The sequence below is a fragment of the Bradyrhizobium sp. CCH5-F6 genome (genome assembly GCF_001556045.1).
Lineage (GTDB): Bacteria > Pseudomonadota > Alphaproteobacteria > Rhizobiales > Xanthobacteraceae > Bradyrhizobium.
On record NZ_LSIC01000014.1, the window covers coordinates 1 to 57,671 of the forward strand.

At 64.5% G+C, this 57,671-nt stretch carries 41 protein-coding genes and 1 pseudogene (1 of these 42 running past the window's edge); 16 read left to right on the top strand and 26 right to left on the bottom strand.

What is annotated here, in order from left to right; translation table 11 throughout:
• Positions 1 to 276: 276 nt before the first annotated feature.
• From AX729_RS02420 to AX729_RS02445, 6 genes are all read left to right on the top strand, one after another.
• The gene (locus tag AX729_RS02420; protein ID WP_049814895.1) at positions 277 to 366 is read left to right on the top strand and encodes a K(+)-transporting ATPase subunit F; all 90 of its coding nucleotides are present in this window, start codon (positions 277 to 279) and stop codon (positions 364 to 366) included.
• Between the two features lie 113 nt (positions 367 to 479).
• A complete protein-coding gene (gene kdpA, locus AX729_RS02425; protein WP_061020314.1) occupies positions 480 to 2,183 on the top strand; it encodes a potassium-transporting ATPase subunit KdpA in 1,704 nt (567 codons plus the stop codon).
• 24 nt (positions 2,184 to 2,207) lie between these two features.
• Positions 2,208 to 4,325 carry a potassium-transporting ATPase subunit KdpB gene (kdpB, locus tag AX729_RS02430; protein ID WP_061020315.1) on the top strand — a complete coding sequence of 706 codons (2,118 nt, stop codon included), beginning with the start codon at positions 2,208 to 2,210 and terminating at the stop codon, positions 4,323 to 4,325.
• A 109-nt stretch (positions 4,326 to 4,434) separates the two neighbouring features.
• The gene (locus AX729_RS02435; RefSeq protein WP_061020316.1) at positions 4,435 to 5,040 is read left to right on the top strand and encodes a K(+)-transporting ATPase subunit C; all 606 of its coding nucleotides are present in this window, start codon (positions 4,435 to 4,437) and stop codon (positions 5,038 to 5,040) included.
• A 40-nt stretch (positions 5,041 to 5,080) separates the two neighbouring features.
• Positions 5,081 to 7,804 carry a DUF4118 domain-containing protein gene (locus AX729_RS02440; protein WP_061020317.1) on the top strand — a complete coding sequence of 908 codons (2,724 nt, stop codon included), beginning with the start codon at positions 5,081 to 5,083 and terminating at the stop codon, positions 7,802 to 7,804.
• Complete coding sequence (locus AX729_RS02445; RefSeq protein ID WP_061020318.1) at positions 7,801 to 8,490, top strand: response regulator transcription factor; 690 nt, start codon at positions 7,801 to 7,803, stop codon at positions 8,488 to 8,490. Before AX729_RS02440 ends, AX729_RS02445 begins: the two co-directional genes overlap by 4 nt.
• 124 nt (positions 8,491 to 8,614) lie before the next feature.
• Here AX729_RS02445 and ku read toward each other — a convergent pair whose 3' ends face one another.
• Positions 8,615 to 9,499, bottom strand: coding sequence for a non-homologous end joining protein Ku (gene ku / locus AX729_RS02450; RefSeq protein ID WP_061020319.1), 885 nt, complete (start codon positions 9,497 to 9,499; stop codon positions 8,615 to 8,617).
• Between the two features lie 116 nt (positions 9,500 to 9,615).
• Here ku and ligD point away from each other — a divergent pair.
• A pseudogene (gene ligD, locus AX729_RS02455) lies at positions 9,616 to 12,286 on the top strand (DNA ligase D).
• A gap of 111 nt (positions 12,287 to 12,397) precedes the next feature.
• Here ligD and AX729_RS38380 read toward each other — a convergent pair.
• Positions 12,398 to 12,562 (bottom strand): DUF3309 family protein, encoded by a 165-nt coding sequence (locus AX729_RS38380; RefSeq protein WP_008560028.1) that lies wholly within the window; start codon positions 12,560 to 12,562, stop codon positions 12,398 to 12,400.
• A gap of 180 nt (positions 12,563 to 12,742) precedes the next feature.
• On the opposite strand from AX729_RS38380, the gene AX729_RS02460 reads away from it, so the two are divergent.
• On the top strand, positions 12,743 to 13,060 hold the full coding sequence (locus AX729_RS02460) for a polyhydroxyalkanoic acid system family protein (protein WP_061020320.1): 318 nt from the start codon (positions 12,743 to 12,745) through the stop codon (positions 13,058 to 13,060).
• Positions 13,061 to 13,062: 2 nt separating this feature from the next.
• On the opposite strand, the gene treY is transcribed toward AX729_RS02460, so the two are convergent.
• The 6 genes from treY to AX729_RS02490 are packed head-to-tail and all read right to left on the bottom strand — an operon-like array spanning position 13,063 to position 27,005.
• A complete protein-coding gene (gene treY / locus AX729_RS02465; protein ID WP_061020321.1) occupies positions 13,063 to 15,849 on the bottom strand; it encodes a malto-oligosyltrehalose synthase in 2,787 nt (928 codons plus the stop codon).
• A 1-nt stretch (position 15,850) separates the two neighbouring features.
• On the bottom strand, positions 15,851 to 17,599 hold the full coding sequence (gene treZ / locus AX729_RS02470) for a malto-oligosyltrehalose trehalohydrolase (protein ID WP_061020322.1): 1,749 nt from the start codon (positions 17,597 to 17,599) through the stop codon (positions 15,851 to 15,853).
• The gene (gene glgX / locus AX729_RS02475) at positions 17,596 to 19,674 is read right to left on the bottom strand and encodes a glycogen debranching protein GlgX (RefSeq protein ID WP_061020323.1); all 2,079 of its coding nucleotides are present in this window, start codon (positions 19,672 to 19,674) and stop codon (positions 17,596 to 17,598) included. Before glgX ends, treZ begins: the two co-directional genes overlap by 4 nt.
• 3 nt (positions 19,675 to 19,677) lie before the next feature.
• On the bottom strand, positions 19,678 to 21,762 hold the full coding sequence (gene glgB / locus AX729_RS02480) for a 1,4-alpha-glucan branching protein GlgB (protein ID WP_061020324.1): 2,085 nt from the start codon (positions 21,760 to 21,762) through the stop codon (positions 19,678 to 19,680).
• A complete protein-coding gene (gene treS / locus AX729_RS02485; protein ID WP_061020325.1) occupies positions 21,755 to 25,048 on the bottom strand; it encodes a maltose alpha-D-glucosyltransferase in 3,294 nt (1,097 codons plus the stop codon). The genes glgB and treS overlap by 8 nt, the downstream gene beginning before the upstream one ends.
• Before the next feature lie 10 nt (positions 25,049 to 25,058).
• Positions 25,059 to 27,005 (bottom strand): maltotransferase domain-containing protein, encoded by a 1,947-nt coding sequence (locus AX729_RS02490; RefSeq protein WP_061020326.1) that lies wholly within the window; start codon positions 27,003 to 27,005, stop codon positions 25,059 to 25,061.
• Positions 27,006 to 27,209: 204 nt separating this feature from the next.
• Between AX729_RS02490 and malQ the strand changes: the two genes are divergently transcribed.
• Entirely contained in the window at positions 27,210 to 29,171 is a 1,962-nt protein-coding gene (gene malQ / locus AX729_RS02495; RefSeq protein WP_061020327.1) for a 4-alpha-glucanotransferase, read from the top strand.
• 30 nt (positions 29,172 to 29,201) lie between these two features.
• Entirely contained in the window at positions 29,202 to 31,001 is a 1,800-nt protein-coding gene (locus tag AX729_RS02500) for a glycoside hydrolase family 15 protein (protein ID WP_061020328.1), read from the top strand.
• 83 nt (positions 31,002 to 31,084) lie between these two features.
• Here AX729_RS02500 and AX729_RS02505 read toward each other — a convergent pair whose 3' ends face one another.
• The 6 genes from AX729_RS02505 to AX729_RS02530 all read right to left on the bottom strand — a co-directional run bounded on the left by AX729_RS02505 (position 31,085) and on the right by AX729_RS02530 (position 38,684).
• Positions 31,085 to 31,897, bottom strand: a complete 813-nt coding sequence (locus AX729_RS02505) for a Cof-type HAD-IIB family hydrolase (protein ID WP_061020329.1) — start codon at positions 31,895 to 31,897, stop codon at positions 31,085 to 31,087.
• A gap of 119 nt (positions 31,898 to 32,016) precedes the next feature.
• Positions 32,017 to 32,547, bottom strand: a complete 531-nt coding sequence (locus AX729_RS02510; RefSeq protein WP_156456668.1) for a gluconokinase — start codon at positions 32,545 to 32,547, stop codon at positions 32,017 to 32,019.
• Positions 32,534 to 33,286 carry a 6-phosphogluconolactonase gene (pgl, locus tag AX729_RS02515; protein WP_061020330.1) on the bottom strand — a complete coding sequence of 251 codons (753 nt, stop codon included), beginning with the start codon at positions 33,284 to 33,286 and terminating at the stop codon, positions 32,534 to 32,536. The genes AX729_RS02510 and pgl overlap by 14 nt, the downstream gene beginning before the upstream one ends.
• A complete protein-coding gene (zwf, locus tag AX729_RS02520; RefSeq protein WP_061020331.1) occupies positions 33,283 to 34,794 on the bottom strand; it encodes a glucose-6-phosphate dehydrogenase in 1,512 nt (503 codons plus the stop codon). The genes pgl and zwf overlap by 4 nt, the downstream gene beginning before the upstream one ends.
• 28 nt (positions 34,795 to 34,822) lie before the next feature.
• Positions 34,823 to 35,821: a phosphogluconate dehydrogenase (NAD(+)-dependent, decarboxylating) gene (gene gnd / locus AX729_RS02525; protein WP_061020332.1), complete on the bottom strand. Its 999-nt coding sequence runs from the start codon at positions 35,819 to 35,821 to the stop codon at positions 34,823 to 34,825.
• 13 nt (positions 35,822 to 35,834) lie between these two features.
• Positions 35,835 to 38,684 carry a bifunctional transaldolase/phosoglucose isomerase gene (locus AX729_RS02530; protein WP_061020333.1) on the bottom strand — a complete coding sequence of 950 codons (2,850 nt, stop codon included), beginning with the start codon at positions 38,682 to 38,684 and terminating at the stop codon, positions 35,835 to 35,837.
• 326 nt (positions 38,685 to 39,010) lie between these two features.
• Between AX729_RS02530 and AX729_RS02535 the strand changes: the two genes are divergently transcribed.
• From AX729_RS02535 to AX729_RS02550, 4 genes are all read left to right on the top strand, one after another.
• Complete coding sequence (locus AX729_RS02535; protein ID WP_061020361.1) at positions 39,011 to 39,652, top strand: hypothetical protein; 642 nt, start codon at positions 39,011 to 39,013, stop codon at positions 39,650 to 39,652.
• A gap of 297 nt (positions 39,653 to 39,949) precedes the next feature.
• Positions 39,950 to 41,893, top strand: coding sequence for a PrkA family serine protein kinase (locus AX729_RS02540; RefSeq protein WP_061020334.1), 1,944 nt, complete (start codon positions 39,950 to 39,952; stop codon positions 41,891 to 41,893).
• A 30-nt stretch (positions 41,894 to 41,923) separates the two neighbouring features.
• Positions 41,924 to 43,201, top strand: coding sequence for a YeaH/YhbH family protein (locus AX729_RS02545; protein WP_197433517.1), 1,278 nt, complete (start codon positions 41,924 to 41,926; stop codon positions 43,199 to 43,201).
• Positions 43,198 to 44,736 (top strand): SpoVR family protein, encoded by a 1,539-nt coding sequence (locus tag AX729_RS02550; protein WP_061020336.1) that lies wholly within the window; start codon positions 43,198 to 43,200, stop codon positions 44,734 to 44,736. Before AX729_RS02545 ends, AX729_RS02550 begins: the two co-directional genes overlap by 4 nt.
• Positions 44,737 to 44,990: 254 nt before the next feature.
• On the opposite strand, the gene AX729_RS02555 is transcribed toward AX729_RS02550, so the two are convergent.
• The 6 genes from AX729_RS02555 to AX729_RS02580 all read right to left on the bottom strand — a co-directional run bounded on the left by AX729_RS02555 (position 44,991) and on the right by AX729_RS02580 (position 47,761).
• Complete coding sequence (locus AX729_RS02555) at positions 44,991 to 45,431, bottom strand: DUF1801 domain-containing protein (RefSeq protein ID WP_061020362.1); 441 nt, start codon at positions 45,429 to 45,431, stop codon at positions 44,991 to 44,993.
• Between the two features lie 13 nt (positions 45,432 to 45,444).
• Positions 45,445 to 45,648, bottom strand: a complete 204-nt coding sequence (locus AX729_RS02560; protein WP_061020337.1) for a hypothetical protein — start codon at positions 45,646 to 45,648, stop codon at positions 45,445 to 45,447.
• Positions 45,649 to 45,690: 42 nt separating this feature from the next.
• Positions 45,691 to 46,119, bottom strand: coding sequence for an SRPBCC family protein (locus tag AX729_RS02565; RefSeq protein WP_061020338.1), 429 nt, complete (start codon positions 46,117 to 46,119; stop codon positions 45,691 to 45,693).
• Positions 46,116 to 46,439, bottom strand: a complete 324-nt coding sequence (locus tag AX729_RS02570) for an ArsR/SmtB family transcription factor (RefSeq protein ID WP_061020339.1) — start codon at positions 46,437 to 46,439, stop codon at positions 46,116 to 46,118. Before AX729_RS02570 ends, AX729_RS02565 begins: the two co-directional genes overlap by 4 nt.
• A 213-nt stretch (positions 46,440 to 46,652) precedes the next feature.
• A complete protein-coding gene (locus tag AX729_RS02575) occupies positions 46,653 to 47,102 on the bottom strand; it encodes a DsrE family protein (protein WP_061020340.1) in 450 nt (149 codons plus the stop codon).
• 38 nt (positions 47,103 to 47,140) lie between these two features.
• The gene (locus tag AX729_RS02580) at positions 47,141 to 47,761 is read right to left on the bottom strand and encodes a hypothetical protein (RefSeq protein ID WP_061020341.1); all 621 of its coding nucleotides are present in this window, start codon (positions 47,759 to 47,761) and stop codon (positions 47,141 to 47,143) included.
• Between the two features lie 327 nt (positions 47,762 to 48,088).
• On the opposite strand from AX729_RS02580, the gene AX729_RS02585 reads away from it, so the two are divergent.
• Together AX729_RS02585 and AX729_RS02590 are read left to right on the top strand one after the other, a co-directional pair.
• Complete coding sequence (locus AX729_RS02585; protein WP_061020342.1) at positions 48,089 to 49,627, top strand: SUMF1/EgtB/PvdO family nonheme iron enzyme; 1,539 nt, start codon at positions 48,089 to 48,091, stop codon at positions 49,625 to 49,627.
• Positions 49,628 to 49,643: 16 nt separating this feature from the next.
• Entirely contained in the window at positions 49,644 to 50,093 is a 450-nt protein-coding gene (locus tag AX729_RS02590) for a DUF4399 domain-containing protein (protein ID WP_061020343.1), read from the top strand.
• On the opposite strand, the gene AX729_RS02595 is transcribed toward AX729_RS02590, so the two are convergent.
• From AX729_RS02595 to pqqE, 6 genes are all read right to left on the bottom strand, one after another.
• Positions 50,094 to 51,149 (bottom strand): 2-oxoacid:ferredoxin oxidoreductase subunit beta, encoded by a 1,056-nt coding sequence (locus AX729_RS02595; protein ID WP_061020344.1) that lies wholly within the window; start codon positions 51,147 to 51,149, stop codon positions 50,094 to 50,096.
• Positions 51,150 to 51,300: 151 nt separating this feature from the next.
• The gene (locus AX729_RS02600) at positions 51,301 to 53,148 is read right to left on the bottom strand and encodes a 2-oxoacid:acceptor oxidoreductase subunit alpha (protein WP_061020345.1); all 1,848 of its coding nucleotides are present in this window, start codon (positions 53,146 to 53,148) and stop codon (positions 51,301 to 51,303) included.
• Complete coding sequence (locus tag AX729_RS02605) at positions 53,118 to 54,917, bottom strand: FAD-dependent oxidoreductase (RefSeq protein WP_061020346.1); 1,800 nt, start codon at positions 54,915 to 54,917, stop codon at positions 53,118 to 53,120. The genes AX729_RS02600 and AX729_RS02605 overlap by 31 nt, the downstream gene beginning before the upstream one ends.
• 241 nt (positions 54,918 to 55,158) lie before the next feature.
• Positions 55,159 to 55,836 carry a DUF4286 family protein gene (locus tag AX729_RS02610; protein WP_061020347.1) on the bottom strand — a complete coding sequence of 226 codons (678 nt, stop codon included), beginning with the start codon at positions 55,834 to 55,836 and terminating at the stop codon, positions 55,159 to 55,161.
• Between the two features lie 16 nt (positions 55,837 to 55,852).
• A complete protein-coding gene (pip, locus tag AX729_RS02615) occupies positions 55,853 to 56,839 on the bottom strand; it encodes a prolyl aminopeptidase (protein ID WP_061020348.1) in 987 nt (328 codons plus the stop codon).
• A protein-coding gene (gene pqqE / locus AX729_RS02620) for a pyrroloquinoline quinone biosynthesis protein PqqE (protein ID WP_061020349.1) crosses the window boundary here: on the bottom strand, positions 56,829 to 57,671 show its 3' portion. The gene runs 354 nt beyond the window's last position; only the last 843 of its 1,197 coding nucleotides appear in the window; the start codon falls outside the window, past its right edge; the stop codon is at positions 56,829 to 56,831. The genes pip and pqqE overlap by 11 nt, the downstream gene beginning before the upstream one ends.

The window sequence follows — 57,671 nt, forward strand, 5'->3', positions numbered from 1 at the left end:
GATTCCTATAACTTTGCCATAGCCCTCATCTCGAAAACCTATGTCCCGAGTGGCACTTCGGTGCAGTGAAAGTTCCGGGCAGGCGCCGCGGGACATGCGCTGTGCTTGATTCACCGCAAGCTGCCTGCCGGAAGCAGAGACATGGTTGCCTCAGAGACAGAGGGCAACGAGGAGCATTTCCATGATGGACATTCTCATGCTGGCGCTGGGCTTCGGCTTCTTCGCGCTCGCCATCGGCTACACCTACGCCTGCGAACGGCTGTGAGGGAGCGGGCCATGATCTTCGATTATGCACTCGCCGGCGCCGTCTCATTCGGCCTCCTGCTCTATCTCACCTATGCACTGCTGCGGCCCGAGCGGTTCTGACGCCATGCTGCTGCTCGCTGAACTGCTGCTCGCCGAAGCCGCGCTCGTCGCGGGCTTGCTTGCACTGCTGCTGCCGCTGTTGCGCCGGCCGCAAAGCTTGAAGGGTTAATGCCATGACTGTGATCGGTTGGCTCCAGATCATTCTTTATTGTGCGATTATCGTCGCGCTGACGAAGCCGCTCGGCTGGTACATGACGCGCGTGTTCAACGGCGAACCGACCTTCCTGTCGCCCGTCCTGCGTCCGATCGAAGCCGGAATCTACTGGATTTCCGGCGTCGACGAGAGGCGCGAGCAGCACTGGGTGACCTACACTGTCGCCATGCTGCTGTTCCATGTCGGCGGCTTCCTCATCATCTACGGCGTGATGCGGCTCCAGGCCGTGCTGCCGTTCAATCCGGCCGGGCAGGGCGCGGTCGCCGAAGATCTGTCCTTCAACACTGCGGTGTCCTTCATCACCAACACCAACTGGCAGAACTACGGCGGCGAGAGCACGCTGTCCTATCTGACCCAGATGGTCGGCCTCACGCACCAGAACTTCCTGTCCGCAGCGACGGGTATCGTGCTCGCGGTCGCGCTGATCCGCGGCTTTGCCCGCGCCTCCGCGCGCACGGTCGGCAATTTCTGGGTCGATGTGACCCGTTGCACGCTCTACGTCCTGCTGCCGATCTGCATCGTCTACACGCTTTTCCTGGTCTGGCAGGGCATGCCGCAGACGCTCGGGGCCTATGTCGAGGCGACCACGCTCGAGGGCGCCAGGCAGACCATCGCGGTCGGCCCGGTCGCCTCGCAGGTCGCGATCAAGATGCTCGGCACCAACGGCGGCGGCTTCTTCAACGCCAACGCCGCGCACCCCTTCGAGAACCCGACCGCGCTGTCGAACTTCGTGCAGATGCTGTCGATCTTCGTGCTCGGCGCCGCGCTCACCAATGTGTTCGGACGCATGGTCGGCAACCAGCGCCAGGGCTGGGCGATCCTCGCCGTGATGGGCCTGCTGTTCGTTGCCGGCGTCGGCGTCTGCTATTGGGCGGAAGCCAACGGCACCGCGACCATGCATGCGCTGGGCCTGACCGGCGGCAACATGGAAGGCAAGGAGGTCCGCTTCGGCATCGTCGCCTCCTCGCTGTTCGCCGTGATCACCACGGCCGCCTCCTGCGGCGCCGTCAACGCCATGCACGACAGCTTCACCGCGCTCGGCGGCATGATCCCGCTGATCAACATGCAGCTCGGCGAGATCATCGTCGGCGGCGTCGGCGCCGGCATGTACGGCATGCTGCTGTTCGTCGTCCTCGCGATCTTCGTCGCGGGCCTGATGGTCGGCCGCACCCCCGAATATGTCGGCAAGAAGATCGAGGCGCGCGAGGTCAAGATGGCGATGCTCGCCATTCTCGTCCTGCCGCTGATGATTCTCGGCTGGACCGCCGTCGGCGTGGTCTATCCGGCGGCAGTCGCCTCCATGGCGAATGCCGGACCGCACGGCTTCACGGAAGTGCTGTACGCCTTCACCTCGGGGACGGCCAACAACGGCTCGGCCTTCGCGGGCCTCACCGGCAACACCTTCTTCTACAATCTCACGCTCGCCAGTGCGATGTTCGTCGGCCGCTTCTTCATGATCGTGCCGGCGATGGCGATCGCGGGGTCGCTCGCGGCCAAGAAATCGATCCCGCCGTCGATGGGCACGTTCCCGACCACGGGCGGCCTGTTCGTCGGTCTCGTCGTCGGCGTCATCCTGATCATGGGCGGCCTGACCTTCTTCCCGGCGCTCGCGCTCGGCCCCATCGTCGAGCACCTCGCGATGAACGCCGGCGACCTGTTCTGATCCAGCTTTTTCGGAGTGACCTCCATGGAACCTGTCCATAAACCCAACAAGCGCATGCCGGTCTCGGCGATGCTGGATCCCAGGATCGTGATGCCGGCGATCGGCGCGGCTTTCGCCAAGCTCGATCCGCGCGCCATGATCAAGAACCCGGTCATGTTCGTGGTCGAGATCGTCGCTGCGCTCACCACGGTGATCTTCCTGCGCGATCTCCTGACCGGTGGGGAAAATCTCGGATTCACCTTCCAGATCATCCTCTGGCTGTGGTTCACCGTGCTGTTCGCCAACCTTGCTGAAGCAGTGGCCGAGGGCCGTGGCAAGGCGCAGGCCGAGACGCTGCGCAAGACCCGCACCGAGAGCCAGGCCAAGCTCCTGAGCGGCGCGAGCCGCGATTACAAGCTCGTGCCCGGCACGAGCCTGAAAGTGGGTGATATCGTTCTGGTCGAGGCAGGCGACACGATCCCCTCGGACGGTGAGGTGATCGAGGGCGTCGCCTCCGTCAACGAGGCCGCCATCACCGGCGAATCCGCACCCGTGATCCGCGAATCCGGCGGCGACCGTTCGGCGGTGACCGGCGGCACGCAGGTGCTGTCGGACTGGATCCGCGTCCGCATCACGGCAGCCCAGGGCTCGACCTTCATCGACCGCATGATCAAGCTGGTCGAGGGCGCGGAGCGGCAGAAGACACCGAACGAGATCGCGCTCAACATCCTTCTTGCCGGCCTCACCATCATCTTCGTGTTCGCCACCGTGACGATCCCGAGCTATGCGGCCTATGCCGGTGGCTCGATCTCGGTGATCGTGCTTGTTGCGCTGTTCGTGACGCTCATCCCCACCACGATTGGTGCGCTGCTGTCGGCGATCGGCATCGCCGGCATGGACCGCCTGGTGCGCTTCAACGTGCTGGCAATGTCCGGCCGGGCGGTCGAAGCCGCCGGCGACGTCGACACGTTGCTGCTCGACAAGACCGGGACCATCACGCTCGGCAATCGGCAGGCGACCGCGTTCCGTCCCCTGCGCGGCGTCACCGAGCAGGAGCTTGCGGACGCGGCCCAGCTCGCATCGCTCGCGGACGAGACGCCGGAGGGCCGCTCGATCGTCGTGCTGGCCAAGGAGAAGTACGGCATCCGCGGCCGCGACATGGCCGAGCTCGGAGCGACTTTCATCCCCTTCACGGCACAGACCCGCATGAGCGGCGTCGATGCCGGCGGCTCGTCCGTGCGCAAGGGCGCGGTCGATGCCATGCTCAACTATGTCAACGGTGGGGCACCGCAGGCTGTTGCCTCCGGCAACACCGCCCGTGCCATCCAGCCCGCGACGCTCTCGGACACCGGCCGCGAGCTTCAGACGATCGCCGACGAGATATCGAAGGCCGGCGGCACGCCGCTGGCGGTCGCCAGGGACGGCAAGCTGCTGGGCGTCGTCCAGCTCAAGGACATCGTCAAGGGCGGTATCCGCGAGCGTTTCGCAGAGCTCCGCCGCATGGGCATCCGCACCATCATGATCACCGGCGACAATCCGATGACGGCGGCCGCGATCGCCGCGGAGGCTGGCGTCGACGACTTCCTGGCGCAGGCAACCCCCGAGGACAAGCTCAAGCTGATCCGCGACGAGCAGGCCAAGGGCAAGCTGGTCGCGATGTGCGGCGACGGCACCAACGATGCGCCGGCGCTCGCCCAGGCCGACGTCGGCGTCGCCATGAACACCGGCACCCAGGCGGCCCGCGAAGCCGGCAACATGGTCGACCTCGACTCCAACCCGACCAAGCTGATCGAGGTGGTCGAGATCGGCAAGCAGCTCTTGATGACGCGGGGTGCGCTGACGACGTTCTCGATCGCGAACGATGTCGCCAAGTATTTTGCGATCATTCCGGCGATGTTCCTGGCGTTCTACCCCCAGCTCAACGTGCTCAACGTCATGAACCTGTCGAGCCCGCAAAGCGCCATCCTGTCGGCGATCATCTTCAACGCATTGATCATCGTCGCGTTGATCCCGCTGGCGCTGAAGGGCGTCGCCTATCGCGCGGTCGGTGCCGGTGCGCTGCTCCGGCGTAACCTGCTGATCTATGGCCTGGGCGGCATCGTCATTCCCTTCATCGGCATCAAGGCGATCGACCTCCTGGTGACCGCCTTGCACCTGGCATAACGCCGTCGTTGCAAGGAGGGAAGCGACGAAGCCATCCAGACTGCCTCCCAAGAACGCCTCTGGATTGCTTCGCCTCCCTCGCAATGACGAAAGAAATAGGAGACCTAACATGCTCAGAGAAATCCGCCCCGCGATCGTCCTGTTGCTGGCGCTCACCGCCATCACCGGCCTTGCCTATCCGCTCGCGATGACCGCCATTGCCGGCACGCTGTTTCCCGTGCAGGCGCAGGGCAGCCTCATCGAAAAGGACGGCAAGGTGATCGGCTCCGCCCTGATCGGGCAGGAGTTCAAGGACGACAGATACTTCCACGGCCGTCTGTCGGCGACGCTTGCGCCGGACCCGAACGATTCGACCAAGACGGTGTCGGCCCCCTACAACGCCGCCAATTCTGGCGGCTCCAACCTCGGCCCGACCAGCAAGGCGCTGGCCGACCGGCTCAAGGAAGATGTGGACAAGCTCAGGGGCGAGAATCCGAACGCGGCCGTGCCGGTCGACCTGGTGACGACCTCGGCCAGCGGCCTCGACCCGAACGTCTCGCCGGAAGCGGCGCAATTCCAGGTGCCCCGCGTGGCGAAGGCGCGGAATCTGCCTGAAGATCAGGTCAAGCAGCTCGTGACCGCCAACACCGAAGGCCGTCTGCTCGGCCTGCTCGGCGAACCCAGGGTTAACGTTCTCGCGCTGAATCTCGCGCTCGATCGCATGGCCGCGAAGTAGCAGTCTAGGCTCGTGGCGCGCAGATGATTATATTGGCGAGATGGTCCGAGAGCGCCGCGATCCCGAACAACGTCCCTCTCCCGAGGCGCTGCTGGAAGCTGCGCGGCGGGAGGAAGGTGCGACCGGCAAGCTGAAGATCTTCGTCGGCGCCGCTCCCGGCGTCGGCAAGACCTACGAGATGCTGCAGAGCGCCCATGCCAAGCGCAAGGCCGGCGTCGATGTCGTCGTCGGGTTCGTCGAAACCCATGGCCGCGCCGAGACCGAGGCTCTGGTCCGCGGTCTCGAAGTGATCCCGCGCAAGCGGTTCGACTATCGCGGCCAGACCGTCGAGGAGATGGATCTCGATGCGGTGATCGCGCGCCGGCCGCAGATTGCGCTCGTCGATGAGCTCGCCCACACCAATGCGCCCCTTTGCCGCCATCCCAAGCGCTATCTCGACGTCGAGGAGCTGCTCTCCCGCGGCATCGACGTTTACACCGCCGTCAACATCCAGCACATCGAGAGCCTGAACGACGTCGTCGCGCAGATCACCCATGTCAGGGTGCGCGAGACCGTGCCGGATTCGGTGTTCGACCGCGCCGACGCCATCGAGCTGATCGACCTCACCCCCGACGATCTGATCCAGCGGCTGAAGGAGGGCAAGGTCTATGTGCCCAAGCAGGCCGAGCGGGCGCTTGAGCACTATTTCTCGCCGGGCAATCTGACCGCCCTGCGCGAGCTCGCGCTGCGGCGGACGGCCGAGCGGGTCGACGAGCAGCTCCTCACCCACATGCAGGCGAATGCGATTCCCGGGCCCTGGGCCGCGGGTGAGCGCATCCTCGTCTGCGTCAGCGAGGATCCGCGCGCGGCCGGCCTCGTGCGCTACACCAAGCGACTGGCCGACCGGCTGCATGCGCCGTTCACCGCGATCTCGATCGAGACGCGGCGATCCCTGCAATTGTCCGACGAGGAGCGCGACCGGCTGGCCGACACGCTGCGGCTAGCGGAATCGCTCGGCGGCGAGGCGCTGACCATCCCTGCCGTCGGCCGCCGGATCGCCGACGACGTCGTCAATTTCGCGCAAGGCAACAACGTCACCCAGATCGTGATCGGCAAGTCGACGCGCTCGCGCTGGTTCGAGATGACGCGCGGCTCAGTGGTGCATGATTTGGTGCGTCGCGCCGGCAACATCAGCGTTCACGTCATCCCCGGCGATGAACTGTCCGCGGAAGCGGCGCCCAAGACGGCGGTGCAGACTGCTGCGCGATCCGAGCCGTTCGATCCGCTGCCCTATTTCAAGGCGCTGGGCATCGTGTTGATCGGCCTCGGCGCCGCGCAGCTCATCCAGCCCCGTTTCGGCATCGAGAACGTCGACCTCGTGCTGCTGACGGCGGTGGTCGCGGTCGCTGTCCGTTATGGCCTGTGGCCGTCGCTGCTGGCGACGGTCGCCGCCTCGCTGTCCTACAATTTCTTCTTCCTGCCGCCGATCTACACTTTTACGATCACCGACCCGACCAACGTCGCCGCCTTCGTGCTGTTCATGGTGGTGGCGATGATCGTCTCCAATGTCGCGGCGCGCGTGCGTATCCAGGCCGACACCGCGATCGGCCGGATCAGGATGACCGAGCAGCTCCATGCCTTCAGCCGCAAGCTCGCCGGCACCGCCACGCTCGACGACGTGCTGTGGGCGACCGCCTACCAGATCGCGTTGATGCTGAAGGTGCGCGTGGTGCTGCTGCTGCCGGACGAGGGCCTGCTCACGGTGAAGTCCGGCTATCCGCCCGAAGATGAGCTCGACCAGGCCGATCTTGCCGCCGCCAATTGGGCCTGGAGCAACGATCGCCCCGCCGGCCGGGGCTCGGACACGCTGCCGGGTGCAAAGCGTCTGTTCCTGCCGATGCGCACCGGGCGCGGCCCGATCGGCGTCATCGGCATCGACAACGACCGCACCGGCCCGCTGCTGACGCCGGACCAGCGCCGGCTGCTCGACGCGCTGGTCGACCAGGGCGCGCTCGCGATCGAGCGCGTGCTGCTGGTCGAGGACATGGACCGCGTCAAGCGCACCGTCGAATCCGAGCGGCTGCGCTCGGCGCTGTTGACCTCGATCTCGCATGACCTGAAGACGCCGCTCGCCTCCGTGCTGGGCGCGGCTTCCACAATGCGCGATCTCGCCGGCGCGCTGTCCGACACCGAGAAGCGCGATCTGCTCGCCACCGTGATTGACGAATCCGAGCGGCTCAACCGCTTCATTGCCAATCTGCTCGACATGACCAAGCTCGAATCCGGCGCCATCGTGCCGAATACCGCGCTTCACGATCTCGGCGAGATCGTGGGCAGCGCGTTGCGGCGCGCCAGCAAGATACTCACGGCGCACAAGATCGAGCTGGTGCTGGCCGCCGATCTGCCGATGCTTCAGCTCGATGCCGTGCTGTTCGAGCAGGTGCTGTTCAATCTGCTCGACAATGCAGCCAAATACTCGCCGCCCGAGACCACGATCTCGATCAGCGGTCGGCGCGACCGCGGACATGTCTTGCTCCAGATCGCGGACGAAGGAGCCGGCATTCCGCCCGACGAGCTCGAGAGCGTGTTCGACAAGTTCTATCGCGTGCAGAAAGGCGATCACGTCCGTCCCGGCACCGGGCTCGGCCTCGCCATTTCCCGCGGCTTCGTCGAGGCGATGCGCGGCACGATCTCTGCGGCCAACCGCAGCGAGCGGAGCGGCGCGGTCATCACCATCCGCCTGCCGGTTCCGGCAGAGAGCCACGCATTGGATACCGCCGCATGAGCGCTGCTCCGATCAAGGTCCTGGTCATCGACGACGAGCCGCCGATCCGCAAATTGCTGCGGATGGGGCTGACGACGCAAGGCTATGAGATCCTGGAGGCGTCGAACGGCAAGACCGCGCTGGAGAAGCTCGAGGAGGGGCCGGCGCTGATCATCCTCGATCTCGGCCTGCCCGACGTTCAGGGGCATGAGCTGCTCCGCACCATCCGCGCCCGCAACGAAGGCGTGCCGATCGTGGTACTGTCGAGTCGCGGCGACGAGGCCGGCAAGGTCCAGGCGCTCGATCTCGGTGCCGACGACTATCTAACCAAGCCGTTCGGAATGGAGGAGCTTCTGGCGCGCCTGCGCGCTGCGCTGCGCCACCAGCTCCAGGTCAAGGGCGAGCGCCCGGTTTTCCGTACTGGCGATCTCTCGGTCGATCTCGTCCGCCGCATCGTCAAGGTCGGCGATCGTGACGTGAAGCTCTCGCCGAAGGAATATGACCTGTTGCGCGTGCTGGTGCAGCATGCCGGCAAGGTGCTCACCCACCGCTTCCTGCTTCGGGAGCTCTGGGACGAGTTGACCGACGCGCAATATTTGCGCGTCTATGTCCGCCAGCTCCGCCAGAAGATCGAAGCCGATCCGGAACGGCCGCAATATGTATTGACGGAGACAGGGATCGGTTACCGGCTGAAGGCGGGGGATTGAGTCTCACTGTTATTCCGGGGCGCGCGCCAGCGCGAGCCCGGAATCCATTTCTCCGCCCGTCGCGCTCGGCATGATGGATTCCGGGCTCGATGCTTTGCATCGCCCCGGAATGACGGTTGGGTTGTCACCCCGCCTTCCTCTGCCGCGCGGTCGACCGGTGCGTCTTCTTCGCAGCGCGCTGCCGCCCCGTCGCGCGTCGCGCATGCGGCTTCGCCGCCGTCTTCTTCCCGCCGCGGCCCTTCAGACTCTGCTTCAGCGCGTCCATCAGGCTGACGACGTTGCTCGGCCGCTCCTCGGGCTCCGGCAGCTCGATCTTCTTGCCGCTGGCCTTGCGCTTCACCAGTGCCTTCAGGGCGTCCTCGTACTCGTCCTTGAATTTGCGGGGATCGAAATGCGCCGCCTTGGTCTGCAGGATGTGGCCGGCGAGCTCGACCATGTCCTTGGTGATCTTCGGGCTCTTGATCTCGTCGAAGAACTGGTCCTCGTCGCGCAGCTCGTAGGGGAAACGCAGCGTGGTGCCGAGCAGGCCCTTGCCGAGCGGCTCGATCGCCATGACGTGCTCGCGGTTGGTCAGCACGATCTTGGCGAGCGCCACGCGGTCCTGGTCCTTCATGGCGTCGCGGATCACCGCGAAGGCATCGACCGCGGCCTTGCCGTCCGGCGCGATGTAATAGGGGTGATTGAGATAGCGCTGGTCGATCTCCTCGCTCGGCACGAAGCTCTCGATGTCGATGGTGTGGTTGCTCTCGATCTGGACTGCTTCGAGCTCCTCCGGTTCGATCTCGACATATTTGCCCTTGCGCAACTCGTAGCCGCGGCCTTTCTGGTCGCTCTCCACGATGTCGCCGGTCTCGGCATCGATCATCTGCTGCTTGAGCCTGTTCCCGGTCTCACGGTTGATCAGGTGAAACCGCGTCTTCTCCGCCGCCGTGGTCGCCGGATAGAGCACGACCGGGCAACTGACCAGCGACAGCTTCAACGTTCCCTTCCAATAGGCGCGCGGGGCCATTCCATTCTCCAGCGTTTTCAAGGCGTTTTGGAACCCCAACCGTCCGATCGGGTTTTGGTTCCGGGCGGGACTTTGGCCGTGATAGGCTCGATGGCGAAAGAGAAGCGGGACCGATCGTGCTGCAAAAACTCTCCACGTATCGAAAGAAGCGGGACTTCGAGAAGACGCCCGAACCATCGGGCAAGACCGCAGTGGTGCCATCAAAACAGCGGCGCTTCGTGATCCAGAAACATGATGCGACCAGACTGCACTACGATCTCAGGCTCGAATTTGACGGCGTGTTCAAGTCCTGGGCGGTGACGAAGGGGCCCTCGCTCGATCCGCAGGACAAGCGGCTGGCCGTCGAGGTGGAAGACCATCCGCTCGACTATGGCGATTTCGAAGGGACGATTCCGGAAGGGCAATATGGCGGCGGCACGGTGATGCTGTGGGACCGCGGGACCTGGGAATCGGAAGATCCGGAGGCCGGTTTCAAGAAGGGCGACCTGAAGTTCACCCTGCATGGCGAGAAGCTGCAGGGGAGCTGGGTGCTGGTGCGCATGCGCAACGACCGCACCGGCGGCAAGCGCACCAACTGGCTCCTCATCAAGCATCGCGATGAATATGCCCGCGAAGGCGCGGACAACGACATTCTCGACCAGGACAGGTCCGTCGCCTCCGGCCGCGCGATGGAGCAGATCGCCGAAGGCAAGGGCCGCGCGCCGAAGCCGTTCATGCTGGCCAGGGGCCCCAAGGGCAAGGCCGATGCCGTCTGGCAGTCCAACCGTTCCGAGGAGACGAAAGGGCGCACGGTGAAGCCGGCGCCGCGGATCGCGTTGAAGGCCGGCAGGGCGGCGAAGAAGACGGCCACGCCGGCAACGAAGGCCAGGAAGGTCTCGGAGATGCCGGACTTCGTCGCGCCGCAGCTCTGTACGCTGGTCGAACGGCCGCCGTCCGGCGAGGGCTGGTGCCACGAGATCAAGTTCGACGGCTATCGCGTCCAGCTCCGGGTCGAGGACGGCGAGGCGACGCTCAAGACGCGCAAGGGTCTGGACCGGCAAGTTCGCCTCCATTGCCAAGGAGGCGAGCGCGCTGCCTGACGTGATGATCGACGGCGAGATCGTCGCGCTCGACCATAACGGCGCGCCGAACTTCTCCTCGCTTCAGGCTGCGTTGTCCGATGGCAAGACCGATGATCTGATCTTCTTTGCCTTCGACCTTCTGTTCGCCGAAGGTCAGGATTACCGCCGGCTGCCGCTCGGCGAGCGCAAGTCGCAACTCAAGAAACTGCTGGAAACGCGCAAGCGGAAATCGAGCGAGATCCGCTATGTCGAGCATTTCGAGAGCGGTGGCGATGCCGTGCTGCAATCAGCCTGCAAGCTCGAGCTCGAAGGCGTGGTGTCGAAGAAGCTGAACGCGCCGTATCGCTCCGGCCGTACCGAGAGCTGGGTCAAATCGAAATGTCGCGCGGGCCACGAGGTGGTGATTGGCGGCTACAAGACGACCAACGGCAAATTCCGTTCCCTGATGGCCGGCGTGCAGCGCGGCGATCATCTCGCCTTCGTCGGCATGGTCGGCACCGGCTTTGGCGCGGACAAGGTCAAGCGCATCATGCCGGCGCTGAAAGCCATGGCGGCCAAGGAAAGCCCCTTCGGCGGCAAGAATGCGCCGAAGAAGACGCGCGAGGTGCACTGGCTGAAGCCGGAGCTCGTTGCAGAGATCGAGTTTGCCGGCTTCACGGCCGACGGCAATATCCGCCAGGCGGCGTTCAAGGGCCTGCGGCAGGACAAGCCTGCCGAGGAGGTCGAAGCCGAGACGCCCGTCGACACCGAGCTCGCCGAGCCCTCGCCGAACAGACGCGCCAAGCCGAAGTCCGCCAAGATGACGAAGGAGGCTGGCACTGCCCAGGTCATGGGTGTCGTGATCTCCAAGCCCGACAAGGAGCTCTGGCCCGATGACGGCAATGGCGAGCCCGTAACGAAACTGGACCTCGCGCGATATCTCGAAGCCGTTGGCGAATGGATGATCGTGCATCTCAAGGGAAGGCCGTGCTCGCTGATCCGCGCCCCAGATGGCATCGAGCGCGAATCCTTCTTCCAGCGCCACGCCATGCAGGGCACGTCGAACCTGCTGGAGCTCGCGCGAGTGTCCGGCGACCGCAAGCCGTATTTGCAGATCGACCGGATCGAGGGGCTCGCCGCCGTGGCGCAGATCGGCGGCGTGGAGCTGCATCCCTGGAATTGCGCGCCTTACGCATACAACACGCCGGGCCGGCTGGTGTTCGATCTCGATCCTGCGCCCGAGGTCGAATTCGCAGACGTCGTCGCGGCGGCCAGGGAGATGCGGCAGCGCCTTTCCGACATCGGCATGGACAGCTTTTGCAAGACCACGGGCGGCAAAGGGCTGCATGTGGTGGTGCCGCTGCTCCACGGCGCGCGCGACAAGGTGAGCTGGAAGGAGGCCAAGGCGTTCGCGCAGGGCGTCTGCCAATGGATGGCCGACGACGATCCCGAGCGCTATCTGCTCAACATGTCGAAGAAGCTGCGCAAGGGAAAGATTTTCCTGGACTACCTGCGCAACGATCGGATGTCGACGGCGGTGGCCCCGTTGTCGCCGCGGGCGCGCACAGGGGCCACGGTCTCGATGCCGTTGACCTGGTCGCAGGTGAAGAGCGATCTCGATCCGAAGCGCTATACGCTGCGCACCGTGCCGGGCCTGCTGGCGCGATCGAGGGCGTGGGAGGGTTATGACGATGCCGCGGTATCGATCAAGGCGGGGATCAAGAAGCTGGCGGGGAAGGTAAAGTAGGAGCTTTCCCAAACGTCATTCCGGGCTGCGAAGCGCAGACCCGGAATCCAGAGTTCGTGGCCCGAGATTCCGGGTTCGCGCGTAGGCGCGCCCCGGAATGACTGCATCTGGCTAGATCCGTCCCATCAGAAGCAGGATCAGCAGGATGACGATGACGAGCCCGAGGCCACCGCCTCCGTAATAGCCGGTGCCATAGAACGGCCCGCCGCCGATGCCGCTGAAGCCGCCGAGCAGGGCGATGATCAAGATGATCAGAATAATCGTGCCGATTGACATGCGAATCTCCTCAGCCCTTCGTTGAAAGGGTCATTGCAACCTGTCCCGTCGTGCGAGGGCAACTTGCCGCAGGTCCTAAAGTTCCCCCTTTGAAACACGGCCGAAGGTTCAACTTGCATGGAACCTTTGTTGGTGGGTCCGGCATGACTATGTGAGATCAGTCGCGAAAGGCCAGGGCCCATGTCAGCACCGCTTGTCGTCTCCATTCCCCATCGCCTCGGCCGCGAGGAGGCAGCGCGCCGGCTCAAGACCGGGCTTGGCCGCGCTGCGGCAAGCATTCCCGTGATGCAGGTCGAGGAAGAGAGCTGGAGCGGCGACACGATGAATTTCCGCATCCGCGCGCTCGGGCAGATCGCGAGCGGTCGGGTCGACGTCGCCGACGATCAGGTCCGCGTCGAGGTGGTGCTGCCCTGGCTGTTGCAGCGCTTTGCCGAGATGGCCCAGGCCACGATCAAGAAGCGCGGCCAATTGCTCCTGACCAAGGACGGCGGCAAGTAGCCTCAGCCGCGCACGCGCTGGCGCATCGGCTTTACCGCGTTCGCAGTCCGCGCCTCGATGACGGCTACGGGAAGATCGCGCCAGGCCTGCGCGAGCGAGACTTCGTTCCCCGCAAGGCCCGTCGCGGTATAGCCGCTGATATCGACGGTCGCATCGAAGCCTTCCGCCGCGGGCCATTCCCGGCCCCCTTGCGTGAACGGCGCGAAGTGACGCCCGACTACGACGATCGCGGCGGCGCGGCCATGTCGGCGCGCGAAGGCGATCACGTGGTCGGCATGTGCACCGCGCACCTCGAGCGGCTGATAATCGCCCTGGGCGAAGACGTCGGCGAGTCCATTGCGCAGCTTGAGAAGATGTCGCGTCCAGGCCAGCTTGAGCTGGCCGTCCGGCCAGCTCCTGCTCAGGCCGCGCCAATCCGGATTCTCCAGCGCGTTCAGCGCCGCATGGCGCGCGGCAAAGTCCACCGGGCGGCGGTTGTCGGGGTCGACCAGCGACAGGTCCCAGAACTCGGTGCCCTGGTAGAAGTCCGGCACGCCCGGTAGCATCGCCTTGAGTGTGAGCTGGCTCAGCGAGTTCAGCGTTCCGAGCAGCGCGACGCGGCGAGCCAGCGTCTGCAATGCTTCCAGGAATTCTGCGGACTGAGCCGGGTCGAGGATCTTCTCGATGAAGTCTCGTATGCCGTTCTCATAGGCTTCATGCGGGTTGAGCCAGCTCGTCTCCTCCTTGCCTTCCCGCGCGGCCTTGAGCGCATAAGCCTGAATGCGCGCGACGAAAGCGCCATCGGCCGGCTGCTCGAGCGGCCAGGCACCGAGCAGGGTCTGGTAAAGCATGTATTCGAACGTCGCCGACGGCGCGCGGAAACTGTCCCGGTGTGTGAGATGCGGCGCGTTCAACACCTTCCACCGCGCCACCGCGCTGGTCCATTCGCCGGGAAGCTCGCTCAGCGCCGCGATCCGGGTGCGGGCGTCCTCGCCGCGCTTCGTGTCGTGCGTAGCGGTCGCCGTCATGCCTTGCGGCCATTCCCGGGCGCGGGCCTGCATGGCCTGGTGGAAGGCGGCAATGGTGAGGCCGGTGCTCGCGGGATCGCCGCCGACCTCGTTCAGCGCGAGCAGCCGGTGGAATTGATAGAAGGCGGTGTCCTCCAGTGACTTCGCCATCATCGGCCCGGTGAATTGCTGCACCTTCAGCGCGAAGCGGCGCACGCGCTGGGCGCTGTGCGGGGGACGGCCGGGCTTGAGCAGGTCCATCGTGAGGGCGTCGCGCAGGAAGTCGAAAATGCCTTCGTCGGCGGCAAACCACTCGTCGCGGGCGCGCTCGATGGTGTCCTCGATCAGCTTGCGATCCGGTGCCGTCGGGCCGCTATGCGTCAGGTAGGTGCGATAGACCGGGAAATGCAGCACGTAGAGCTCGAGCGCCTGTCGCAGGCTGTCGGCCGAGAAGTCCCGTGTCGAATAATGCCCGTTGGCGATGCGCGCGAGCAGGCGCGTCAGCACGGTGAATTCGCTGGTCAGCAGCGTCTCCAGCACCCGTCGCTTCGCATCCTTGACGTAAGGCGCAAGCCGCGGCGGCCGGTTGCTGATCTGCCGCCAGGTCTCGTCCAGCGCATCCAGGCCCTTGGGATCGACCAAGACATGCGTGATGACGTTCATCCACTCGTAGCCGGTGGTACCCTGGACGCCGGCGAAATGCGACAGGCGCTCGTGTTCGCACAGGATCTTTTCGATGACCGTATAGAACGGCTTTGTGTTGCCTTGGGCGTCGCGCACCAGCCGGCGCAAGCGCTGGCAATATTGTGCGGGGTCACGCAGGCCATCGATGTGATCGAGACGGATTCCCTGCAGTTTGCCCTCGGCGATGAGTTGCTTCACGAGCCGGTGTGTGGCGGCAAACGTGCCGGGGTCTTCGACGCGCAGTCCCGCGAGCCCGTTGACGTCGAAGAAGCGGCGATAGTTGATATCGCTTGAGGCAAGCCGCCAGTGCCCGAGCTTGTAGTGCTGGCGCTCCAGCAGGTGATGCAGCGTCAGCGTCTGCGCCGGGCGGTCCTTGCCGGCGCGATAGGCCGCGAGGCCTTGCGCGATAAGGTCGGCAGCACCTGCAATCTCCTTGAGCTCCGACTTGAATGCAGGAGCTTCCTTGCGGTTGGGCCGGCGCAATCCTGTGTAGCGTGCGGCGAGCGCGAGCAGGCGTTTGCCGGGCTCCGTTTCCGCCGCGTCCGCTTCCTTGACGATCATGCGCAGCACCTCGCCATAGCGCTCCGGCGCGATGGGCAGGCGATGCTCGAAATACCATGCGGAAAGACTGCCCTCATCCGGATCGTAGCGCAGCTCGATGTTGCCACCCTCCAGCGCGTCACCATAGGACGAACCGAGGATTGGCAGCAGCACGCCGCCGCGGGCGCGGAAGGCCAGTTGATCCCAGTCGATATCGAAGGAGACGGCATGAGGCGAGGCCTGGCCCCATTCCAGTACGTCGAGCCACCAGGGATTGTCGGCGAAATGCACGCCGACATGGTTGGGCACGAAATCGATGATGAGCCCGAGGTCGTGCCTGCTCAACGCCTCGCTCAGCCGCGCGAAACCAGCCTCGCCGCCGAGCTCGGGATTGAACTGGCCGTGATCGACGGTGTCGTAGCCATGGGTCGAGCCCTTGCGTGCCTTCATCACCGGCGAAGCATAGAGATGCGTGATCCCCAGCGCCTTGAGATAGGGAACCACCGCGGCGGCCTTGTCGAAGTCGAAATCCGCGGTGAGCTGCAGCCGGTAGGTTGCGAGCGGAATGGCAGGAGGCATGTCAACCTCCGAGATGCCAGACCACCGACCAGGGCCGAAGCCGCTCGCTGGCGCCGCCCCAGATCGGTGTACCCGCGCTGAGGGTGGAGGTGATCTCGTGATCCGACAGATTGGCGACGAGGCGCAACGTCGTGCCGTCGCCCATCCGCCAATGCGCGGTGAGCAGGCCGTTGTCCGCCGCCTCGGCGTCGCCGAAGCTTGCACCCTTGAGCCGGGGCATGATTTCCTTGCGGCGGAGCGCGAGCAGATCCTTTACCAGCGCAAGCCGCGCGTGCTGTTGCGGCGTGCGGCCGGTCCAGTCGAGCACGGCCGATTGCAACGTTGCCGGATCGAGCGGATCGGGCACCTCGTCGCCGTATTTTTCGTAAGCCCAGGCATATTCCTGCTTGCGGCCCGTGCGCACGGCATCGGCGAGCCCCCCTTGGAAATCGCAGAAGAACGGGAAGGGGACTGTCGAGCCCCATTCCTCGCCCTGAAACAGCATCGGCACCATCGGCGCGAGCAAAGTCACTGCGAGCGCAGCCTCGATCTGTTCTGGCGATGCCAGGCTTTCCAGGCGCTCGCCAAGCGGACGGTTGCCGATCTGGTCGTGGTTCTGGAGGAAATTGACGAAGGTTGCCGGCGGCAGCTCATGGCTCGGCTCGCCCCGCGGCCTCTTGCCCCAGAACTCCGAGATTTCGCCCTGGTAGACGAAGCCGGAGGCGAGCGCGCGCGCGAGGTCCATGCGCGGCGTCTGGTAGTCGGCGTAGTAACCGGCGAGCTCGCCGGTCAGCATCACATGCCAGACGTGATGATAATCGTCGTTCCATTGTCCGCGATATTTGCCGTTCGGTGGCTCCTGCGCGGCGTCGAGCAGGCTGGCGCGATTGTCGCCGTTCTCCAGCACGAGGTGGATGTGGCGTCCCGTGGCCCTGGCGAGCTCGCCGGCGGCGACGCTGAGGTCCTGCAGCATGGACTGCTCTCCCGGGGCAGCCATGATGTGATTGGCGGCATCCAGCCTGAGGCCGTCGAAGCGATAGTCGCCGAGCCAGCACAGTGCGTTCTCGACGGCAAAGGCTCGCGCCTGCGGCACGCGATAGTCGATCGCACTGCCCCAGGGCGTGTGCGCGTCGGTGAAGAAGGTCGGCGCATAGCGGCCGAGGTAATTCCCCTCGGGTCCGAAATGATTGTAGACGACGTCGAGGAACACCATCAGCCCGCGCAGATGCGCCTCGTCGATCAGCGTCTTCAGGTCTTCGGGCCGGCCATAGGCGCTGTCGGGCGCGTACCACAGCACGCCGTCATAGCCCCAGCCGCGGCGCCCGGCGAAATCGGCGAGCGGCATCAATTCCAGCGCGGTGATGCCGGTTGCCGCGAGATGATCGAGCTTGTCGATCATGGCGCGGTATGTGCCCTCCGGCGTGAAGGTGCCGACATGAGTCTCGATCAGCACCGTCTCCTCCCAGGGACGGCCGCGCCAATCGCGCGCGCGCCATACGAAGGCGTCGTGATCGATCACCTCGCTCGGGCCGAACACATCCTCGGGCTGGAAGGCTGACGCAGGATCCGGCACGTCGATCTCGTCGTCGATCCTGAACTTGTAGGGGCTGCCGGCGGTGAGGCCGGCGATGTCGGCGACATACCAGCCATCCTGTCGGCGCTGCATCGCGTGCCCGCGGTCGAGCAGGAGGTCGACACGGCGTGCGGCGGGCGCCCATAGGCGGAACGACACGCCGTCCTTCGTCGGCCTCGCCCCGAAGGACGGTCTCATAGCGCCCCCGCGAAGGCGAGCACGGAGCGCGGCGGCGCCTTGCTGTCGCTCCCGGGCAGAAAGTCGATCGTATTCAGCTTGGCATCGGTCGTGTTCAGGATCTGCTGCCAGCTCTTGTATTCGGTCATTTGGGGCAATTTGAATGCAATCTCTTCGGGAGCGGCGTTCAGTACGATAAAGATCGCGGCCCCACCCGGTTCCATCGGCCCCATCACATAGGAGAGGAACCGGCCTTCCGGGAATTTCCAGTCGCTCTCCGTCATCTCGTGGCCGGCGGGAGTCAGCCACAGCGCGCCGTACGAGACGCCGTCCTTGGGACGGCCATCGAGCCAGCGATGGCTGCGCAGCTGCGAGAACCGGCGGCGGATGTCGGCGAGATGGGCGACGAAATCGACCATGTCGTCGCCTTCCTTGCCGAGATTGTCCCAGCCGACCCAGCCGACCTCGTTGTCCTGGCAATAGGCGTTGTTGTTGCCGGATTGAGAATTTCCAACCTCGTCGCCGGCGAGGATCAGCGGAACGCCCTGCGCCAGCATCAGGCAGGCCAGCACGTTCTTGCGCAGTTGCCGGCGCAGGCTGATGATCTTGGGATCGTCGGTCGGACCCTCGACGCCGCAATTGTTGCTGTGGTTGTCGTTGGACCCGTCGCGATTGTCCTCGCCATTGGCCTCGTTGTGCTTCTCGTTGTAGCTGAAGAGGTCGGCGAGCGTGAAGCCGTCGTGCACGGTGATGTGGTTGATGCTGGCGCGCGGTCGCCGTCCGTCATGGTTGAACAGGTCGGACGAGGCTGTCATGCGGCTGGAGATGTCGCCGATCAGGCTGCCTTCGCCGCTCCAGTAGCGGCGCATGGCGCTGCGATAACGGTCGTTCCACTCCGACCATTGCGAGGGGAAGGCGCCGACCTGGTAGCCGCCGAGGCCGAGGTCCCAGGGCTCGGCGACGAGCTTGACGGTCGCCAGCACCGGGTCCTGCCGTACCGCGGTCAGGAACGAGCTGCCGCGATCAAACCCGTTCGGCCCGCGCGCCAGCGTGGTGGCGAGGTCGAAGCGGAAGCCGTCGACATGGCAGACCTCGACCCAGTAGCGGAGTGAATCCATCACCATCTGGAGGACGCGCGGATGGGTCAGGTTCACCGACGAGCCGCAGCCGGTGAAGTCGTCGTAATAGCGCGGGTTCTCGCGGTTCAGCCAGTAATAGGAGGCGTTGTCGATGCCGCGATAGCACAGCGTCGGGCCGAGATGATTGCCCTCGGCTGTGTGGTTATAGACGACGTCGAGCATCACCTCGATGCCGGCGTCGTGCAGCCGGGCCACCGTGGTGCGGAAGGAATCGAGCGCATTGTCCTGGGCGTAGCGCAGCTCGGGCGCGAAGAAGGACAGCGTGTTGTAGCCCCAGTAATTGGCGAGCTTCTTTTCCACGAGGATGCGGTCGTCGACGAAGCTGTGGACCGGGAGAAGCTCGATGGTGGTGACGCCGAGCCTCTTCAGGTGATCGATCATCGCCGGCGAGGACAGGCCGCCATAGGTACCGCGTAAATTCGGCGGCACGTCGTCGCGCTTCTGGGTCAGGCCCTTGACGTGGGCCTCGTAGATGATGGTGTCTTCCCAGGGAATGTTGGGACGGATCTCGCGGCGGCCCCAGTTGAAGGTCTCGTCGACCACGACCGCCTTCGGCATGCCGCGCGCATTGTCACGCCGGTCGAAGGACAGATCCTCGCGCGGGCTTCCCGTGCGGTAGGCGAAATGCGCATCGCTCCAGACCAGTCGCCCGGTAAGGCGCTTGGCATAGGGATCGAGCAGCAGCTTGTTGGCGTTGAAGCGGTGGCCGTGCTCGGGCTCGTAGGGTCCGTGCACGCGATAGCCATAGAGCTGGCCGGGCGAGACGTCGTTGAGATAACCGTGCCAGACGTCCTCGGTCCTCTCAGGCAATTCGATCCGTTCGAGCTCGCGGCGGCCTTGGGCGTCGAACAGGCAGAGCTCGACCTTCTGAGCGTTGGCGGAGAACAGCGCGAAATTGGTGCCGCGTCCGTCCCAGCTTGCGCCGAGCCGCGCCGGCGATCCAGCAGTCAGGCGCATCGATCAGCTTTCCGGAACGAGGAAGATCGCAGCGAGCGGCGGAATGGTGAGGCGGAGCTCGCCGCCCTCGGCATGAACTTCGCCGACATTCCCGACATTGCTGCCGCCATAGTGGGCGGAGTCCGAATTGAGCACTTCCTTCCATTTGCCGCCGAAGGGCACGGGAACGCGATAGTTCTGGTAGACGTTCGGCGAGAAGTTGGCGATCACCAGGCACCGCGCGTGCTCGTCGAAGCCCTTGCGCAGCCAGGCGAACACGTTGCGGTTGGCATCGTCCGTGATCAGCCATTCGAAGCCGGCCTGGTCGCAATCCATCTGGTGCAGCGCCGGCACCGCGCGATACAGCCGGTTGAGGTCGCGGATCAGCGCCTGGATGCCGGAATGGTACTTGTATTCGAGCAGGTGCCAGTCGAGCGACTGGTCGTGATTCCATTCCCGGCTCTGCGCGATTTCCGCGCCCATGAACAGCAGCTTCTTGCCGGGATGGCCGAACATGAAGCTGTAATAGGCGCGCAGATTGGCGAAGCGCTGCCACTCGTCGCCGGGCATCCGGCCGAGGATCGAGCGCTTGCCGTGCACGACCTCGTCATGCGACAGCGGCAGGATGAAATTTTCCGAGAAGGCGTAGTGCAGGCCGAACAAGATGTCGCCGTGGTGGTGCTTGCGGTGAATCGGATCCTTGCTGACGTAATTCAGCGTATCGTGCATCCAGCCCATGTTCCACTTGTAGCCGAAGCCGAGCCCGCCGAACTCGACCGGGCGCGAGACTTGCGGCCAGGCGGTGGACTCTTCGGCGGCGGTGGTCGCCTGCGGGAAGCGGGCGAAAACCTCCGTGTTGAAGCGGCGCAGGAAGTTGATCGCCTCGATATTCTCCCGCCCGCCATACTGGTTCGGGACCCAGGCGCCCGGCGGCCGGCTGTAGTCCAGATAGAGCATGGATGCGACCGCATCGACCCGCAGGCCGTCGATCGCGTAGCGCTCCAGCCAGAACAGCGCATTCGACACCAGGAAGTTCGTCACTTCCGTTCGGCCGTAATTGTAGATCAGCGTGCCCCAGTCGAGATGCCGGCCCTGGAGCGGGTTGGCGTGCTCGTAGAGCGCGGTGCCATCGAAACTGCCGAGGCCATGCGGATCATCGGGGAAATGGCCGGGCACCCAGTCGAGCAGCACGCCGATGCCTTCGCGGTGGCAGGCGTCGATCAGTGTCGCGAAGTCCTCCGGCGTGCCGAAGCGGCTGGTCGGCGCATAGAGGCCTGTCGGCTGATAGCCCCACGAGCCGTCGAAGGGATGTTCGCTCACGGGAAGGAATTCGAGATGGGTGAAGCCCATGTCGCGGGCATAGGCCGGCAGCTGCTCGGCCAGCTCCCGATAGGTCAGCCATTCATTGCCGTTCTTGCGCCGCCACGAGCCGAGATGGACCTCGTAGATCGACATCGGCGCCGACAGGGCATTGATGCCGTCGGGCGCGGGCCGCGGTCGCGGCAGATGCGCTTCGTCGAACACGATGGATGCCGTCTTCGGCCTCACCTCGCTCGCAAATGCCATCGGATCGGATTTCAGCGGAAGCAGATGACCATGCGGGCCGATGATTTCGAACTTGTAGTGATCGCCGGACTTCGCATGCGGGATGAACAACTCCCAATAGCCGCTGCCGCGCACCCGCATCGGATGGCGCCGCCCGTCCCAGAAGTTGAAGTCGCCGACCACGGATACGCGCCGCGCATTCGGCGCCAGCACCACGAAGCGGCGTTGATGGGTGCCTTCGCCGAGGAGGTAGAGATCAAAATCGGTCAGGATCGGCGGAAACCGGTAGGCATCCTCGAACTCGACGACGTCGTTGCCGAACTTTGCACGGAGCTGGTAGTGCTTCGAGCCATTGGGCAGGGCTCCGATGAACAGGCCCGCGTCGTGGACGCGGTCGAGCGGCGCGACCTCGCCATGCTCGCCGACCGCCTCGACATTGGTGGCCTCGGGCAAAAACGCGCGCACCACGCTTCTGCCACCCTCGGGATGCAGCCCGAGATAGTGGAAGGGATCGGAGTGGCGGCCCTCGATGATCGCATAGGCTTCGGCAGGCAGCTTAGGCATGGGCTTCGCTCTCGGCACTTGACAGAATGCGAAGCAGTCCGGTCAGCGGGGCATGCAGCCCCTCAGGCCGGTGGGACAGCTCGTACTCTACTTCGTTGAACGCGTGATCAAGCAGGAAGAACCTCAACAAGCCTTCCGCGGATCGCGGATCTTCCGGCCATAGCCGCCGATCGGTCATGGTTTCGTGATAGGCGGACAAGAAGGTTGCGGTAGCGCGCTCGCGCCATTGGTCGAGCGCCGCCGTGAGCCGGGCGTGCTCGTCGGAGGCGCCCGTCAGCGCGCGACTGAGGGTCATGTTGATCGAAACGTCGATCGAGTGGATCAGGCCCGCGACGTCGCGCGCCGCCGGCGCCTTGCGCCGCTTGTCGGCCAGTGGCACACGCGGATCCCCGTCGAAGTCGATGATGAAAATGTCGTCCTTCACGATCAGAGTCTGCCCCAGGCGGAAGTCGCCATGATGACGGATGTTCAACCCGCCGATCCCCGAAGGCAATAGCGCATTCAGGCGGTCGGACAGGCTCGCGCGGGTCTCCGCGAGCTGATTGATCAGCCGGCGGTCCGGCTCTCTCAGGCCGTCGCGGCTGTCGGCCAGCCGCTCGAAAATCCGTTCGGCGCGTGCTTTGAGCTCGGATACCTGGCGCTCGATGTATGCGGAGCCGATCGGCTCCGGAGCGAGATCGTCCGTCTTTGCCGCGGCGAGGGCGACATGCAGCTCGCCGAGCCGCCGGCCGATCTGCGCGACGAAGTGCAGGTAAGGCGCCTGCTCATGGGTCTCGCGGAGTTTCTCGCCCGCCGGCAGCACGCGCTGTTCGTCGATATAGCGATCGAGATAGCCCGTGGTCACGGTCCAGCCGTCGCCCTGGTTCTCGACATAGGCATGCAGCACGCCGAGCGCGCTGTGCTGGTTACCCTCGACCAGCTCGACGCTGCCGAGCAGCGCCGGCGTATTGGCGAAGTGGGCGACCTCGGTGAGATAGTGGCCGATCTCGATCTCGGGGCTGATGCCGCTCTCGAGCCGGCGATAGATCTTGGCGACGTACTGGTTGTCGACGAGCGCCGTGCTGTTCGACTGCTCGATCGCGCGGATGCGTTGCGGTTCCTTGATGGTGTAATCGGCAAAGCGGCTTGTGGGCTTGAACTCCAGCCGCAGATTGTTCTCTTCTACGACCAGGCTTTGCGACAGACCTCGCAAGAACAGCCCGATGAAGATTTGGTCGGTGGCGACGTCGAGCAGCGTGCCTTCGCGGGCGCCCTGGCGGACGGCGGCGAGCGCCTTCGGGTTGAACCGCTCTCGATCGAAGCGAACCCACTCGATCTGCATGGGCAGCACGTATCGCGTCGTGACGCCGTCCCGCGTCGTCTCGAAGAACGCGATCCAGGGTCTATTGTCGCCGATGTCGCTGAAAGGTACGGCCGAAGTCAGCGTGGTCCGGATGTGCTTGGGGTTGTGCTCGGGATACCACCTCGTTCGCGACAAGAATCCCGGCAGCACGTCGCGCTCGAACACGCCGCGCTCGCGGGCGAGCGACACCCAGTTCGAATTCACCGGCACCACCAGGGTCTCGAACTCCGGCACCGCGCGCGGCGTCACCGGCTCGGACTTGTCGCGCTCCTGAAGCTGGAACCAGTAGAAGCCGTAGGGCCCCAGCGTGATCATGTAGGGCAGTTCGCCGATCGCAGGGAAGCGGGTGCGGCCGAGCATTTCCTGCGGGATGCGGTCCTTCCACGGCGACAGGTCGAGTTCGGTTGCTTGCGCGGCGCGCGACAGATTGGCGACGCAGAGGATCACCTCGTCGCGATATTGCCGGACATAGGCCAGCACGGACCGGTTCGCCGGGCGGATGAAGGTCATGGTACCGCGGCCGAAGGCCAGTGTCGACTTGCGCACGGAGATCAGCCGTTTGGTGGCGCTGAGCAGGGAGGACAGGCTGCGCGACTGCGCCTCGACGTTCACGGATTCGTAGCCGTAGACAGGGTCCATGATCAGCGGCGCATAGAGGCGGGCCGGGTCGCAGCGCGAGAAGCCGCCATTGCGGTCCGGGCTCCACTGCATCGGCGTGCGCACGCCGTTGCGGTCGCCGAGATAGATGTTGTCGCCCATCCCGATCTCGTCGCCGTAATAGATGATCGGCGTGCCGGGGAACGACAGCAGCAGCGAGTTCATCAGCTCGATCTTGCGGCGGTCGTTGTCCATCAGCGGCGCAAGGCGCCGGCGGATGCCGACATTGATGCGCGCGCGCGGATCGTTGGCGTAGGTGGTCCAGAGATAGTCCCGTTCGACGTCGGTGACCATCTCCAGCGTCAGCTCGTCATGGTTGCGCAGGAACAGCGCCCATTGGCAGCTCGCGGGAATGTCCGGCGTCTGGCGCAGGATGTCGGTGATCGGGAAGCGGTCCTCCTGCGCGATCGCCATGTAGATGCGCGGCATCAGCGGGAAGTGATAGGCCATGTGGCATTCGTCGCCACGGCCGAAATACTCCTGCACGTCCTCCGGCCATTGATTGGCCTCGGCCAGCAGCAGCTTGCCCTTCGAATACGCGTCGAGCTCCTGGCGCAGGCGCTTGATGATGGCATGGGTCTCGGGCAGGTTCTCGTTCGAGGTGCCCTCGCGCTCGCACAGATAGGGAATCGCATCGAGCCGGAAGCCGTCGACGCCGGCGTCCAGCCAGCGCTTCATCACCTGGATGATGGCGCTCACCACGCGCGGGTTGTCGAAGTTGAGATCCGGCTGGTGCGAGAAGAAGCGGTGCCAGTAGAACGCGCCGGCCTCGGGATCCCAGGTCCAGTTGGACTTCTCCGTGTCGGTGAAGATGATGCGCGTGCCCTGGTACTTCTGGTCGGTGTCGCTCCAGACGTACCAGTTGCGGGCGCTGGAGCCCGGATGGCTGCGGCGCGCGCGCTTGAACCATCTGTGCTGGTCCGAGGTGTGGTTGACCACGAGCTCAGTGATGACGCGCAAGCCGCGCTTCTGAGCTTCCTGGATGAAGCGCTTGAAATCCTTCATCGTCCCGAAATCGGGATTGACCGAGCCGTAGTCGGCGATGTCGTAGCCGTCGTCGCGGCCGGGCGAGGGGTAGAACGGCAGCAGCCACAGCGCCGTGACGCCGAGCTCCTGGAGGTAGGGCAGCTTCTCGGTCAGCCCCGCGAAGTCGCCGATGCCGTCATTGTTGCTGTCGGCGAAGGCCTTGACGTGGAGCTGATAGATGATGGCGTCCTTGTACCAGAGCTCATCCACGACCTCGGCAGCCTCAACCTTGTTGGTATCGACGGAAGACAGAACATTCATGGCGTGGCCCTTACGCCAGGCAGCGGAACAGGAGCGCGGGATCGCGGTCGGGATCGATACGCAACCTGATCCCGCCCCATTCGATGCGGGACCGTTCGCCGGTGAGGAGGTTTTCGAGTGCCGTCACATGGTGGCGCTGTCCATGGGCGTCAATGGTGACGTCGCCGAGAGGCAGCCAGAACTCGCGTTCCCGGCGCGACAGCGCGATCACGACGATGACGGTGTTGGCAGGCTCGGCTGCCTCCTTGACGAAGGCGATCGTCTCGCCGTCCTCGACGCCGAGGAAGCGCAGATTGACCGTCTGCTGGAGCGCCGCATTTTCGTTGCGGATGCGATTGAGCGCGGTAATGCAGGGCTTGATGTTGCCGGGCTTGTCCCAGTCGCGCTGCTTGATCCGGTACTTCTCGGAATCGAGATATTCCTCGCGGCCGGGGACCGCCTCGTGCTCCAGGAGCTCGAAGCCGCTGTAGATGCCGTAATTGCCCGAGAGCGTCGCCGCCAGCGCGATGCGCGACTTGAATGCCCAGGCTTCGCCGCTCTGGAGGTGATAGGGCAACAGGTCGGGCGTGTTGACGAACATGTGCGGACGGTAGAAATCGCGTTCGGGATAGCGCGTCAGTTCGCCGAGATATTGCTCCAGCTCCCAGCGCGAGGTGCGCCAGGGAAAATAGGTAAAGGACTGCGCGAAGCCGAGCTTGGCGAGGCCCTTCATCAGCTTCGGCCGGGCAAAGGTCTTGGAGAACAGGATCACCTCGGGATGCCGGCGGCGGATGTCGCGGATCAGCCACTCCCAGAACGGAAGCGGAGCGGTGTCGTGATTGTCGATGGCGAAGATGGTCACGCCATGGTCGATCCAGAACAGCATGGCGTCGCGAAACGCATTCCACAGGCCGGCGCGATCCACCGAGGCGAAGTCGGGGATGACGATGTCGGAATAGGGCCCGTCCGCCGTCCGCACCGAGCGGTCCGGTCGCCATTTGAACCATTCCGGATGCTGGGTCAGCCAGGGATGGTCCGGCGAGCACTGCACGGCGAAGTCGAGCGCGAGCTCGAGACCATATTCGAGGCAGGTTGCAACCAGCGCGCGGAAATCCTCGATCGTGCCGAGCTCGGGATGAAGCGCATCGTGGCCGCCCTCCGCCGAGCCGATCGCATAGGGCGAGCCGGGATCGCTCTCATGTGCCACCGGTGCATTGTTGCGGCCCTTGCGGCGGGTATGGCCGATCGGGTGGATCGGCGTGAAGTAGAGCACGTCAAAGCCCATGGCGGCGATGTCGGGCACGCGGGCGATGCAGTCGCGCAGCGTCCCATGCCGTCCCGGCAATGCGCTCTGGCTGCGCGGCATCATCTGGTACCAGGCGCCGAAGCGCGCCTTGTCGCGGTCGACGGTCAGCGGGAAGAGCTGCGAGCGCGTCAGGTCGGGCCTGGACTGGCTCTCGGCCATGGCTTCGCCAAGCTCGGTTGCGAGCAGCGAATTGACGTCGCCGTTCCTGAGATAATCCTCGCACTGCCTGATGATGACCATGGCTGCGTCCTGCCGCGCGCTATGCGCCTTGGTCAAGAGGCTCGCGCCCTCGATCGCATCGAGGCTGACATCGGCCCCGTTGCGCTGCTTGCGCGCCACCGCGTGAGACCAGGTGGCGAACTCGTCGGTCCAGGCTTCGATCGCGTAGACATACTGGCCGGGCTCAACGGGTGTGAACGTGCCGGACCAGCGGTCATTGCCATGATGGATCATCGGCTCGCTCCGCCATTCCCGGTCCTGCTCGCGGCGCCACATCAGCGCGGCCGATATCACGGCCTCGCCGTCGCGATAGATGTCGGCCCAGACCTCGACCGGCTGGCCCGCAATCCGCTTCACGGCGAAGCGGCCGCCGTCGATCGAGGGATAGACGTCCTCGATCAGGAAAGCGCCGCCGGCTGCGGCACTCTCGACAGTTTGAATTGTCTTGTTCACGGTGATGCCATTGACAAGAAAGCAGGAGCCCGTTTCCCTTGTCGGGAACCCACGCTTGGTACCATGATAGAAAGCCGCTTGTGTGTCATTGGTTCCCTGGGGAACGGCAAGCGTAGTCTGCGAGTTGAATCTGGCTAACCTCTTCCGCGACTTCGTTAAAATCAATAACCCTGGCCGGACAATGGCCTGCAAGCTGCGTGCCGAATGGATCTTTTAGCTCAAGCCCGGATCAAGGGCGTTCAGTCCGAATTCATCGATGCCCTCGGAAAGCTCCGGGTCACCGATCCCGTGGCCCTCAAATCGATCCTCGATGCCCTGCCGGAGAAGCGGGTGTATCGCTTCGTCAGCGGGCCGGTCGTGGTGCGCGCGCTGGGGCATCCGCGCACGGAATTGGCGGCTATCGGCGCGCCGCCGCTGCAATGGACAATCCGCGGCAACGGCAATGTGATCGCCCAAGGCGAGACGCGCGAGCCCGTCATCGCCTGGCCCGCCGGCCTGCCGCTCGGATATCACCGCTTGACGCTGACCGATGCCGAAGGCGTGACGGAAGAGGTGCCGATGATCGTGGCGCCCGAACGGGCCTTCGGCGGCGATTTCGACCGCGGCTGGCTGCTCGCCGTCCAGCTCTACAGCGTCCGTTCGGACCGCAATTGGGGCATCGGCGACTTCACCGACCTCGCGGGGCTGGTCAGGCTTGCCAAGCAGCTCGGAGCTGACGGCGTCGGGCTCAATCCGCTGCATGTCCTGTTTGACGATCGCCCGGCCGATTGCAGCCCCTATTCGCCGAACAGCCGGCTGTTCCTCAACCCGCTCTATATCGACGTCGAGGCGATCCCGGAATTCTCGGCCGACCTCGTGCCCGACGCGGCCGCGACCGCCGCCCGTCTGCGCGAAGGTGATCGCGTCCCCTATGCCGACATGGCGGCATTGAAATGGCGCGGCCTTCGCGCCGCCTATGACAGCTTCGTGACGAGCGCGAGCGAGGCGCGCCGCAAGGCGTTTGACGCCTTCCGCGCCGCGCGCGCGCCGCTTTTGTCCCGTTTTGCCTGCTTCGAGGTGCTGCGCCATCGCTTCACCGCACCCTGGTGGGAATGGCCGTCGAAATGGCAGCAGCCGGATGAGGCGAAATGCGCCGAGCTGCGCAATGGCCCGGACAAGCGCGAGGTCGAATTCGTCGAGTTCGTGCAATGGACGGCCGATAGCCAGCTGCACGCCGCCAAGGAGCTCGCCAGCCGGCTCGGTATGCGGGTTGGATTGTATCTCGATGTTGCCGTCGGCGTGCAGTCCAACGGCTTCGATGCCTGGAACGAGCAGACGGCGATCTCCCGCCATCTCGCCGTCGGCGCGCCGCCCGACGTGCTCAACACCGTCGGCCAGGACTGGGGGCTCGCCGGGTTCAACGCCGGTGGGCTCGAAGCGCAGTCCTTCGTGCCGTTCGCGGACATGCTCGCGGCCTCGATGCGCCATGCAGGCGCCATCAGGCTCGATCATGTGCTCGGGCTGAAGCGGCTATATCTCGTGCCGCGCGGCTTCAAACCCGACAATGGCGCCTATGTGCAGATGCCGTTCGAGGCATTGCTGGCTGCGGTGGCGAGCGAGAGCGCCAGGCATAAATGCATCGTGATCGGTGAGGATCTCGGCACGGTGCCGGAAGGTTTCCGCGAGACGATGCAGGATTTCGGCATCTGGTCCTATCTCGTGATGATGTTCGAGCGCGACGATGCCGGCCATTTCCGCCATATCGACCATTACCGGCCCAACGCGCTGGTCACGCTGAACACGCATGATCTGTCGACCTATGCCGGCTGGCGCTCCTTCAGCGATCTCAAGATGAAGCGCTCGCTCGGGCTCGATCCCGGCGAGAACGACCAGGCGCGCTGGGACGCGCTCGGCAGGCTCGACGAGATCCTGCGCCAGAACGGCATCAAGGGGAACGACCTCTATTCGGTGCTCGCCTTCCTGTCGCGCACGCCGTCGCGGTTGCTCGCGGTGTCGCTGGAGGATCTGCTGGGCGTGATCGACCAGCCCAACATTCCCGGCACGATCGATGAGCACCCGAACTGGCGCCAGCGTCTGCCTGTCGCGCTCGACAAGATCGCGTCCAAGGTCGATCTCGCGGCTTTGAAGGCCGCGACGCGGGAACGTTCATTGCCCGGCGGGAATTGAACGGCCGGGGACTTCGAGGCTCGCACGACATTGTCCCAGAGGATCGAGGACTACGCGCTGATCGGCGATTGCGAGACCGCGGCGCTGGTCGGGCGCAACGGCTCGATCGACTGGCTGTGCTGGCCTGCCTTCGATTCCGACGCCTGCTTCGCCGCTATCCTCGGCACGGACAAGAATGGACGCTGGCTGATCGCGCCGAGCGAGGCTGCGACCCGCATCTCGCGGCGCTATCTCGGCAATACCCTCATTCTCGAAACGCGGTTTGAGACGAAGAGCGGCACCGTCGCACTGATCGACTTCATGCCGCCGCGCGGCAAGGCGTCCGACATCGTGCGGCTGGTCCGCGGCGTCAGCGGCACCGTGAAGATGCGGATGGAACTCGTCATCCGCTTCGGCTTCGGCGCCGACATTCCCTGGGTGCGGCGGATGGATCATGCGCTGCTGGCAATCTGCGGCCAGGACATGACGGTGCTGCGAACACCCGTCGCGACCCACGGCGAGGATCTGACGACGATCGCCGAATTCGAGATCGGGGCGGACGAGACCGTGCCTTTCGTGCTGACCTACGGCCCCTCGCATCTGAAGCCGCCCGCGCCGATCGATCCGGAGGTCGCTCTCCAGGAGACCGAGAAATTCTGGCAGGACTGGTGCGGCCGCTGCACCCGCGACGGCGACTATCAGAACCTCGTCTTGCGCTCGCTGATCACGCTCAAGGCGCTGACCTTTGCGCCGACCGGCGGCATCGTCGCGGCACCGACCACCTCATTGCCGGAAAAGCTCGGGGGCAGCAGGAACTGGGACTACCGCTTCTGCTGGTTGCGCGACGCCACCTTCACGCTGCTGGCGCTGATGAATTCGGGCTACACCGAGGAAGCCTCGGCCTGGCACAACTGGCTGCTGCGCGCAGCCGCCGGTTCGCCGGCGAACATGCAGATCATGTACGGCATCTGGGGACAGCGGCGGCTGCTCGAATGGGAGGCGGGCTGGCTCGGCGGCTACGAGGGCGCCCAGCCCGTGCGCGTCGGCAACGCCGCGCATGCCCAGCTCCAGCTCGATGTCTATGGCGAACTGATCGACGCCTTCCACCAGTCGCGCATGGCCAAGCTCAAGCTCGACGAGCAGACCTGGGCGCTGGAATGCGCCGTGCTCAACCATCTGGCCGAGGTCTGGGACCGGCCGGATCACGGTATCTGGGAGCGGCGCGGACAGCCGAAGCATTACGTCTTCTCCAAGGTGATGACCTGGGTCGCCTTCGATCGCGGCATCAAGAGCGCCGAGACCTTCGGCTTCAAGGCGCCGCTCCTGCACTGGCGCACCTTGCGCGATGCCATTCATCGCGACGTCTGCAACAAGGGCTTCGACGCGGAGGAAAACGCCTTCGTCGAATCCTACGGCTCGAAGCTGCTCGATGCCAGCGTCCTGCTGCTGCCAGCCGTCGGTTTCCTGCCGGCGTCCGATCCGCGCATCCGCGGCACCATCGCGGCCGTCGAGAAATGTCTGATCCGAGACGGCTTCGTCCTGCGGCACGATCCGCGCGAGCTGCCAGCGGACCAGCCGCCGCTGGAAGGCGCCTTCCTGGCCTGTAGCCTGTGGCTCGCCGACGCCTATGTGCTGTCAGGCGATCTCGACAAGGCGCAACGCCTGTTCGATCGCGTCGTGAGCATTGCCAACGACGTCGGGCTGCTGGCGGAGGAATACGATTCCATGGCGCGGCGCCAGACCGGAAATTTTCCGCAGGCGCTGACCCACATCGCCTTGATCAACACCGCGCATAATCTTTCGGCGGCCAGGCAGGGCAGCGAGAAGCCGGCGATGCAGCGATCGAAGTAGATCGGCGCGGCAGAGGCTTCTTCACCTCTCCCCGCTGGGGAGAGGTGAACAGCGAGCGTTCCGCTCGGACTGGCGACAAAGCTCTAGCCAATCCCGTTCCGCTTCAAGATCATCTCCATCGCTTCCGCAAAACCGTCCTGCTCGTTGCTCGCGGTTACGTGGGTGGCCTGGTCCTTGACGTTGTCGGCGGCGTTGCCCATGGCGATCGAGGTGCCGCTGACGCGGAACATGGCAAGGTCGTTCTGCATGTCGCCGATGGTGGCGACGGCGTCGGTCGAGATGCCGAGGCGTTTCGCCATGGCCTGCACGAAAGTGCCCTTGTTGACGTTGGGCGGGGTGATGTCGAGATAATAGGTCTGCGAGCGCACCGCGGTGGCCTCGCTGCCGAGCGCATCTTGCATCGCCTTTTCGCAAGCCGCGAGCCCGGCGGCATCGGCACTGGCGCCGACGATCTTGCAGGCGCTCGAAAGGTAGGGTGAAAAATCGGACACGATGGTGGGGTCGGCGCGGATCGTGTGCTGCTCGTGGGCGACGTAGCTGCCGCTGGGATTGTCGATCAGCCATTCGTCGGTGGTGAACAGCCAGATGTCGGCGCCGAATTCACGGAGAATCTGCAAGGACCGCTCGGCCGCGCTCGCGGGAATCAGGTGCTGCTCGACCGGCCTCATCTCGGGATCGACGATCGAGGAGCCGTTGAACGGGCCGACCGGCAGCCACAACGCCAGCGGCTCGATCAGGAGACGCATGCCGATCGCGGGGCGGCTGGAAGTGATGGTGAAGCCGATGCCGGCCTGGTGCAGCCGCTGCACCGCGCTCCTCGCGCGCTCGGTCAGCGTCTTGTCCTTGGTCAGCAGTGTGCCGTCGACATCGGACACCACGAGTGAGATTTGCGTCATGGCAGAACCTGAACTTTCCAAAAGTACGATCCAGAAAAGCGTGGAGCGTTTCCCGAAAAGACCATGCTAAGACAAGAGAGCTAAAGTGCGATGACGGTTCATCCAAATCTCATCGCGCTCTAGCGTTTCGTGCCGCCCAGCTTCAATTGCCTCACCACGCCGTCCACGATCGCTTCGACCGATTCGTCGATCGAGACGGTGACGACGTGCTCGCTCGCCTCGGGCGGCTCCAGCGTGTTGAATTGGCTCGCCAGCAGCTCGGGCGGCATGAAGTGCCCCTTGCGATGGGCCAGCCGTTCGGCGATCAGCTCCTTCGTGCCCTTAAGGAAGACGAAGCGGACGTCGTCGCGACCGCGCAGCAGCACGTCACGATAGGCGTGCTTCAGCGCCGAGCAGGCGATGATGACGTGCTCGCCGCGCCCGCACACGCGCGCGATCTCGTCGGCGATCGCATTGAGCCAGGGCCGGCGGTCTTCGTCGGTGAGCGGATGGCCGGCCCGCATCTTCTCGACGTTGCTGGCGGGATGAAAGCTGTCGCCGTCCTCGAAGCGCCAGCCGAGCCGCTCTCCGAGCGCCTTCGCAACCGTGCTCTTGCCCGAACCCGACACGCCCATCACGATCAATGCACAAGGTGCTTCAGCGCGGCCCACGAATGTCCTCCGGAAGCGCGGCCTGGTCGACCAGCCAGACGGTCTCGCCATTCGAGCGCGCGCGCAAGGCCGGCAGATTCTCGCCATTGAAGAGGCGCGTCAAGATCGGCCGCTTGTCGTGCCCGGCAATCTCGAACAGCATCTCGCGGCAGGAGGCCAGAACGGGCAGGGTGAGCGAGACTCGCGGCACGAACGGCGCGACATTGGCCTTGGCGACGCCGGCGACCCAGCGTCGGGTCTCCTCGATCTCGGGATAACCGGGAAAGAGCGAGGCGGTGTGGCCGTCCGGTCCGGCGCCCATCAGGACGAGGTCGAACAGCGGGCGGCCCGGATCGAGCCGGTCTGCGCCATAGAAGGCCTGCAGCTCGCGTGCATAGGCTTCAGCGCCGGCATCGGGATTCTCGGCCGTGGTCGGAATCGGATGGATATGGCCGGCTGGCGCGTTGCGGTCGAGAAACGCGGCGCGCGCGAGCGCCATGTTGTTGAGGGGATCGCTCTCGGGCACGAAGCGCTCGTCGCCGATGAACCAGTGCACGCGGTCCCACGGGATCCGGCCGCGCCAGGCTTCGCTGCCGAGCAACTGATAGAGCCTCTTCGGGCTGGAGCCGCCGGTGAGGCAGATCGCGATGCGCCCGGCGTTGGCGGCGATCCGCGCCATCACCCGTTCGGCCGCCGCTTGCGCCAGGGCTTCGGCATCGGCCGCGACGATCAGCTTCGGCTGGTCTGCCGCGGCCGTCACGAGAACTTCCGCCAGCTTCGTCCGTCGCGCCGGAGCAGCTCGTCGGCGCAGGCGGGGCCGTCGCTGCCGGCCTCATAGGTTTCGATGCCGTTGGTTCCCGCGCTTGACCAGGCGTCCAGGAACGGCTGCACGGCCTGCCATCCGGCCTCGATGCCGTCGGCGCGCTGGAACAGGATGTTGTCGCCGATCATGCAGTCGTAGATCAGCGTCTCGTAGCCGGTCGAGGGATCGACGCGGAAATAGTCGCCGTAGCGGAACTTCATCTCGACGCCGTCGATGGTGATGCTCGGCCCCGGAATCTTGGCGTTGAACTGCAGCTCGATGGTCTCGGTCGGCGCGATGCCGATGGTCAGGAAATTTTGCGAGAGGCGGTCGATGTCCGTGCCTGAAAACATCGACAGCGGCGCCTGCTTGAACTTGATCGCGACTTCAGTCCGTTTGTGCCCGAGTGCCTTGCCGGTGCGCAGGTAAAAGGGCACGCCGGCCCAGCGCCAATTGTCGATCATCAGCTTCAGCGCGACGAAAGTTTCGGTGGTGCTGTCGGGCTTGACGTCCTCGGTCTTGCGATAGTCCGGGAGGTCGTCGTCGCCGATGCGCCCCGCCAGATACTGCGCGCGCACCGAATTCTTCAGCGCCTCTTCCCGGCTCGGCTGCTGGATCGAGTTGAGGACGTCGGCCTTCTCGGAGCGCACCGAATGCGCGTCGAACCGGGCCGGCGGCTCCATCGCCACGAGCGACATCAGCTGGAACAGATGATTCGGCACCATGTCGCGCAGCGCCCCGGTGGCATCATAGAAGCCGCCGCGATGGCCGACGCCGAGCCTCTCCTCCACGGTGATCTGGATGTGGTCGATGTGGTTGCGATTCCAGATCGGCTCGAACATGCCGTTGGCAAAGCGCAGCACCAGGATATTCTGCACCGTCTCCTTGCCGAGATAATGATCGATCCGGTAGATCTGGTGCTCCTCCATGATCTTCAACAGCTCGGCGTTGAGCGCGCGGGCCGAGTCGAGATCGGTGCCGAACGGCTTCTCGATCACCAGCCGCCGCCAGGCGCCGTTCTCCTTCATCATGCCGGTGCGGCCGAGCTCGCGCGCCGTCGGCGCGAATGCGGCCGGCGGTGTCGCCAGGTAGAACAGGCGATTGCCGCCGGTGCCTTGCGCGCATTCCAGCGAATCCAGATGCTCGCGCAAGCGATCGAACGAAGGCGGATCCTTTGCGTCGGCCTCGACGAAGGTCACGCATTCCAGCAGCTTCCTGGCGATGTCGTCGTCCACGGGCCGGGTCGCGAACTGGCGCAGGCCCTTCATCAGGCTGTCGCGCAGCTCGTCGTCGGATTGGCCCTTGCGCGCTACGCCGACCACACAGAATTTTTCCGGTAACAGATGCTCGGCGGCAAGATTGTAGAGCGATGGCATCACCAGTCGGTGGGTGAGGTCGCCGGTCACGCCAAAGATGACGAAGGCGCAATTTTCCGGCTTGCGCTTTGGCTGCGGGTCTTTTGTCACGAACGGTCGGCCTTCGCTTTGTTGACGCTCACTTGGGCTTCGCCGCGCCCGGCTGCTTCGGCTCCTTATGGCCGCCGAACCCTGCACGCATCGCGGAAAGGATTTTTTCGGCGAAGGTGTGTTCCTTGCGGGAACGGAAACGTGCGTAGAGCGCCGCGGTCAGAACTTCGGCCGGCACGGCCTCGTCGATCGCGGCATTCACGGTCCAGCGACCTTCGCCGGAATCTTCGACGAAGCCGGAATATTCCGACAGCTGCGGGCTGTCGGCGAGTGCGGCCGAGGTGAGGTCGAGCAACCAGGACGGAATCACGCTGCCGCGCCGCCATACTTCGGCGATGTCGGCGAGGTCGAAATCGTAGCGGTGATCCGCCGGCAAGGCCTCGATGTTGGCATTCTTGAGAATGTCGAAACCTTCGGCATAGGCCTGCATCAGGCCGTATTCGATGCCGTTGTGGATCATCTTGACGAAGTGGCCGGCGCCGACCGGACCGGCATGGATGTAGCCCTGCTCGATCCGGGGATCGCGGCCCTCTCGTCCTTCGGTGCGCGGAATGTCGCCGGCGCCGGGCGCGAGCGCGGCGAAGATCGGATCGAGCCGGTCGACCACCTGCTTCTCGCCGCCGATCATCATGCAATAGCCGCGGTCGAGCCCCCAGACTCCGCCGGAGGTGCCGACATCGACATAGTGGATGCCGCGCTCCTTCAGCGCCTTGCCGCGGCGGACGTCGTCCTGCCAGAACGTGTTGCCGCCGTCGATGATGACGTCGCCAGCCTGCATCACGCCGGCGATCGTCTCGATCGTGGTCTCGGTGATGTGCCCCGCTGGCAGCATCACCCAGGCCGTGCGTGGCCGCTCGAGCTTGGAGATGAACTCTTCGAGCGTTGCCGAGCCGACCGCGCCATCGGCGGTGAGGCCTGCGACGGCCTTGGCGTCCTTGTCGTAGACCACGGTCGAATGGCCGTGGCGCATCAGGCGGCGAACGATGTTGCCGCCCATCCGGCCGAGGCCGATCATGCCGAGTTGCATGTGCATTATTCCCTTAGTTCAGCGCCTCGTTGAGCGCCGCGTTGAGTGCTGCGAGACCCTTCTTGAGCCCGCCCTTCAGGTGCACGCGCAGCGCGCGCCGGCCGCGCTCGGTGAGCACGTCGAAATCGCCGCGCGCCTGCGCCGCCTTGATGATTGCGAAGCTGGCCTTCTGGCCTGGCACCGGAAGATCCTGGGCATCATCGGCCGTGATCTGGAGAAACACGCCGCTGTCGGGGCCGCCTTTATAGGCCTGGCCTGTGGAGTGGAGGAAGCGCGGTCCGAACTCGGCACAGGTCGCGACGTGCCGCTTCTCGCGCACCTCCAGCCGCATCGCCTGCAGTGCGTCGATGGTCGTCTTGTCGCGCGCGACGTAGCCGAGCAGGGCGACATAGTCGCCGTCGCCCGAGCGCGACAGATGCGCCTTCAGCCATGAGGTGAGGTCGCCATTGGCGCCGGCGGCGCGAAGTGCCTCGGCATTGGTCTCGTCGGTGTAGAGATCGGCCTCCTTGGTGCTGACGACCGGTCGCTCTTCCGGCAGCGCACCTGTTTTCTCGAACGCCGCGGTGAGCTCGCGCGTCTTGACCTTGGCCGCTTCCACGTCCGGCTGGTCGAACGGATTGATGCCGAGGATGGAGCCGGCAACCGCCGTCGCCATCTCGAATCGGAAGAACTCCTGGCCGAGATGCTCGATCGACTTCATGACGATGCGCACGACGGGATGACCGGCCGCCTCGATCGCCGCGAGCTTCGAGTCATGGGCTGCGTCCGCCTCGCCGTCGACACGGATGTCGATGAAGAACCGGTCGTTGCCATAGACCGAGGGATCGCCCAGCGGCTCGCCCTCGATCGGGATCAGGCCCTTGCCCTCCTTGCCGGTCGATTCCGCGATCAGCTGTTCGGCCCAGGCGCCGAAATCGGCGATCTTCTTCGATGCCAGGATCGTCACCTTGTCGCGGCCCTCGAGGCCGGCGAGTCCCATGGCGAGGCCGAGCTGCACGCCCGGGTTCTCCGAGGGCGGCACGTCCGGCCCGCAGGAGCGCGCCATCGCCAGCGCATGCTTGATGAAGGTCTTGACGTCGATGCCCGCGGTCGCCGCCGGCACCAGACCGAAGGGCGAGAGCACTGAATAGCGACCGCCGATCGAGGGCTCGCCGTGGAAGATGCGGGCATAGTTCAGCTTCTTCGCCGCCTTCTCCAGCGACGAGCCGGGATCGGTGACCGCGATGAATCGATGGCCGGTCTTCACCTTCGTGCCGACCGCCTTGGCAACCCGCTCGTGGAAATAATCCTTCATCGCATTCGGCTCGGTGGTGCCGCCGGACTTGCTGGAGACGATGAATACGGTGTTGGCGATGTCGATTTTCGCCTCCATCGCCCGCACTTGCGCCGGATCGGTGGAATCCAGCACATGCAGTTTCGGGAAGCCGGGCTTCTTGCCGAAGGTCTCGGCCAGCACTTCGGGGCCGAGGCTCGATCCGCCCATGCCGAGCACGACGGCATCGGAGAATTTCTGGCCCTTCACGCGGCCCGCATAGTCTTCGTAGTCGGCGATGTCCGCCTTGGCCGCGCTGTCGAGCCAGCCCAGCCATTTGTCCTCGTCCGTACCGGTCCAGACCGACTTGTCGCGCTGCCACAGCCTGCGGATCCTGGCGGACGCCCGCCATTGCTCGGTGCTCTCGGCCACGGCCTTGCCCAGCCCGTCGCCGAGCGAGAGAAGCTGGCGATCGAGCGCGGGCCCGAGCACGACCGCGCGCTTGTGGGCGACCGCGCCGTAGAGCTTGTCGGCGGCATCCGCAAACAGCTTCACGCCATCCTTGACCAGCTCCTCGGCGATCGCATCGAGCGAGATGCCGGAGCGCTCCAGCTCCTCCAGCACCCGCCGGGCGTCATCGATATTCTCTTCGAGGCTGTCGCGCGGCTTGCCATGGTCGCGGAACGCATCCAGCGTCGCCGGCGGCACCGTGTTGATGGTATTGGGGCCGATCAACTCTTCGACGTAAAGGACGTCGCTGTAGTCCTTGTTCTTGGTGCCGGTGGAGGCCCACAGCATGCGCTGCGGCCTGGCGCCCTTGGCGGCGAGCTTCTCCCAGCGCGGCCCCGAGAACAGACGCTTGTAATCCTGGTAGGCGAGCTTGGCGTTGGCGATCGCGACCTTGCCCTTGAGCGCGGCGAGCCGTTCCTTCTCGGAGGGATCGTTGGCGCGCGCAATCTTCTCGTCGAGCTGCTTGTCCACGACCGAGTCGATGCGGCTGACGAAGAAACTCGCCACGCTCGCGACATGCGAGGGGTCGCCGCCGCCGGCGACGTATTTTTCGAGGCCGGCAATGTAGGCCTCGGCCACCTCGAGGTAGACCGCCTTGGAGAACAGCAGCGTGATGTTGATGCTGATGCCTTCGCCGATCAGCTGTTCGATCGCCGGCAGGCCCTCCGGCGTCGCGGGCACTTTCACCATCAGGTTCTTGCGACCAACGTCCTTCCAGAGCCGCCGCGCCTCGGCGACGGTGCCGGCGGTGTCCATCGCCAGATAGGGCGAGACTTCCAGGCTGACATAGCCGTCGCCGCCCTTGAGGCGGTCATAGACCGGGCGCAGCACATCGGCCGCGTTCTGGATGTCCTCGACGGCCACGGCCTCGAACAGGTCGGCCACGGTCCGATCGCCGCGCTTCAGCGCCTTGCCGATCGGCGCGTCATACTCGTCCGAGCTGCCGATCGCCTTTTCGAAGATCGACGGATTGGAGGTGACGCCCTTGACGCCGTCGGTCTCGATCAGCCGCTTCAGGTCGCCCTTGGCGATGAAGCCGCGGGCGAGGAAGTCCAGCCAGACGGCTTGGCCGTGCTTTTCCAGTTCTTTGACGGGATTCATGATGCCTATTTATCTCCAAGCCTGCGGGCGAGGGGTTTCCGCGCCGGTCCTGACGCGCTATCCTCTAGCCTACATGCCCCCGGGAAGGAACCAATCAAGGGCATGGGAGTCATACCCTCCAGTGCAACTCCGTCGCGATCATGGCGATCCAGGCGGTCGTAGCTGTGTTGCGTAAAGTCGTTGGCCCGGGAGAACGCGGCCAAGGTTGCTTTGCGTAACGCCAGCCGTCCCGCCTCGTCGGTCAGCGGCTGCCAGGAGTGCCAACGTGGATCAGGATCCGCGTTGCATTGTGGCTCGGCCGCGAATGGCCATGCTTGAGGATGAGCATGCACGCCCATAAGGAAGGTTTGGCACTCGCCGTCGCCGACGGCCAGCAACCGGTTGCGTCGGTGGTCAGCATCGACGCGTCGTGCGATCTCGAAATCAATCGATGCGTGACGCAATTGCGGGTGCTGGTGGCGGCGGGCTTTGCCATGACCCTGCTCAGTGCAACCCTTGCCTTCGATTGGTGGGACGGCTTCGGAGACTATGACGCGACGGTCGGCCATGCCGGCGTCGTGGTGTTCGGCCTGGTGACCGGCTGGCTGATCTGGATGCTTCCCGCCGAGCGAGGAGCGGTGGTGGTCGTCACTGCCTACGGCATCCGCGATCTTCGCATCGGCAACGAGTTTCTGCCGTGGGAGTCGATTGCGGAGATTTCGGCTGAAGACTACCGCGGCCGGAAGACGATCGTGCTGACGCCGACGCCGGCGTTGCGGCGCCAGTTGTGCGCCATCCCCACTTTGGCCCGTTGTGCGCAGGATGGTCGCATCTTCATCCGCCCGGAGGGCCTGGCGACCGATTTTGATACGCTGCTGTGCGCTTGCCGCGATTGCCACGCCGTCAGCACCCCGCGCACCGCATTGCAGCAGGAAGATGAACGCGGGCCCCAGGGTGGCGCTCAAGGCTTCGCCGTACAAGTGTCATAAGATCGCCGCGCCCCGATCGCTATGCTGCATCGCCGGACGGGCACACCCCCGGGAACGCCCGGATGTTGCGACCAAGTGACATTTTCTGGAAATGAGCCAATATAGACAGAGATTCGCACAAATTACAGGCATGTGCCTGTTCGTAACTCACGGAGTGCCTACGTTGTGCGTTGCGTCGTGTCGGCACCCGGGTGTCCAATGATCGTCATGTGCTCACGCTGATTCGAAACGGCCTGAGGAACGGTCCGGTAACTGCTTTCGTTTCAGCTTGTAGCGGAACTCACGCGGAGAGGGATCATGTACAACGATTCTCTATTCAACGCTTTCGCTCGGTCGTTCGAGGCGAGAAGCCAGCACGACATGTCGATGGCGGAATACCTGGAATCGTGTCGAAGCGATCCCATGAAATACGCCAACGCGGCCGAACGACTGCTAGCGGCGATCGGTGAGCCTCAGACAATCGACACGGCCAAGGACCCACGCCTTGGCCGTATTTTTTTGAACCGCACGATCCGTACCTACCCGGCCTTCGCCGGCTTCTACGGCATGGAAGAAACCATCGAGCGCATCGTCGGTTTCTTCCGCCACGCCGCGCAAGGCCTGGAGGAGCGCAAGCAGATCCTCTATCTGCTCGGCCCGGTCGGCGGCGGCAAATCCTCGCTCGCCGAGCGGCTGAAATCGCTGATGGAAGTGCACCCCATCTACGTGCTGAAAGCCGGCGATGAACTCTCGCCCGTGTTCGAAAGCCCGCTCAGCCTGTTCGATCCCGATCAGCTCGGGCCGATGCTGGAAGAAAAATACGGCATTCCGCGCCGCCGTCTCACCGGGCTGATGAGCCCTTGGTGTTACAAGCGGCTGGAAGCCTTCGGCGGCGACATTTCCCAGTTCAGGGTCGCAAAGATCCAGCCTTCGCGGCTGCGCCAGATCGCGATCGCCAAGACCGAGCCGGGCGACGAGAACAACCAGGACATCTCCTCGCTGGTCGGCAAGGTCGACATCCGCAAGCTCGAGACCTATGCCCAGAACGATCCGGACGCCTACAGCTATTCCGGCGGTCTCAACCGCGCCAATCAGGGCGTGCTCGAGTTCGTCGAAATGTTCAAGGCGCCGATCAAGATGTTGCATCCGCTGCTGACGGCGACGCAGGAAGGCAACTACATCGGCACCGAGAACATCGGCGCGATCCCTTTCACCGGCGTCATCCTCGCGCACTCCAACGAAGCGGAGTGGGCGAGCTTCAAGGCCAACAAGAACAACGAGGCCTTCATCGACCGCATCTGCGTCATCAAGGTGCCGTACTGCCTGCGTGTCACCGAGGAGCAGAAGATCTACGAGAAGCTGATCCAGGGCTCCGAGCTCGCGTCCGCGCCGTGCGCACCCTCGACCCTGGAGACGTTGGCGCGTTTCTCGGTGATGTCGCGGCTGCGCAAGCATGAAAACTCCACGATCTACGCCAAGATGCGGGTCTATGACGGCGAGAGCCTGAAGGAGTCCGACCCGAAGGCGCGCAGCGTCCAGGAATATCGCGATGCCGCCGGCGTCGACGAGGGCATGGACGGCGTCTCCACCCGCTTCGCCTTCAAGATCCTGGCCGCGACCTTCAACCACGATCCGCAGGAGGTCGCCGCCGATGCCGTGCATCTGATGTACGCGCTGGAGCAGTCGATCAAGCGCGAGCAGCTGCCCGAGGAGGTCGAGAAGCGCTATCTCGAATTCATCAAGGCGGATCTGGCGCCGCGTTATGCCGAGTTCATCGGCAACGAGATCCAGAAGGCCTATCTGGAATCCTACTCGGATTACGGCCAGAACCTGTTCGATCGCTACGTCGATTACGCCGACGCCTGGATCGAGGACCAGGACTTCAAGGATCCCGACACCGGCCAGCTGCTCGATCGCGAGCTTTTGAACCAGGAACTGACGAAAATCGAGAAACCGGCGGGTATCGCCAACCCCAAGGACTTCCGCAACGAGGTCGTCAAATTCTCGTTACGCTCGCGGGCCCAGAACGGCGGCAAGAATCCGGCCTGGACCTCCTACGAGAAGATTCGCGATGTGATCGAAAAGCGGATATTCTCCCAGGTCGAGGACCTGCTTCCGGTCATCTCCTTCGGGTCGAAGAAGGACGGCGAGACGGAGAAGAAGCACGGCGAGTTCGTCGCTCGCATGGTGGAGCGCGGCTACACCGAGCGTCAGGTTCGCCGGCTCGTCGAGTGGTACATGCGCGTGAAGCAGGCCGGTTAAGGCGCATGGGAGGCGAATGGAAAAGTGCCCATCCACATCATTGACAGGCGCCTGAATCCAGGCGGCAAGAGTCTTGAGAACCGCCAGCGGTTCTTGCGTCGGGCCAAGTCCCTGGTGCAGGGCGCCGTCAAGAAGACCTCGCAGGAACGCGACATCAAGGACGTCCTGGAGGGTGGTGAGGTCACGATCCCCCTCGACGGCATGCATGAGCCGCGCTTCCGCCGTGAAGGCGGAACGCGGGACATGGTCCTGCCCGGCAATAAGAAGTTCGTCGAAGGCGATTATCTCCAGCGCTCCGGCCAGGGCAGCGCCAAGGATTCCGGCCCCGGCGAGGGCGACAGCGAGGACGCCTTCCGCTTCGTGCTCAGCCGCGACGAGTTCGTCGATCTCTTCCTCGACGACCTCGAGCTTCCGGATCTCGCCAAGCGCAAGATCGCGCAGACCGAGAGCGAGGGCATCCAGCGCGCCGGCTACACCATGTCCGGCTCGCCCGCCAACATCTCCGTGAATCGGACGGTGAAGCTCGCGCTCGCCCGCCGCATCGCGCTCAAGCGTCCCCGCAAGGACGAGATCGAGGAGCTGGAAGCCGCGATCGCCGCATGCACGGACGAGGACGAACGCACGGAGCTGGTCGCCCAGCTCGAAAGGCTGAAGGCGAAGTCAAAGCGCATTCCCTTCATCGATCCGCTCGACATCCGCTACCGCCGCTTCGAGACGGTGCCGAAGCCGGTCGCGCAGGCCGTGATGTTCTGCCTGATGGACGTCTCCGGCTCGATGTCCGAGCACATGAAGGACCTGGCAAAGCGCTTCTACATGCTGCTCTACGTATTCCTGAAGCGGCGCTACAAGCATGTCGAGATCGTCTTCATCCGCCACACCGACCGCGCCGAGGAGGTCGACGAGCAGACCTTCTTCTACGGTCCGGCCTCGGGCGGCACGCTGGTCTCCAGCGCGCTCCAGGCGATGCACGAGATCGTGCGGGAGCGCTTCAGCCCGTCGGACTGGAACATCTACGCCGCGCAAGCCTCCGACGGCGACAACTCCTATTCCGACGGTGAGCTCACCGGCATGCTGCTGACCGACAAGATCCTGCCGGTCTGCCAGTTCTTTGCCTATCTCGAAGTCGGGGAATCAGGCGGCAGCGCCTTCGATCTCTCCGATTCCTCGCTCTGGACCCTCTACGAGCGCCTCCGCAACAGCGGCGCGCCGCTCTCGATGCGCAAGGTCTCGGAGCGCAGCGAGATCTTTCCGGTGTTCCACGACCTGTTCCAGCGCCGCGACACTGCCCAGGAGAAAGCCGCTCCATGACGGAACGTTTGTTCGAAGGCGCCGATTGGGATTTTCACACCTTGCAGCGCATCACCGATGCCTGCGAGGAGGTGGCGCTGAAGGATCTCGGGCTCGACGTCTATCCGAACCAGATCGAGGTCATCACGGCCGAGCAGATGCTGGATGCCTATTCGTCCGTCGGCATGCCCTTGTTCTACAAGCACTGGTCGTTCGGCAAGCACTTTGCGTTCCATGAAGCCTCCTATCGCAAGGGCCTGATGGGACTGGCCTATGAGATCGTGATCAACTCCTCGCCGTGCATCTCCTATCTGATGGAGGAGAACACGGCGACGATGCAGACGCTGGTGATCGCGCACGCCGCCTTCGGCCACAACCACTTCTTCAAGAACAATTATCTGTTCAAGCAGTGGACCGATGCGGATGGCATCCTCGACTATCTCGACTTCGCCAAGAACTACGTCATGCAATGCGAGGATCGCTACGGCCGCATCGAGGTCGAGCGCACGCTCGATGCCGCGCATGCGCTGATGTCGCATGGCATCGATCGCTATCCCGGCAAGAAGAAGCTCGACCTGCGCGCCGAGGAGAAGCGGGCAGGGCGACGCCGCCAGCACGAGGAGGAGGTCTTCAACGATCTCTGGCGTACCGTGCCGGCCGGCAAGAGCAAGAGCCGCGCGGCTCTCAGCGTCGAGCGCCGCCGCAAGCTGCTCGGCCTGCCGCAGGAGAATTTGCTCTATTTCCTGGAGAAGAGCGCGCCGCGGCTGGCGCCCTGGCAGCGCGAGTTGCTCCGCATCGTCCGCCACATCGCGCAATATTTCTATCCGCAGAGCCAGACCAAGGTGATGAACGAGGGGACGGCCACCTACGTTCACTACCGCATCATGACCCAGCTGCATCAGCAGGGCCGCATCACCGACGGCAACTTCCTCGAATTCCTGGGATCGCACACCAACGTCGTGTTCCAGCCCGAGTTCGACGATCCGCGCTTCTCGGGCTTCAACCCCTATGCGCTCGGGTTCGCCGTGATGCAGGACATCGAGCGCATCGTCACCAGGCCGGAGGACGAGGACCGCGAATGGTTCCCCGACATCGCCGGCAAGAACGACGTCATGGGCGTGCTGCGCGACGTCTGGGCCAATTACCGCGACGAGAGCTTCATCGGCCAGTTCTTGAGTCCCAAATTGATGCGGCACTTCCGCATGTTCCACCTGCACGACGACCCGGAGGAGCGCGCCGGCATCCGTGTCGATGCCATCCACGACGAGCGCGGCTTCCGCCGCGTGCGGCGCGAATTGGCCCGGCAGCACGATGTCGGCTATATCGACGCCAATATCGAGGTGGTCGATGTCGATCTCTCCGGCGACCGCCGGCTGATCCTGCATCACCACGTCATCAAGGGCGCGCAGCTCAACGAGACCGACGCCAAGCGGGTGCTCCAGCATCTCGCCGATCTCTGGACCTACGACGTCGCGCTGATCGAGGTCGATGCCAACGACAAGGTCCTGCGCGAATACGTCGTGAGCCCCCGCCCGATCCCCGCGGCGGTGGCGTAGGGCGGCCGGCCACACGGAGAGATGCGCATTGATGTGCCCTCGCCCCTTGTGGGAGAGGGCAGCGACGCCGGCAGATACAAGCTCACTTAGGTGAGGGGTATCTCTCCGCACCCTCAGTGCCGATAGATACCGCTCATCCGGCGCCATAGCCGAAGCTTCGCTTCGGCGTCTTTAAGGACGGCGGCCGAAGGCCGCCTATGCCACCTTCTCCCACGAGGGGAGAAGGAAAAAGAGCGTGTTGGACACCGGCTGCACTATGCCGATCGCTTCTTCGCCGCCTTCTTCTTCGACATATTCAACTCCACCGCAGCCCGGATCAGCGCCTTCAACGCCTTCTCATTGATGGTCTCGCCCTCGCGAATATCGATCGCGCGGCGCAAATTGCCGTCGAGGCTGGCGTTGAAAAGGCCCGCCGGATCCGCCAGCGCCGCGCCCTTGGCAAAGGTCAGCTTCACCACTTCCTTGTAGGTCTCGCCGGTGCAGATGATGCCGTCGTGCTCCCAGACGGGAACGCCGCGCCATTTCCACGCTTCGACGACATCAGGGTCGGCCGCCCTGATCAGGCCGCGGACCCGTCCCAACGTCGCGCCGCGCCAGTCGCCGAGCTCCTTGATCCGGCCGTCGATCATCCTGGAAGGCGAAGCCGCATTCGCGTCCTTCTTGCCAGCCTTCTTCGCCGTCACGATCGTCTTCATCATCACGCCTCGTTCACGCGGTGCCGCGGCGGACATAGGGCAGCGCGAACAGATAGAGCCCGGTCGCGAGCAGCGGAATCAGCGGCACGAGCGCCAGGAAGCCGATCCACACGGCCTGCACCTGCATGATCATCGCCACGATGTTGGCAATGACCGCGAGCGTGAAGGCCATCGACAGCCAGCGATGAATCTGCCGAATCCACATCTGCGTGCTCATTGGGTCCTCCCTTGAAACTGATTGGAACGGGCGCCGGCGGTGCTAACCCGCTCGCGCCAGCACGTCGTCCAGCCTGGCGAGAAATTGCTTCCAGCCGGCATGCGCGCCGCCAAAAGCCTGCTTCTGCGTCGGGCGGAAGCCCGCCTGCTCGACGCGCAGATGCGTGCCGGTGCTCGTCGGCGTCAGCGTGAACGTCACGACGCTTTTCAGGTCGAACGCCGCATCCTCATGCGAGAAGTTCCAGGTATAGGCGAGGCTCTTCTGCGGCTCGATGGTGAGCACCTCGCAGTCCAGCACGCCGCCCCATTCGCCGCGCAGGTTGAAGCGATGACCGACCACGGGCTTGAAGTCGTTCTTCATCAGCCATTCCTCGATCAGATGCGGCTGCGTCAGCGCGCGCCAGATCCGCTCGGCCGGAAAGGCAAATTCGCGCTCGATGACGACGGAGCGCGTTTCGGCAGGTTCGTTCATTGATCCATCCTCTTCAGGAGATCGTCGAGGGCGTCGAGCCGCTTCTGCCAGAATCCGGCCATCTGGCTGGTCCAGTCGATCAGCGGATTGAGCGCGCCTGGCCGCGCGCTGTAGTGGGTCTGGCGTCCTTCGTGGCGGTCGCGCACCAGCCCGGCCTGCTTCAAGGCGCCCAGATGTTTCGAGACCGCCGGCTGGGACACGCCGGATCGCGCCGTCAGCGCCCCCACGGTCTGCTCCCCCTCACGGCACAGCCGCTCGAAGATCGCCCGCCGGGTCGGATCGGCGAGCGTCCTGAACAGGAGATCATGAGCGGCGGACATGTGAAATCCATAACCAGAAAGTTATGGATTAATTGATAACCCTGGAGTTATGGGTAAGTCAAGCGCGAGGCGCCGAGATGGCCGTGGCTGGCGCAGCCCTCTCCACGTCATTGCGAGGAGCCTTTGCGACGAAGCAATCCAGATTGCCCCCGCGGAGGGATTCTGGATTGCTTCGCTGCGCTCGCAATGACGGAAAACGCGGCGGCAGCGCCGCTACGGCCGCAGATACAAATACCCCTGCGCCTGCAGCTCCGCGATACGGACCACGCCGCCATTCTCTGCGTTGACGAAGCCCGGCAGCAGATCCTTCAGCGTCACGTTCTGCGCCTTCATCGTGTTGCCGCAGGCAGCGAGCTCGATACCGTCCCTGGAGAAGTCACCGACGCGCTTGCTGACGTCAGGATTGGACTGTGCCGCGTGAAACGCCTTCAGCGCCGGCCCGTGAATCACCAGCGCGATCGTCACATGCTCGGGTCCGCCGACGCCGTCGATGTGGTTCTGAATATTGCCGAGCACGAAGCTGACCTTCTCAGCATCGCTGAGATGATAGACGACCTTCAGCTTGTTGCCCGCACCGGCTTCCGTGGCAGCTCTTGCGCTCGAGACGCCAAGCGCCGCGCCCAGGGCCGACACGGCGCTCCACAACATGTTCCGGCGGTTCATGGCGATCTCCTTCGACTGGGCCGAGCTCGCCGAAGATATCACTTGTGGCGCAGTGCGGCGAGTTCCTTGCGGTCGGTCACCAGCGAGGCACATTCGCCATTGTCGGCGCGATCGAGGCGGAAGATCTTGTCGTCGGCGCCGGCCACGAGCGAATGCTCGGCGTCGTCATCCGGCTTGTTGTTCTGCCAGACCCTGACGCGTTCGAGCCGCACGATCGCTGACTTGTCGTCCTTGGACAGCGCAACGCCGATGCCGCCGCCCTCGCAGTCGACGCCGCAGCCGAGGCGCACGTCGCTGCCGCTCTTTGTGAACACGACGTGGTTGCACGAGCCGCTGGAGTCGAAATCGCCGCTGCGGTGGCGGTACCTGAAGCCGAGCCGGAAGGAGTTGTGGAGCTGCTTGTCCTCCTCGTCGAATTCCGCGGAGACCAGCAGCTTCATCGCGGCGACCTTCTGCTTGGGGTGTCGCGCCAGATGGTCCGCATCGTAGCGACGGACGAAGCAGGCATAGGCCTTGTTGCCAGGCGCGCCCGCATACACGCGTGCGTTGAAGGTCTCGGCTTCGGCCTTGCTTGGCTCGCGAATGTCGTCGCCGTCCTCGGCGCGGGTGGCGCCGGTCAGCGCGGCCAGGATGAGCGCAGCAAAGATACAGACCTTCATGATGGCCTCGAGCGCGTGACGGGTTTTGCCGCAGCAGGACAGAGCTGCTGTCTGTTAGACGCCGGCGGGGTGCATCGCGTTCAACCGCTGCAAGTCGCCCGCGCGACCATCGCAATGCGGACTTGGGGCCGGTGGTTTTCGAGCCGAGCCTTAGTCACGGATGGGATCAAGAAGGTTCAAGCGGCGGAGCGCATTGATTTCCCTGGAACCCGATGCCGGGAATTGCTGCGACATTGTCTCGGTTCGTCAATGTGGTAGCCTTCACAGACGACCGCCTTTGGCGGTCGTAAGCTGGGGCTGACTTGTCAGTATGTGGAGTCCCCCGCAATGGGCGAAATTCGCAATTTCAAATCCGGCAATCAGGATGGGGCGTCTCCACACGGCCCCATGCCTCGTCGTCTCGCCGCGATCATCGTCGGTGACATCGCATCATACAGCCGCATGATGCAGGCTGACGAGGAGGGAACGCATGTCCGCGTCAAGCGGATCGAACGCGATCTCATCAATCCCAGCATCGCCGAGCACCATGGTACTCTGGTGAAGACGACGGGCGATGGCTTCATCGCCATTTTCGACAGTCCCGTCGAGGCGGTTCGATGCAGCATCGTCATCCAGCAGAACCTCATCGGCCGCAACGCCTCGCTTCCGAAGCACTCGCGGCTCGAATACCGCATCGGCGTCAATCTCGGCGACGTGATCGTGGAGCCGGACGATGTCTACGGCGACGGCGTCAACATCGCCTCACGCATCGAGGGCATCGCTGAGCCCGGTCAGGTCTATATCTCCGGCGCGATCTACGAGCAGATCAAGCACAAGGTAGTATGCGGCTATGAGTCGCTCGGCGACCGCAAGGTCAAGAACATCACCGACCCGGTGCGGGTCTATCGCGTGTTGCCGGATGCAGACGCAGTCGTCGGAACGCGCGGCCGGCGCGAGAATGTGCTGATCTTTCTGCTGGCCTTCACGGTCATGATGATGGCCGCAGGCGTGCTTTGGTATCTGCTGGCGCAGCCGGGCAGGATGGGCGAGCAGGCCGCTGCGCCAGTTGCTTCTCCGGCCGCGTCGCCGAGTCCGCAGCCGTTGCCGAGCGAGGCGGCGACGCAGACGCCGCAACCATCGCCGTCGTTGGCTTCGGCGCCTTCTTCGGCTTCGTCACCTTCGCCGCCGGTACCCAGCCCATCGGCGACGCCGCTTCGCGAACCCGAGATGATCGCCATTCGCGGCGGCAGTTTCGCGATGGGAAGCAATGATGATCCGACCGAGCGTCCCGTCCACCAGGTCACGATCAAGCCGTTCTCGCTTGGAAAATATCCGGTGACGGTGCGGGAGTGGAACGAATGCGCCGCTGCGAACGCCTGTGGTTTCACCGCAACCGGCAAGGACGATGCGCCGGTCAGCAATGTGAGCTGGACCGACGCGAAGCAATATGCCGCCTTTCTGTCGCAGGCGACGAAAAAGCCCTACCGGCTTCCGAGCGAGGCCGAATGGGAATACGCAGCCCGTGGCGGGACGCAAACCAAGTATTGGTGGGGCGACAAGCTCCAGCCGGGTATGGCCGGATGCAAGGATTGCGGCGACCTCGCCGCCGACCAGCCGGCGAAGGTCGGCAGCTTCAAGCCCAATCCATTCGGTCTCCACGACATGGGCGGCGGCATCGACCAGTGGGTCGAGGACTGCTGGCACAAGAACTATCAGGGTGCGCCGGTCGACGGTTCGGCATGGACCAACGGCGACTGCTCATCGCACGTCCTGCGCTCGGGCTCCTGGAAGAACGATTCGAGATACGTGCGGCCGTCCAACCGCGATGGCTACGACACCAATGTCCGCTACCCCACGCATGGATTACGTGTCGCGCTCAGTCCGTAGAACTGGAGTAGGCTTGATGAAGACCATTGCCTGTGTCGCGCTGGCGGCCGCGATTGCACTGCTCCCGGGCGCGGCCTCCGCGCAAGGCAAGACTGCGCCCAAGGACGCGAAGCTCTATTTCATCACGCCGTATGACGGTCAGAAAGTTCGCGGTGGATTCTGGGTCCGCTTCGGCTTGCGCAACATGGGCGTGACGCATGCCGGCGACGACTACCAGAACGCCGGTCACCATCATCTGCTGATCGACGTCAAGGATCCCATCGATCCCAAGGAGCCGATCCTGCAGGACAAGTCGCACCTGCATTTCGGGGCTGGTCAGACTGAAACCTTCCTCGAGCTTCCGCCGGGGACGCACACGCTTCAGCTGGTGCTCGGCGACGCGAAGCACTATCCGTTCGAACCACCCGTCGTGTCGGAGAAGATCACGATACGCGTCAGGCCGGCGGTATCGGCACGGAGCCGGTGATCACCGCAGGCTGGCGTTGATCTTGTCCAGCACCGCCGAGCCCGGGCACAGCGAGTCCGCCTCCAGGCTGTTGAGCGGCGTCTCGACCGTGTTGAGATGTTCGTGCAGGTCTTCCGCGTCGGGCTCGACATAGAGCAGGCCGGTGACGATCTGGCCCTTGGCGGCGTGCTTTTGCAGGAAGGTCATGGCTCCCAGCCGGTCATGCGGATCGTAGTCGGCGTCGATCTTGCGCAGCGCGATCTTGCTGCCGTCATGCTGCTCGACCACCTGCACCGTGCCGGGCGCATAGTCCACCGCGATCGGATCGCGGCCGACCAGCACGTCGAGCCGGTTCACGGCGTCATTGTGCTCGCGGACATAATCGAAGCTCTTGGTCGAGCCAGCGTGATTGTTGAAGGCGATGCAGGGGCTGATGACGTCGATGAAGGAGGCGCCCTTGTGGCGGATCGCGGCCGCGATCAGCGGCACCAGCTGGGTCTTGTCGCCGGAGAATGAGCGCGCGACGAAGGTGGCGCCGAGCTGCAGCGCGATCGCGACGAGGTCGATGGCGTTGTCGGTGTTGGTCACGCCCTTCTTGCTCTTCGAGCCGCGGTCGGCGGTCGCCGAGAACTGGCCCTTGGTCAGGCCGTAGACGCCATTGTTCTCGACGATGTAGGTCATGTTGACGCCGCGCCGGATCGAATGCGCGAACTGGCCGAAACCGATCGAGGCGGAATCGCCGTCGCCGGAGACGCCGAGATAGATCAGGTCGCGGTTGGCGAGGTTGGCGCCCGTGAGCACGCTCGGCATACGGCCGTGCACGGAGTTGAAGCCGTGCGAATTGCCGAGGAAATAGTCCGGCGTCTTGGACGAGCAGCCGATGCCGGAGATCTTCGCCACCCGATGCGGCTCAATCGAGAGCTCGTAGCAGGCCTCGATGATCGAGGCCGTGATCGAATCGTGGCCACAACCGGCACACAGCGTCGAGATCTTGCCCTCGTAGTCGCGATGCGTGTAGCCGAGCTCGTTCTTCTTGAGGCCCGGATGATGGAATTTCGGTTTTGCAATGTAGGTCATGACGTTCTCTCTCTAGCCTCGTCCGCCGCGTGGCAGGGTCGCACCTGGACTCCGTCATTGCGAGCGTAGCGAAGCAATCCAGACCGTATCCGCGGAAAGACGCTGGATTGCTTCGCTGCGCTCGCAATGACGATGTCGATGCGCTCTGCCATCATGACACGGCCTTGCGGAGCGGGGTCACCTTGAGCTGATCCTGGTGGTCGCCAATGGCTTTCGCGATGAAGCGGGCGGTGATCGGTGTGCCGTCGTAGTGCACGATCGGCACGAGGCGGACCGGATCGATGCCGTTCTCGTTGACGATGAGCTGGCGCAGCTGGCTGTCGCGGTTCTGCTCGACCACGTAGACGAAATCGTGCTCGGCGAGGAAGCTCGCGACGCTTGAGTGGAACGGGAAGGCGCGGATGCGCAGGCGGTCGAGCTGATGCCCGCGCGCCTCGAGCAGTCCGATCGCCTCGTCCATCGCCGGCGAAGTCGAGCCGAAGTAGATCACGCCATATTTGGTCGGCCGTTCCGCATTGGCTTGCAGCGGCCGCGGCACGAGGTCCTGCGCGGTCTCGAACTTGCGCACCAGGCGCTGCATGTTGTCGGCATAGACCGAGCCTTCCTCCGAGTAGCGCGCATAGCGATCGCGCGAGGTGCCGCGGGTGAAGTAGGAGCCCTTGGTCGGATGCGTGCCGGGATAGGTGCGGTAGGGAATGCCGTCGCCGTCGACGTCCAGATAACGGCCGAAGTCGCGGCCCTCCTCCAGCATCTCCGCGGTCATGATCTTGCCGCGGTCATACTGCTTGGCGTCGTCCCATTTCAGCGGACGGCAAAGCCGGTGGTTCATGCCGATGTCGAGGTCGAGCATCAGGAAGATCGTGGTCTGGAGTCGCTCGGCGAGGTCGAACGCTGCGGCGGCGAACTCGAAGGCTTCGGCCGGATCCTCCGGGAACAGCAGCACATGCTTGGTGTCGCCATGCGAGGCATAGGCGCAGGCGATGATGTCGCATTGCTGGGTGCGGGTCGGCATGCCCGTGGAGGGGCCAGCGCGCTGGATGTTCATGATCACGGCAGGGATCTCGGCGAAATAGGACAGGCCGATGAACTCCGTCATCAGCGAGATGCCAGGGCCTGATGTCGCGGTGAAGGCACGGGCGCCGTTCCAGGACGCGCCGATGACGATGCCGATCGAGGCCAGCTCGTCCTCGCCCTGCACGATCGCGTACTTTGCCTTGCCCGTCTCCGGGTCGTGCCGGTACTTTTTGCAGTGGGCGGTGAAGGCCTCCGCCACCGACGAGGACGGCGTGATCGGGTACCACGCGCATACGGTGGCGCCGCCATAGACGGCGCCGAGCGCGGCGGCGCTGTTGCCTTCTATGAAGATGCGGTCGCCAACCTTGTCGGACTTCTTCACCCTGAGCCCGATCGGGCATTTCAGGTTTTGCAGCGCCCAGTCGCGGCCGAGATGCAGCGCGTGGACGTTGGAGGAGAGCAGCTTCTCCTTGCCCTTGTACTGCTCGCCGATCAGCTGCTCGATCAGCCTCGGGTCCATGTCGAGCAGCGCACTGAGCGCGCCGAGATAGATGATGTTCTTGAACAGCTGGCGCTGGCGCGGATCGGTATAGGTCGAATTGGTGATGGCGGTCAGCGGCACGCCGATCACCGTGATGTCGTCGCGGAATTTGGTCGACGGCATCGGCTTGGTGGAATCGTAGAACAGATAGCCGCCGGGCTCGATGCCGGCGACGTCCTTGTCCCAGGTTTGCGGGTTCATCGCCACCATCATGTCGACGCCGCCGCGGGCGCCGAGATGGCCGGCTTCCGTCACCCGCACCTCGTACCAGGTCGGCAGGCCCTGGATGTTGGAGGGGAAGATGTTGCGCGGAGACACCGGAACGCCATGGCGCAGGATCGCGCGCGCGAACATCTCGTTGGCGCTGGCCGAGCCCGAGCCGTTGACGTTGGCGAAACGGACGACGAAGTCGTTTACGCTGCTGATCGGCTTTTTGTCGGACATGTCGAACCTGCGTGGGTCATTTCGATGAAATATTTCTGCATGTCCCAGGCACCGGTGGGACAACGCTCGGCGCACAGCCCGCAATGCAGGCAGACGTCCTCGTCCTTGACCATGACGCGCCCGGTCTTGAGATCGGAGGAGACGTAGAGGTCCTGGTCGGGATGCAGTGAGGGCGCCTTCAGGCGCTGGCGCAGGTCGCTTTCCTCGCCATTGGCCGTGAAGGTGATGCAATCCATCGGGCAGATGTCGACGCAGGCATCGCACTCGATGCAGAGCGAGGTCGAGAACACCGTTTGCACGTCGCAGTTCAGGCAGCGCTCGGCTTCGCCCAACGCCAGCTTGACGTCGTAGCCGAGCTCGACCTCGGCGCGGATGTCCTTCAGCGCGACGACCTTGTCGCGATGCGGTACCTTGTAGCGCTTGTCGAGCGAGATGTCGTTGTCATAGCTCCATTCGTGGATGCCCATCTTCTGGGACGAGACCTGCACGTCGGGCAGGGGGCGCTCGCTGATGTCTTCGCCCGAGAGCATCTTGTGGATCGACAGCGCGGCGTCGTGGCCTTGCGCGACCGCCCAGATGATGTTTTTCGGGCCGAACGCGGCGTCGCCGCCGAAAAACACCTTCGGGTTGGTCGAGACGAAGGTGTTCGGATCGACCTTGGGCATGTGCCATTTGTCGAACTCGATGCCGCAATCCTGCTCGATCCAGGGGAAGGCGTTCTCCTGGCCGACGGCGACCAGCACGTCGTCGCATGCGATGGTCTGGTCCGGCTCGCCTGATGGCACGAGGTTGCGGCGGCCCTTGGCGTCGTATTCGGCCTTCACCTTCTGGAAGGTGATGCCGGTGAGCTTGCCGCCCTCATGCACGAAGGCGACCGGAACCATGAAATTGAGGATCGGGATGTCCTCGTGGATCGCGTCCTCCTTTTCCCAGGGTGAGGCCTTCATCTCCTCGAAGCCGGAGCGCACGACGACCTTGACGTCTTCGCCGCCGAGCCGGCGCGCGGTGCGGCAGCAATCCATCGCGGTGTTGCCGCCGCCGAGCACGATGACGCGCTTGCCGATCTTGTCGGTGTGGCCGAACGAGACCGAGGCCAGCCATTCGATGCCGATGTGGATGTTGGCCGCTGCTTCCTTGCGGCCGGGAATGTCGAGCTCGCGGCCGCGCGGCGCGCCGGAGCCGACGAAGATCGCATCGTATCTCTCCGCAAGCAGCGCCTTCATGCTGTCGATGCGGTGCCCGCCCCTAAAGTCGACGCCGAGACCCAGGATGTAGCCGGTCTCCTCGTCGATCACCGAATTGGGCAGGCGGAATTTCGGGATCTGCGTGCGCATCATGCCGCCCGCTTCCGGATCGGCATCGAACACCGTGCAGTGATAGCCGAGCGGCGCGAGATCGCGCGCCACCGTCAGCGAGGCCGGACCGCCGCCGACCAGCGCGACGCGCTTGCCGTTCTTCGCTACGGGGCGCGGCAGGCGCTGCCTGATGTCGTCCTTAAAGTCCGCGGCGACCCGCTTGAGGCGGCAGATCGCCACCGGATTCTCCTCGACGCGTCCGCGCCGGCACGCCGGCTCGCAGGGGCGATCGCAGGTGCGTCCCAGGATTCCGGGAAACACGTTCGATTTCCAGTTGATCATATAGGCGTCGCTGTAGCGGCCTTGTGCGATCAGTCGGATATATTCGGGAACCGGGGTGTGCGCAGGACAGGCCCATTGGCAATCGACCACTTTGTGAAAGTAGTCGGGGGCCGCGATATCGGTCGGTTTCATTCCTACCCTGTCCGCGCAGGCTGAAAGACCCCGCGGCCTTTTTTGTTGAGCGTGGCGGACGCTTAGCGCGTCTCGATCTGGTTTCTGAATGACGTCATTGGGTTAGCTTATTAGAACCGTTCCGAAGTACAACGGCAAATTTGCGCGCTTTCCTTCTTTCATGGGAGCTACGCGTGCACAGCATTAACGACGCGCGCGGATAGATGCGGCAGTGCAGCATGTTGCGGTGCGCATGAGCGCGTCAGCCGCGCGCGATGTCGCTCTTCGCAAGGTCCCACATCAGGTTGTAGGTGCCGACCGAGATCGGAAGCGGGAAGGGCGCAGCAGCCGGTCCGGTAAAGCGCTCGGCGATCACGGCCGAGACTGCGCCGACATGCGTGCCGTCGATCAGAACGAACCAGTCGCGTGCGCCCTCGTTGCGCACGGCCGGAATGCCCGCCGTCGCGCCCGACAATTCCGCTTCGCTTTCGAGCAGATGCATCGAGATGATGCCGTCGCACTCTTCGGGCCTGAGCTTGTCTTGCAGTGCATCACGCCACGGTGCCGCATTGTCCGGCGTCGGCCGCAGCCGCACCATCCCGAGCGCAGCGCCACGGCCGGTGCCGTTGCTGACGGTGATCCGCGCAACGACGCGGAGCATGTCCTTGAAGCGCGCCATGGTCCGGCGCGACCAGTCGGTCTGATTGGCGAGCCGCGCCCGATAGGCAGGGCTGTCGAGCACGTCGAGCGTCGCGGTCGAGTACAGCGAGAGATATCTGGGATTGGCGGCATGCGCGACATAGCGCCGCGCTTCCAGGAATCCGTCGATCGCGACGCGCTCTTCCAGATGCTCGCGATCGTACCAGCGGTTGAAATCGGCCTCATCGGATGCGTCGATATTCATCGACGTCAGCAGCATGCCTTTCCCGGCGAGCGGCATTTTCTTGTTGTCCTTGCTATCGCGCGACCCTGGACGCGAGATCCGCGATCGACTTCATGACCGCGTCCCTCACGCCGGCATCATAGAGCGAATGCCCGGCGCCTTCCACGATGCGAAGCTCGGAACCCGGCCATGCTTTCGTGAGTGCCTGCGATGTCTCGGGCGGGCACAACAGGTCGTAGCGGCCCTGCACGATGATGCCGGGAATGCCGGAGAGCCGCCCCGCGTTCCGCAGCAGCTGGTTCTCGGTCATGAAGGAGTTGTTGACGAAATAATGCGCCTCCATGAACGGCGTCGCCGGCAGCGTGCGCCAGACGTTCAGCGAGGCCAGATCCAGCCGCGTCCTCGCCGGCTTGTGCTCGGACAAGGCGCGTTCGGTGTCGTGCCAGGCCCGCGCCGCGGAGCCGTGCACGGCCGGATCGGCGTCGAGGATGCGGCGCCAATAGGCCTCTATCGGCCGGTCTCGCTCCTCGGGCGGCAGCACGCTCAGAAAATCCTCGTACAGCGCGGGATAGAATTGCGACAGGCGCGCGGTGAACGCTGTCTCGACCTCGGCCCGCGTGCCGAGGAACGTCGCGCGCAGCGCGATGCCGCTGACGCGCTCCGGATGCGCCTCGGCATAAGCCAGCGCGAGCGTCGCACCCCAGGAGCCGCCGACGACCATCCAGCGTGTGATGCCGAACTTCTCGCGGATCTTTTCCATGTCCGCGACGAGATGCGCCGTCGTGTTGTGCGCGCGCGATCCCTTGGGACGGCTGCGGCCGCAGCCGCGCTGGTCGAACAGCACGGCATGAAAACGATCGGGGTCGAACAGCCGGCGATGGTCGGGCTGGCAGCCGGAGCCCGGCCCGCCATGCAGATAGACCGCAGGGATGCCATCGGCGCGGCCGACGCTCTCGACATGGAGCTCATGGCCGTCGCCGACGTCGAGCATGTCGGAGGTCAGCGGCGCAAAGGGATCGGCACGTCCAACGGAAGCGGCCGCGTCGGCGTCAGGCATCATTCCCGGATTCCAGAGTGCCGCCGGCGAAGTTGCGATAGAGGAAGCGGCTGGTCTCGCCCTCCGCCTCGCGCTCGGCCTGCTTGAAGATGGTCTCGTGCAGCGGCGACAGCGCGCAGGCCGGATCGGTGTTGGCGGCATCGCCCGTCAGCGCGAAGGCTTGGCAGCGGCAGCCGCCGAAATCGATCTCGCGGAACTCGCAGGACTTGCACGGCTCCTTCATCCAGCCGGTGCCGCGATAGCGGTTGAAGGCCTCCGAGTTCTGCCAGATCCAGGCGATCGAATGGTTGGAGCGCACGGATTCGAAGTCGAGCCCGGTGATGCTCTCGGCGGCGTGGCAGGGCAGCACCCTGCCGGCGGGCGAGATGTTGAAGAACTGCCGGCCCCATCCGCCCATGCATTTCTTCGGCCGCAACGCATAATAATCGGGAACGACGTAGTCGATCGTCAGCCGGCCCTTGAGCCGCTCGCGCGCCTCCTCGACGATGCGGGTGCACTCGTCGAGCTGCGCCACGGTCGGCATCAAGGCGGCGCGGTTCTTCAGCGCCCAGCCGTAATATTGCACGTTGGCGACCTCGAGCCGGTCGGCGTCGAGATCGAGCGACATCTGGATGATCTCGGGCAGCTGGTGCAGGTTCTGCCGGTGCATCACCGCGTTCACGGTGAGGGGCAGATCGAGCTCGCGCGTCCATTTGGCCACTTCGAGCTTCTTGCGGTGGCCACCCTTGTAGCCGGCAACGCGATCGGCGAGGCCTTCCTCGATGCCCTGGAAAGAAATCTGCACATGGCAGAGCCCGGCATCTGCGAGATCGCTGAGCTTCTCGCGGGTCAGCAG

Excerpts from the sequence above, each read along its gene's own strand:
- AX729_RS02420 (WP_049814895.1), top strand. The coding sequence starts at position 277 with ATGATCTTCGATTATGCACTCGCCGGCGCCGTCTCATTCGGCCTCCTG.
- kdpA (WP_061020314.1), top strand. The coding sequence starts at position 480 with ATGACTGTGATCGGTTGGCTCCAGATCATTCTTTATTGTGCGATTATC.
- kdpB (WP_061020315.1), top strand. The coding sequence starts at position 2,208 with ATGGAACCTGTCCATAAACCCAACAAGCGCATGCCGGTCTCGGCGATG.
- AX729_RS02435 (WP_061020316.1), top strand. The coding sequence starts at position 4,435 with ATGCTCAGAGAAATCCGCCCCGCGATCGTCCTGTTGCTGGCGCTCACC.
- AX729_RS02440 (WP_061020317.1), top strand. The coding sequence starts at position 5,081 with ATGGTCCGAGAGCGCCGCGATCCCGAACAACGTCCCTCTCCCGAGGCG.
- AX729_RS02445 (WP_061020318.1), top strand. The coding sequence starts at position 7,801 with ATGAGCGCTGCTCCGATCAAGGTCCTGGTCATCGACGACGAGCCGCCG.
- ku (WP_061020319.1), bottom strand. The coding sequence starts at position 9,499 with ATGGCCCCGCGCGCCTATTGGAAGGGAACGTTGAAGCTGTCGCTGGTC.
- AX729_RS38380 (WP_008560028.1), bottom strand. The coding sequence starts at position 12,562 with ATGTCAATCGGCACGATTATTCTGATCATCTTGATCATCGCCCTGCTC.
- AX729_RS02460 (WP_061020320.1), top strand. The coding sequence starts at position 12,743 with ATGTCAGCACCGCTTGTCGTCTCCATTCCCCATCGCCTCGGCCGCGAG.
- treY (WP_061020321.1), bottom strand. The coding sequence starts at position 15,849 with ATGCCTCCTGCCATTCCGCTCGCAACCTACCGGCTGCAGCTCACCGCG.
- treZ (WP_061020322.1), bottom strand. The coding sequence starts at position 17,599 with ATGAGACCGTCCTTCGGGGCGAGGCCGACGAAGGACGGCGTGTCGTTC.
- glgX (WP_061020323.1), bottom strand. The coding sequence starts at position 19,674 with ATGCGCCTGACTGCTGGATCGCCGGCGCGGCTCGGCGCAAGCTGGGAC.
- glgB (WP_061020324.1), bottom strand. The coding sequence starts at position 21,762 with ATGCCTAAGCTGCCTGCCGAAGCCTATGCGATCATCGAGGGCCGCCAC.
- treS (WP_061020325.1), bottom strand. The coding sequence starts at position 25,048 with ATGAATGTTCTGTCTTCCGTCGATACCAACAAGGTTGAGGCTGCCGAG.
- malQ (WP_061020327.1), top strand. The coding sequence starts at position 27,210 with ATGGATCTTTTAGCTCAAGCCCGGATCAAGGGCGTTCAGTCCGAATTC.
- AX729_RS02505 (WP_061020329.1), bottom strand. The coding sequence starts at position 31,897 with ATGACGCAAATCTCACTCGTGGTGTCCGATGTCGACGGCACACTGCTG.
- gnd (WP_061020332.1), bottom strand. The coding sequence starts at position 35,821 with ATGCAACTCGGCATGATCGGCCTCGGCCGGATGGGCGGCAACATCGTT.
- AX729_RS02530 (WP_061020333.1), bottom strand. The coding sequence starts at position 38,684 with ATGAATCCCGTCAAAGAACTGGAAAAGCACGGCCAAGCCGTCTGGCTG.
- AX729_RS02535 (WP_061020361.1), top strand. The coding sequence starts at position 39,011 with ATGCACGCCCATAAGGAAGGTTTGGCACTCGCCGTCGCCGACGGCCAG.
- AX729_RS02540 (WP_061020334.1), top strand. The coding sequence starts at position 39,950 with ATGTACAACGATTCTCTATTCAACGCTTTCGCTCGGTCGTTCGAGGCG.
- AX729_RS02550 (WP_061020336.1), top strand. The coding sequence starts at position 43,198 with ATGACGGAACGTTTGTTCGAAGGCGCCGATTGGGATTTTCACACCTTG.
- AX729_RS02555 (WP_061020362.1), bottom strand. The coding sequence starts at position 45,431 with ATGAAGACGATCGTGACGGCGAAGAAGGCTGGCAAGAAGGACGCGAAT.
- AX729_RS02560 (WP_061020337.1), bottom strand. The coding sequence starts at position 45,648 with ATGAGCACGCAGATGTGGATTCGGCAGATTCATCGCTGGCTGTCGATG.
- AX729_RS02565 (WP_061020338.1), bottom strand. The coding sequence starts at position 46,119 with ATGAACGAACCTGCCGAAACGCGCTCCGTCGTCATCGAGCGCGAATTT.
- AX729_RS02570 (WP_061020339.1), bottom strand. The coding sequence starts at position 46,439 with ATGTCCGCCGCTCATGATCTCCTGTTCAGGACGCTCGCCGATCCGACC.
- AX729_RS02575 (WP_061020340.1), bottom strand. The coding sequence starts at position 47,102 with ATGAACCGCCGGAACATGTTGTGGAGCGCCGTGTCGGCCCTGGGCGCG.
- AX729_RS02580 (WP_061020341.1), bottom strand. The coding sequence starts at position 47,761 with ATGAAGGTCTGTATCTTTGCTGCGCTCATCCTGGCCGCGCTGACCGGC.
- AX729_RS02585 (WP_061020342.1), top strand. The coding sequence starts at position 48,089 with ATGGGCGAAATTCGCAATTTCAAATCCGGCAATCAGGATGGGGCGTCT.
- AX729_RS02590 (WP_061020343.1), top strand. The coding sequence starts at position 49,644 with ATGAAGACCATTGCCTGTGTCGCGCTGGCGGCCGCGATTGCACTGCTC.
- AX729_RS02595 (WP_061020344.1), bottom strand. The coding sequence starts at position 51,149 with ATGACCTACATTGCAAAACCGAAATTCCATCATCCGGGCCTCAAGAAG.
- AX729_RS02600 (WP_061020345.1), bottom strand. The coding sequence starts at position 53,148 with ATGTCCGACAAAAAGCCGATCAGCAGCGTAAACGACTTCGTCGTCCGT.
- AX729_RS02605 (WP_061020346.1), bottom strand. The coding sequence starts at position 54,917 with ATGAAACCGACCGATATCGCGGCCCCCGACTACTTTCACAAAGTGGTC.
- AX729_RS02610 (WP_061020347.1), bottom strand. The coding sequence starts at position 55,836 with ATGCCGCTCGCCGGGAAAGGCATGCTGCTGACGTCGATGAATATCGAC.
- pip (WP_061020348.1), bottom strand. The coding sequence starts at position 56,839 with ATGATGCCTGACGCCGACGCGGCCGCTTCCGTTGGACGTGCCGATCCC.